Consider the following 52,984-nt stretch of genomic DNA (forward strand, 5'->3'; position numbering starts at 1 on the left):
AAAGAGACCTTCAAACGAGCAGCGGCAGATGAGCAAAATCATGCAGTGTGGTTTTTGTACTTTTTAACGCGGGGTCAGGCACGTGCCTGACCCCCGCTCTTAACAATTTATTCATCGTAAGCTTCATACCAATGATACGGCTGAATTTCCTTCAACGTCTTATAATCGAGGCGTCCTTCCGGATTATAAACAGCTGCCTTCACATCACTTCCCCAATAAAATAGCCGCTCCTGGCACACGCCACAGGGAGTGAGAATCACGTAAGGCGAATGCTCATTCTCTCTAACTACACAAATCGTATGTGTTATTTTTGTTTCTAGCTTATGAGCTTCTAAGATTGCACCCGTTTCAATACATAATTCTGTGGATGCATTGATGACTTCAGGAGCGACGCTTGTAAGAATCTGACCATCACTCGTGCGCATAGCCGCTGCGCCTCCCCAGCCTGATGGATATCGTTTTTCGATCAAGTTAAAGGCTTCGTCGTAGAGTTGTCTTTCGATGTTCATCACATACCTCCAAAACTGTTAATTTGAGTTCACTGCATGTAGCTGAGAATAGGACCGTTCTGACTTTAATAGAACGGCAGTTAATAGCACACCGATCAGTGAAAGACCTCCGAAAAAGAGGTAGACTGCGAAAATATTAAAGAATTCGTAGAGGTACCCTCCTACAAATGTGCAGAACCAGTTTCCTATTCCATTCCCAACCGCAGCATAGAGCGTAACCGCCGTCGCTTCCATGTCGATCGGCGCTATTTCCTTGATGTACTGAAGACCAGCTGGGATAAATAACCCTAGTGAGAACCCTTGGATAATCGTTGTTGCGTAGATCACCGTTAAGCTTGGTTCAAAGAAATAAAGGACCCAACGCAAGAGTGATGCGATTCCTGCGAACAGTACAACTGCGAGTAAGCCGTAGCGTTGAATCCATTTTCCTGACAGTCGCATGAACGGAATTTCGAGTAACACAGCCAGCATGAAAGCTAGTCCAATCCCTGCGTAGGTTCCCCCGCTATCTTCTACAAACAGTCCAAAGTATGTATTATTTGATAAGTTCGGACCGAAGATCATAAATGTCACGATGAGAAACAGAAGGAATTTTCGATAGACTAATAGCTTTTTCATCCCATTCTTCAAATCTACCTTCTTCGTCTGGCGTTCACTTGGTGATCGCCACGCGAGAATAGCAGCTAGCGAGAGGGAGATCAGGAAAGCGTAAAAGATAACCCCTGGACCAAAGACTGAGTCTGATAGTTTTCCCATGATGAACACAGCAAGGCCAAAGCCTAATGAACCAAACAGTCGAATGTTTCCATAGTTATAGTTCACCTTACTCGTGTATTTCAGGGTGATGCTGTCGGACACTGGAATGATCGCACTCTGAAAGATCGCGACAATAATTGCGATTACGATAAACCAATAAAATCCATCAAAAACAAGGTACCCCATCCCGGCGATACCAGTTAATAGTGCTGTTAATGTTAGTACTCTAGTAGGCGACTGTGTGTAGTCACACACCATCCCCCAAATTGGTTGAAAGAAGATCATGAAGATTGGACCGAGCGACATGATCATCCCGATCTCAGAACCGTTTAGATTCTCAACTTGTTTTAAATAAACGCTAAGTAACGGGAATAAGCTACCTACCCCGAAAAAGGCGAGTAAATAGAATCCCTGAAGCGTTAGTATATTTTTCTTACCCTCTTGCATGGTGCACCTCCGTAATGAGCTACCTTATATTGTATGCTCATCTTGGAAATAGTCAATAGTGGGGGTCAGGAAGGGGTCAGGAACGTGCCTGACCCCGCGTTAAAAAGTACAAAAACCACACTGCATGATTTTGCTCATCTGCCGCTGCTCGTTTGAAGGTCTCTTTAATATAGAGATCTTGCGTTTGATCCGCAATGTCGAGGTAAAAGTCGACAGCCTTTTGCTCATCTTCGATCGAGTACTTCAATCCAGATAGATAAGCAGTGGGACACTCTTCGATTAACTCTGGAGTAGGCTGTTGGCCAGTGAGCTGTGTATAGATGGCAGTGAAAGCTTGATAATGGTTGATTTCATCCTGACGAATCTCTAAGATCTGGTTTCTCGACTTTTCATTAGGCGCGAGTTGAGCGAGAATTTCGTAACACTGAATGGCGCTGTATTCTCCGTTTATCGCAATAGCGATGTCCTCGATGAGTGTTCGGTATGCGTTGTACATGCTGTTCTCTCCCTTATTTATGAAACAAGATAAAACAGTATATGATGGAGGCCCAGTGAAGAGTGAAAAATAAAGAACGGGGTCAGGCATACGCCTGACCCCCCTACAAACAATTCACTCTTCAACACTCTTAAGAAACACTCGTTCCGCAAAAACGCCTCTCGTTTCTTCTTTTTCTCCCCTTACCATTTCTACATCTTCATAAGACTTACCATGTACACCCGCTAATGAACGCACTACCTCAATAACATCGCAAAGCTCCGAAATAGCATCTTCGTCTGAGCTTGCTTCAAGATACTCATTCACTTCTTCGAGCAGCTTTCTTCTCAGTTCTACCTTGAATTCTCCTTCTGATAAATTTATAGCTTCATAAGTTTGTCCGTTCTTAGCTATAATTTCAGGGATACGATCTCTAACTAGCTTATTATATACTGGCATGTTTTTTCTCTCTTACAATCGTATTCAAGAGATCCGTCAGCGTACCCGTGCAAACCGTCACCCCACTCGTATGGTAAAACGAGCTCGACGTCACAGGGTCTGTGATCTTCTCTTCAGTGTAAAGATAAACAGGAATATCAAGACCAAGCGCAATCCCCATTTCAATGTGTGTCCCTTTACCTCCAGGAAGAAGAACGACCAGAAAATCGGAATCTCTTACAGCATCGAGTTCAGCGCTCCCTATTTTCTCGAGGTCCGAAAACGTTGCCGCTCTCTCGTTTAATGTCCAATCGTATGTATGCACGAATCCTTCTCCCTTTAATAAATCACGTAGCTCTTGAACCTGAGCTTTGTTTTGAAAACTAGATGCGATATAAAACTTCATAACACTCCTCCTATGTTTGACGGCTAGAATCCTACTTTATTTTTCTGCAAGCTGCTTATTCATCGTTTTCTTCAACTTTCTTGCCATTCTATCTTCATACATCGGTGACTTTTTCATCTTCTTGACGCGCATCTTGCCAATTACGTAACGAACGGATTCATTTTTCATAATGAGTGGCTTTCCCTGAGGGTGTTTTGTGAGATCAGTAAACCACGAAAAAGCCATAAGTGCCACGATGTTCTCTTCTATTTTCTCCTCATCTGGTGCGTCTCCTCCACCGATACCTAATATCCCGCCTATATTTGCCAGAATCTCAAGTAACAACTCCATAGTGATCGCCCTCTCTATAACGAATCTCAATTCGAGTTACCAATTATTAGTACATATACGAATCGTGTAGGTAAATGGTTTCACTTTGGGGTCAGGATGACGCCTGACCCCATCCTGACCCCTTGTTTAAACAATTCACTTCCGAGGTATACTCCTGTGAATTGTTTTACTCTCCAATCATTTCTGTCATGGAGATGGTTTGGAACCCACTACGAGTACAAGGGAGTGAAGTGATGAGTATTCAGAAAAGTGCAGAGAGTTCCAGTCTCGCGGAAGTCATCGATCGGATACTGGACAAAGGCATTGTCATTGATGCATTCGCACGGGTTTCGCTCGTTGGAATCGAGATTCTTACGGTTGAAGCTCGCGTTGTTATTGCGAGTGTGGATACGTGGTTACGCTATGCTGAAGCGGTCGGACTTCTCCGGGATGATGTGCAAGAAGGAGGTCTATCTCAGCAATCAAACCAGCGAAATCCACAATTTAGCATGTAGGTCATTGGATTCATTTTTCGCAATTAACTGCAATTCGACCCACTAAGGGGGTATCTCATGAATAAGCCCTTTGAAAAAGCTGTTGATAAAGTTACGGAAAAAGTAGTGGACCACACGCCTGAACGCATTAAAGAAAAGGTAAAAGATACGGTTCAAGATCACGCACAGGAAAAGTTTACAGAAAAAGTGCAGGAAGGTGTGCAATCAAAGGTTAACGATGCTTCAGAGCAGCTTCAAAATGTAAAAGAAGAAAATGCATCTAAGGTTCACAGTACCGCAGAAAAAGCCAAAGAAAAAGTACAGGACGCTCTACTTTCAGTAAAAGAAAAAGTCTCGACGGCGAAAGAAGCTGGTGAGGAATTTCAGGACAAAGTATCTTCCTCACGAGAAAGCAAAACCATTAAAGGCGTTAACGACATCAAGAGTTCAACAAATATTAAAAGCGCCACGAACATCAAAAGTTCTCAGAACATTAAGTCATCAAGGGATATCAAAACGATGAGTTCATAATACTCAAAAGGAGAGATTTCATGGCTATTCAAAAAAGTGCAGAAAGCTCAAGTCTTGCAGAAGTGATTGACCGTATTCTTGATAAAGGGATCGTCATCGACGCATTCGCGAGAGTCTCCGTTGTAGGGATTGAAATTTTGACCGTTGAAGCACGCGTGGTTATCGCAAGTGTTGATACATGGTTACGATACGCTGAGGCAGTTGGCTTGCTTCGCGACGACGTGCAAGAGAATGGTCTTGCGAGTCAGCAGAACGAACGCAGTCCTCAATTTAGCATCTAATACAACTAAGGGAGAAGCGGTCTTGCTTTTACAGAAGGCCGTCTTCTCCCCTCCATTATGATAGCAGGAGGTCAATATGGAAATTAAACAAATCATGGGTAATGTGGCAGAGTTCCTTAACGAGAACGTTGCACCCCTTCATAAGATTACTTCAGTCGAGACGACTGAAAACGAAGGTTGGAGAGTGACGGCGGAAGTGATTGAAGAAAAAGAATACATGAAGCGATATGCGAAAGATGAATTAGTCGGTTCGTACGATGTACTTCTCAATGAAAACAAGGAAGTAACATCATTCAAACGCCGAGATGTTCGTTATCGAAGTGCGATCGGTGAGGAAGCATAGGCCAGGAGGTAGTCACGATGTCTGTTTTAAAGCAAAGGATGAAAAAGGATAACCGAGCGTTTCTTGAGGATGACGAAACAAAGAACCTTATCGACCGATCGCTACACTACATCGAGGCAGGATACCCTGTCCACTTCACTGGACCATCTGGCGCCGGCAAAACAACGATTGCTCTTGCACTAGCCAAAAAGCGCAAGCGCCCTGTTATGTTGATGCACGGAAATCACGAGTTGGACAACCATGACTTGATCGGTACGTTCACAGGTTACTCAAGTAAAACGGTAATCGATCAGTATGTTCGCTCTGTCTATAAAAAGGATGAAAATGTTTCTGAAGCGTGGCGAGATGGCCGGTTACTAGAAGCCGTAAAACACGGGTATACGCTTGTTTACGATGAGTTTACTCGCTCAAAGCCCTCGACGAATAACATTTTTCTATCCATTTTAGAAGAAGGCATCCTCCCGCTTTATGGAACAAAATCAACGGAGCCGTTCATTCGCGTACATCCAAAATTCGCTGTCATCTTCACGAGCAATCCTGCAGAATATGCAGGCGTATATGAGACGCAAGATGCGCTACTCGATCGTTTGATTACGATCAACATGAACTTCAACGATCGCGAGCGTGAAGCTAGGATACTACAGCAGAAATTCGACCTCTCAACACAAGAGGCACAAACGATTTCATCTCTTGTTTCTCATATTCGTACGCTCTACCCGAACGCGGCAAACGGACCAAGTATACGCGCTTCCCTGATGATCGCACGACTTACTGAGGAAGCAGAAATTCCGATCAAAGGCGATAACCCAGAGTTCCAGCGCTTATGCCTCGATATTTTAGTAGATGGCTTAAGTCGAATATTGAATTCAGACAATCCAATCGATAATGCAGAAAAACTCATCTTAGAGGCATGCAGGAGCCTAAGCACACAACATTCATAAAGGAGCGGTTGACGAATGAGCAAGGAAGATACAGGCATCTATATTTTTTGTGCGATCCAAACAGAAGATGAACAACAATTTGGGTCAGTAACCATCGAAGGTGTCGAACATGAGACATTTACGATTCACTATAAAGACGCTGCTATGGTTGCAGCACAAGTTCCAATGAAAATCTATCATCCGAAAAAAGATAATCTGATGATGCATCAGAAAACAGTCTCACGTGTGATGGAAGATAGCGATACGGTTCTTCCGATCAGTTTCGGAAATGTCTTTCATTCCGTAGATGATGTGAAAGTCTTACTTGAGAATCTCTACCCTCAATTCGAAAAACTTTTTCCTGCTATCAAAGGAAAAATTGAAGTTGGACTAAAAGTAATCGGCAAAAATGATTGGCTCGAATCAAGAGTGAACGAGCATCCAGAAGTTGAAAAGATGGCGTCTTCTGTAAAAGGAAAGTCCGAGGCGGCTGGTTACTACGAACGAATACAGCTCGGAGGTATGGCGCAAAAGCTTTTTGCATCACTTCAAAAAGAAATTAAGGAAGACATTTTTAACCCACTAGACGAAACAGCTGAAGCGTCGAAAGCAAATGACCCTATCGGAGAAAAAATGTTATTGAACGCATCATTCCTCGTTGATCGAGAGAAAGAGGAGAAGTTTGATGAAGTCGTCAATGAGGCTCACGATAAATGGAAAGACAAAGTTGAGTTTAGCTATACCGGTCCATGGCCTGCATACAATTTCGTCAATATCCGCTTGAAAGTTGAAGAAGGTGCATGATCCATAAACTCGTTACTTCCCCCATCAACCTGGTGATTAAAGTCGGTGAGAAAATTAAGGAAGAAGCCGATAAAGAACTTTACGATTTGCCAACGATTCAGCAAAAACTGATTCAACTGCAAATGATGTACGAGCTAGGCGAAATACCTGAGGAAGCGTTTCAAGAAAAAGAAGAAGAACTGCTCCTTCGTTACGAGACGGCAAAACGCATGGAGATGGAGCAGTGGGAAGAACTAACGAAAAAGAAATGAGGGTAACCGATGAGCGATCTTCTATATTTATACAGCCTTATTCCAACAAATGAATCCAATACGCCACTCCCCTCTCTACAAGGTTTTGATGATAAGAGTGAGCTGTACATGGTCTCGATCGGTGACGACGTGACTGCAATCGTATGTGACGTAGCGACTTCAGAAGAGACGATAAAAGAGAAAATCGATCAAGATGTGGAATGGCTTCAGGAAAAAGCATTCCACCATCATGAACGGGTGCTACAGCTTTCCAAACTATACACCCTGATTCCTCTGAAATTCTGTACATTGTATAAGAGTGAAGCGAGTTTGCGGGATACCGTTGAAAGTAACTACGAGAAACTGAAAGAAACCTTCTCTCTAATAGAAGGCAAGGAAGAATGGAACGTGAAGATCTACTGCGATGATGAAGCGTTACGAAAACAGGTTAGCGAGAACAATACCGCGATTCAGGCTAAACGGGAAGAAATCGAAGAGCTTTCTCCTGGTAAGAAATTTTTCGAACGAAAGAAAATGGACCATTATATTGATCAGGAGCTTGAAAATGAGAAGACTTCCTTTTGTGAAGGTATCCACGACGCATTAAACGCGTATTCGGTCTTAGGCAACATCAAGAAAAACTGGAAAAAAGACGTGACGGGACGAAAAGAAAATATGGCCTGGAACAGTGTATTCCTCCTTCCTCAGCATGAGGTGGAAGCTTTCATCACGAAGTTCAAGGAATATGAAGAGAAATTCACCGACTCAGGATGGCAATTCGAGGCATCAGGGCCATGGCCAGCCTATCACTTCTCAAGTTTCACGTCATAAAAATGGAGGGTTAAGCGGACATGCCTGTTAAAGAATCCCTCGAAAATAAAGAGATTGCCTTAATCGATATTCTAGACGTTATTCTCGATAAGGGCGTTGCCATCAAGGGCGATTTACTTATATCCATTGCGGGCGTTGATCTCGTGTACTTAGATTTAAGAGTGTTGATTTCATCTGTTGAAACGCTTGTCGAGCACCAGATGGGCACTCGGGCACCACTTAGTTCAGAACGATTTGATCAAGAAAGGGAGGATTTGATCCATGCAACTGGCCAATTCGACAGATGGAAGGATTAACATCGACCAAGAAAATGCTGAAAAAGGGTTAGCACAGCTTGTTTTAACGGTAATCGAATTACTGAGGCAAATCGTTGAACGAAATGCGATGAGACGAGTCGAAGGCGGTTCTCTTACCGACGAACAGGTAGAAAACCTCGGGGTTGCCCTTATGACATTAGAAGAAAAAATGGAAGAGTTACGAGATGTATTCGGTCTTGAAGCGGAAGATCTGAACATCGATCTTGGACCGCTTGGGAGCTTACTTTGATTTTGAGAGAGATGTGGAGGTGTCACGATGGGAGTTGAACACCCAGTACAATCAAATACGATTGTGGATGTGTTAGAAAAAGTATTGGATAAAGGGGTGGTCGTTGCTGGAGACATTCGCGTTGGAATTGCAGACGTTGAACTACTGACGATCAAAATTCGATTGATCGTATCCTCGGTCGATAAAGCAAAAGAAATCGGGATGGATTGGTGGGAAAACGATCCGTACTTAAGTTCAAAAGCAGCAGATCAAAACACGAAGGCGCTTGAAGAAGAAAACAAGAAGTTACATGAACGATTAGAACAGCTTGAAAGGAAGCTTGAGTCTCAGTCAGTCGAAACAAGATAATTTATATTGTAATCACGAAAGGAGAATACGTATGAGCGTTGACACAGCTACTACTACGGATAAGGACAGTGTTCTTGAATTTTTTGTACAAGCATCAAACAAACACGATTTCTCTTTAGACATTACTCTGAATTTGAAAGGTGCGATGGTGACAGGCACTCTCGTTTCTGCAGGAGAATACTTTGCGACACTTAGTGACTCGTTTGAAGATCAAGGGGATGTGTCTCAGAAATTAAGTGAAGAATTGACGAAGGCCGGTGAAGCTGTTGAAGGTAGCAGTGTTCCAGATGCGCAGTTCATTCATTTAAAGAATGCGAGAGTCTATTGCGGAGATACGAAACCGACTCCGTCTAAGGGAAGTATCCTTTGGAGAGGGAAGCTTAGTGAAGTAGATGGATTCTTTCTTGGCAGGATCTCGGAATCAAAGGGGAAGGATAATCAGGATGGGTGAATTGATTGACGGTGCCAGGATGGGGTCTGGCCCCATCCTGGCACCACTTCCTTACAATTTCCCCTTCTCATAATCCGCTTTCCACACTTCATTCGGTACAAGCCTACCACCAGTGGCCCACACAACGTGAGTTCCTCGTCCACCTGCCTGTTTCGCGACATGAACAGGTCCAATCATACCAGCAAGTGCAGATGGCTCAAGCTTGATTTTCTCCGCATCATAAAGCAAGTGCAGAAGGCGGTACAGTCGCTCATCGTCGATCGTGTATACGCCATCAATATATGTCTTTACACGCTGACCTACATACTTAGATGGCCTCCCCACTGCAAGTCCATCTGCAGCAGTTAAGTTGTCGATCCCAAAGTCTTGCACACATACCTGATCATGTTGGTCCGTCATGAGACCGATCAGCATCGACGGCGAATGCGTCGGCTCTGCGAAATAACAATGAACATTGTTACCGAATACTTGATTAAGACCAAATGCGATGCCACCCGGTCCTCCTCCTACACCACATGGGAGGTAAACCGTTAATGGATTCTCTTTATTAACCACGATGTTCCGCTCATCTAGCTGCTTTTTCAAGCGCATTGCTGCTACTGCATATCCCATGAATAAATCTTTCGAGTTCTCATCATCAATGTAATAACAGGTAAGCTTCTCTTCACACTGCGAACGCCCTGCATCAACCGCTACGCTAAAATCTCCTTGATGTTCAACGACTGTGGCACCCTTTTCCCGTAATAAATCCTTCTTCCACTGCTTCGCATCACTCGACATATGTACCGTTACGTTGAACCCAAGCTTGGCAGACAAGATTCCGATGCTTAAACCGAGGTTTCCCGTAGAACCAACCATGATGGAGAAGGCCGAGAAAAACTCCTTATACTTTTTGTCAGCTAGCTTTTTATAGTTATCGTCTTTCGATAAGATGTTGTGTCCGAGGGCGAGATCTTCAGCGTGCTTCATTACTTCATGAAAGCCACCTCGCGCTTTTATACTCCCTGCAATCGGAAGGCGATCATCTTGTTTTAGTAATAAATCACCGCTTATGGTAGCGCCATATTCTTGTTCAAGAGCCTTTTTCATACCTTCTATTTCTGATAATGGAGATTCGATGACACCATTTGTTTCAGGGAAAACCTTTTTGAAGTAAGGCTCGAATCGTTTGAAGCGAGCTTCCGCTTCCTTAATGTCTTCGAGTGTTAAATCTAGACCGGAGGGCAATAATCCTTTGCTAGGATTGTGCCAAAGCACTTCTTTATAGTGAATAAGATCGTTAAGTAGAGGATATTTTGCTTTCCACGTATCTAAAGATTTACCTGCGATTTGCTTCATGACGAGCTCCTCCTTTGTAAATTGTTACGCGGTGGGGTCAGGCTGGGGTCTGGCCCCATCCTGACCCCTGCTCTAAAACAATTCCATAATCTCTTCTTCTACACTCTTCTCTACAACCCCTGTTCCACCAAAGATGGTGAAGTTGTATTTATCATTCTTCTTGATATATTCTGCTGTTGCTGGAGCAAGGTGACTCTTCGGTGTTAGCACCATCGGCTCACTGAATTTCGCTGCTAGAACCGATCCTGTCAGGGCATCGGCGTAGCTATCTCCTGTTGCTAAGTTAAGAGACTGTGAGTCTCTGCCAAAGTAATTAGCAATTGCAACGGACGTTTCGTAGCGGTCACTTCCTGATAGGCGTTCAGGCTGTGGCAATTCTCCAAATACGTCGTCCCCGATGACGCCTGTTCCACCAACTGCAAATGTGCTTTTATAATTCGATAGTGCTTTACTTGTCGCTTTTGGTACTTCATCAGTTTCAGTCAAAAGAATCGGCATCGATAGTTGTGCTGCTACTGGTGCTATTGAGAGTGCGTCCGGGAAGCTCTTCCCATATGCCACAACAGCTGACTCCGAAGCAGGCAATTCTTCAGCGATAGCCGCTGCCGTTTCATAGCGGTTCTTCCCTGAGATTCGCTCGACATCGATATTCAGCTCTATTTCGATGTAACGTTCTACTTCCTCAGAAATCACGCCTGTCCCACCAACAATGGTAACACGTTCGGTTTGTAGTACTTCAAATGCTTTCTCCGTAACCTTCGTGAGCTTGTCACCTTCTGTTAAAAGAATCGGCGCCTGTAAATGGTGAGCAAGAGGCGCCCCTGCGAGCGCATCAGGGAAGTCTTCGCCTGTAGCTAATACCACGTTCTTTGCTTTCCCCTCAATTCGCTCATTCATCGCAATTTTTACTGCAGTGTCATACCGGTTTTCACCAGCGATTCGATCAATATAAGGCTCTACTTCCTCATAGACCGAAGCGTGTAATTCATATTCTTTCCCATTATTAAGGTTCTCACGATCAGTCGCTTCTATGTAATACGTACCTGGAGCTAGAGAATACACAGCACTAAAGCTGATTTCACTCGATTCAATACTAGGATCGATTTCTTCCTTATTCCGATCATACACATTCATATGTAAATCCATCTCAGACACTTCACCATTTGTCTGATAGATAGAAAGTTCGATATCACTGAATTCACTTACTTTCAGTTTGAAAAGGTCTTTATCATTAGCTGATAGCGTCCCTCTCATATAATCTGTTGTCGTTTGAATCGTTTGATTCACTTGGCTGAACGAGTTGTTTGGTTCGTTTTCATTTAAGATCGAATACTCCCCACTCGTTAATGGTTCAACGGTACCGCCTTCTTTTATATCGGTAAAATCTGTAGTAGCTTGGACGGATGGACAGATTGCGAGACTTCCAGCAAGTAAAGCAGAGATGATCCCTATCGTTTTATTCAACATGTTCATTCCTCTCAGGTAGTAGTTTGTGTAACAATTCTAATCAAAATCACACTTAGTACTAATACCCTTACATACCATTAATTAACATAAAAAAGAGAACCAGACATCTGATTCTCTCACTATTATACGTTCATTTAGGTATCATTTTACCTCTCGCAAAACTTTCATGACTCCTCTGTTAATTCAAAATCCTCTTTAAACTTCGATGCTTCTTCTTTAAAAAATGAATCTCCACTAATTTTAGATAACTTTTCAAGTTGACTAATGTGAATCATATGATATCGGTCACTTTGAACATGATGATCACGACAATAGTAACTGATCTCACCCTCCACTCTGAATTCGGGCAAGTAATGTTTCACTGTAGTTAGTGAACCCTCTATATAATTCTTCACTTCTTCGTCTTGTTCCAATAAATAATAATCGTAGACCCCAAATATTGCGAATAAGAATCCATTCAATGCATAAGTAGGGGTGTCTTGAGGATATTCTTCAAGCCATAAATAACCATCTTCGTCTATTAGTGATACCCATACATCATTATCACTTTTAAGATTTTTCATGCTCTGAAAAGTCTTATGAGCCGCATTCAAGTATTTTTCATCTTCTGTATATTGATATAACCTTGTAAAGGCTGAAAGAATTTCACCTTGAGTCATTGCAGAAAACCATGGTCCTTCCATAATGTCTTCTCCAAATCCATGTAAATCAAAGTCAATTGAATAAGGGAAATACAATCCACCATTATGCTCTTCAGCCATATCTAATAACTTTTCACCATGCAATTCAGCTTTTTCAAGAAATGCTTCGTCATTCTCTTTATCGTAACTAATCAGGAATGATTTCGCATATCTTCCAATCTTCAAAGGATTGTAGTATAACTCACCTTGATGATTCGTCATTACAATTCCATTATTATCTGTTGGTACATCAGGTTCAAGAGACACAGCAGAGCCTATATATGGCACTTCGTCTTGTGGAAGTTCTACCAGTTCATATGTATCCATTCTGAACCCAAGGTTTTCGTTGATTTCTGCTTCATGGTCTTGGCTTGATTGATTAAATAATAATAGACTACCTACAATTAAAATGAGAGCGATAGTTATTATACCAAAAAGCCCCTTCTTTCCTATTCTTTTCACTATATTAATCCTCCTCAGCACGCTTCAATTCGCTACATTTTGTATTTCAAACATTGCCAAACTTTAAATGACTCTACCTTTTCTACCTCAAGTTTCTATTCTACCATCCTGAACAGTTAGTCATCTATATTCTTTATGGCATTTTATATAAAATTATCAAGAAATTCCTGTATTTGAAGGACTTAGTATCTTTTACTCTTTTGAAATCTTAATATAACACTCTTTGACAAAAAATATGGAGGTCAGATAAACATCTGACCTCCTCTTAATAATACATTTTAATCAAAAATACTAGTATAGAAAAGAGAATGTTGATGGTGTCTGGCCCGTGCCAGGCACGGGCCAGACACCACTGATTATTAATTCAGTAAACTCCAGATATCCTTCTCTACATCTTTAGAAACTGCTCCATTACCACCAAGAATCGTGTAATAGCGTGTCTCATGCTTCTTGAAGTAAGCTGCTACAGAAGGATCTAGTTTTTCTTTCGGTGTTAGTAGTAACGGATTGGTGAAATTAGCTGCTAACAGAGATCCAGTCAACGCATCTGCATAGCCTTCTCCAGTGGCAACGACTGCAAAGTTTTTATCATTGTTGAATTCATTTGCAATTGCTACAGAGGTCGCATAGTGATCTTTTCCTGAAAGACGAGTTGGTTCAGGCAGTTCATTGTTGAATACGTTCTCGCTGATGACACCCGTTCCACCTACTACATAACTCTTTTCATAGGTTCGTAGTGCGTTCTTCGTAGCTTCTGGAACATGATTTGTGTCTGTTAACAAGATCGGCATCCCATTTCGAGCTGCCTCAGATGCAATGGATAATGGACCAAGAAAATCCTTTCCATAAGCGACAACCGCAGTGTCTATAGGAATATTTATACTCGCAAAAAAACGAGTCCCCGCTAAGGGATACTCGTTTTCTATTGAACTATTAATATCCTTAAAGATTACTCAAACATACTCCAGATGTCTTCTTCTACGCCTTCACCAACAGCGCCTGTTCCACCAAGCACTCTAAAGTAGAATGTATCGTTGTCGACGAAGAATTGCTTAACCTTTGGATCAAGCGCTTCTTTAGGAGTTAGTAGCATAGGTTCGTTCATGCTCGCAGCGTACACCGAGCCAGAAAGTGCATCTGCAAAGCTTCGGCCAGTCGCTAGGTTTACGAATTCTCGGTCAAGATCGAACTCTTCTGCAATGGCGACAGACGTGCCATAACGGTCTTTTCCAGAGATTCTTTCTGCATTTGGTAGTTTTTCAAAAACCGCATTGCTGATGACTCCTGTTCCTCCTACCACGATACTACTATCATAGTTTTTCAGAGCAGTTCGCGTTGCTGAAGGAATGCTGTCTTTCTGTGTTAATAGAATTGGCATCATGTTTTGAGCTGCTACTGGTGCCATCGATAAAGCATCAGGGAAATTCGTTCCATCTGCAACAACAGCTGTACCTGTTGCAAATGGGAGCTCATTTGCGATTTTTGCAGCCGTTTCATAGCGATCTTTTCCAGAAATTCGATCGACTTCAAATCCTAACTCTTCCTCTAGATAGCGCTCGACCTCTTTAGAAATAACGCCAGTTCCACCAACGATCGTCACATGAGACGTGTCTAGCAGATCCATCGCAGTTTGAGTATATTCTGGAAGTGAGTTCTTCCCAGTTAATAAGATCGGTGCATCCATCGAAAATGCTAGTGGAGCAGCAGCTAGTGCATCAGGAAAATCACTTCCTGTCGCAAGGACTACGTTCTCAGAAGAATAGCTTCCATGTGAGCGAATCGCTATTTTTGCAGCCGTGTGATAACGATCCTTTCCATTAATACGCTGGATGTATGGTTCTGGGTCATAGATAAACGCATTTAGAAGATACTCTTCTCCAGTAGTAAGGTTTGCAATGTCTGATGCCTCTAGGTAATAGACACCAGGATCTAGCGTGATACCAGAAAGGTAACCGTACTCATCAGAAACATCAAAATCTCCTTCAAGCTCTTGCTTATCTTCGTTATAGAGATTAACGTTAAGCTCCATTTCTGTGCCTTCTTCTTCAGTTGAGAAAAGAGAAATAATGAAGTCTACTTCTTCGTCTCCTGTAATTTCGATTTTATAAAAATCCTTATCTTGATCAGCAAACGTTCCAATCACATAGTTATCGAGCTCGATTGGGTTTGCTTGATCAAAGCTATTGTTAGGCTCTTCTTCTTCATAATCACCGAATTCGTTGTAACCTTGTAATTCAACTGTCTCATCAAGCTTCTTTTCATTCAGAAGCTTCTTCACGCTTACTAAATCTGGATGATTACTTGCCGCAGAAGCTGAAGGGCTTGCTAGTAAACTTGCAGCTACGATAACAGACGACATCACGCTCAATACTTTCTTCAATACATTCATTCCCCCGAATTTGTTGTTTTTTGGAGATTTAACGAAAAAAGAACACGCCTATTTTCCCGGCAGCTTCACCTTCCATTTCCTATCGCTAAGAGGATTATATACGAGATTCCAAATAATTACTATCTCTTTTTTACGCTAAATTTCTCCAATAAAAAAGCACCTAAAAAGGTGCTCTTTATATTGATTCTTCACGTATGCTCTTTAACCTTTCGAGAAGGTTATTTTCTAATACTTTATCAGACATTTCGATTTGCTTTTTGATCCGCTCATATCCATCACGGCAATTTTCTACGTCTACGGTTTCCCCACTCTCTGTTTTCGTACATGTCCCTTTCGTAAACTCTCCTGTTGGAGACATGTCGAACGAATACGTTTCACCGAAGAACGTGTACTTCGGGAAGCCGTGTCGAAATCCGACAAAACCTTCTTCTTTCGATGTGAGGTCCTTCCCAACATGATAGATAGAATCCTCTAATCCTAGTAAACTAGTGACGGTCGGCTTAATATCGACCATTCCACCGATTACGTCGCTCACTTCTCCTTCTTCTTGCCCAGGGTAATGAATCAGGAGGGGAACGTTGTACATTTCTTTACGATCGAACGTTACTCCGATTAACTCATCCAATTCCTTTTTCTTTTCAGGTAGGAGACCATAATGATCGCCATAGAAAACGAATAGCGTGTCTTCCCAAAGGCCTCTCTCTTTCAAATCATTGATAAATAGGCCAAGTGTTTCATCCGCATATTTTGTGCTTTGAAGGTAATCCCCTACAGCTGTATCATCAAAACGTTCAGGTAAGTCGAGGTATTTTTTATCTTCTGGTAGTTTAAAAGGTCTGTGCTGCGTTAAGGTGATGAAGAAATTATAAAACGGACCATTTTCAGCTTGTTTCTCGTATATATCAACGAGTTGACCATACATGCTTTCATCAGATATTCCCAACCCTAGCTTTTGGCTGCTATCGATCGTTTCAGAAGTGCCATTGTAGAACTTATCGAATCCTTGAGCTGGATATGCAGCCTTTCGATTCCAGAATTCTGGATCATTTCCGTGAGCTACGCTAGTCTGATAACCTTCTTCACCTAACACAATCGGTAATGAACGAAAGATTCCAGTTTCATATGCAGTGTATCCACTTTCTCGTTCTGCTGGAAATAATGAATTGTTTACAATAAACTCCGCATCTGATGTGTTCCCTTTTCCAATCTGTGTGTAGATTTGATTGTAGTAGAAGCTTTTTTCAACAAGATCATTGAGGTTAGGAGTGATTTCTACTCCATCCACTTCCATACCAATCACAAAGTTATTCATTGACTCCCCTTGAACAATGACTACGTTCTTCCCTTCGGCTACGCCGAAATAAGGAGATTTTTCGTTCTGATTTTCAACAAAGTACTGGTTGACCCCTTCAAGTTCTTCATTCGAATCGTCTTGTCCCATCGCAGGTGCTAGCTTGTTCTCATTAAAAAATATCGTACTTGCATGTAAATGAGCAGGGAGAATTCCAGCTTTCGCAACCTTATACTGATCACTATACTGACTGTCTATCGAGAATACTGAAATAAAAATGAATAGAATGATTCCAACGACGAGAAAGCTAGAACCAATCATTCTGTTCTTCACAGCTTGTCGTTTTACAACCATCATGATTAACAATGGGAGCAATACTACAATATCCACCAGGTATAATAAATCACTTTGTCTGATAAGAGTTATGACAGAATCTCCCACTTCTGCTGTTTGGCCTGCCTGGTCCAGTAGCTCAAGCGATAATATACTGGAATAGTAACGCTCGTATAGCACATCTCCATAGAGCAAGAATGAAACTAGTAAATAGAGAGAGAATGCTAGAAAGGCGTAACGTACTTTTCCAGACATCACTTGGAAACTTACTAAGAATAACGTTAGGGCAACGGCTCCGAGAAAAATAAGCCCTGTTTGAGCTTCTCCTATTATTTGATGTGAAAAATAGCTGTTTTTGAAGGTCCACCCAACAAGAATGACGAGCGACCAAAGAATGAGATATATGTATTTTGTCATAAGAAAATTCCTTTTTTTACATAGATTTATATCATATTGTAACATAGAATTTACATTTCATTAACAATTCTGGTTCGATGTAAACAGATGACTTTAAAAAAGAATTAAAAAAGACCGATCTATGAATAGATCGGTCTGACTCCTCCTAATGAGCTCTCTTTGCACCAAGGTATCTCGGTGACCAGTAGCTTGAGTCCATGCTGCTTATCGTGACGCCAGTAGAAGACCCAGCGTGAATGAACTTGTTGTTTCCGATGTAGATTCCACCGTGTGATGCACCTGGCTTATAGGTTTCAAAATACACGATGTCCCCAACAGATGGACTGCTGACTGGCGTTGTCACATTCCACATCTGTGCCATCGTTCGTGGCAAGGACACCCCTTGTTTCTTGAAAACGTAAACGAGAAAGCCACTGCAATCGAAACCAGATTGCGGCGTGTTGCCTCCCCATGTGTAAGGAGTACCGATGAACTCAGAAGCATCTGCGATCAGATCCATCACGCTGAACGAACCACTACCTGTGTCTCCTGAACCACCACCATCGTATGAAGTCCCCTGCTTCAGTTTCTCCCATGTCGATGAATCTACAACTCCGTTAGCCGTGAGCTTATTACGAGATTGGAACGTCTTCACTGCACTTTCTGTAATCGGACCAAATGCACCATCTGTCGCACCGTTGTAATAGCCGAGCGCTTTAAGCTTAGACTGAAGCTCTACAACGAGCTCCCCTTTTGAACCAACCTTTAGGACATCGTCATGAGAAGAATCTTGAACAGGAGGATGAACAGCTGGACTTGTTGTGTTGCTCAGTGTATCTAGCGTTTCCTTCGTTGCAGTACCCGTTACAGTAAGCCCCTTTGCTCTCTGAAAATCCTTTACAGCTTTTTCTGTAACTGGACCGAAGTACCCTGTTACACCGACATGGAATGTCCCTGCAGTAGTGAGGTCCTGTTGCAGCTTAACGACATCATCTCCACGTGAGCCTACTTTCATTACTGTAGCTGATTGTGTAGTCGTGCCTCCACGTGATTTCAATGCATCAAGAGTTGCATCATCCGCAACACCTGTCACGGTGAGTCCAACAACACTTTGGAACTCCTTCACAGCTTTTTCTGTGATGGAACCAAAGATGCCATCCACTTTATAATTGTAATAACCGCGATCCTTAAGACCTTGCTGCAGGGAAGTGACTGCACTGCCACGCGCTCCGACTGTAAGACCGGTTACTTTTTCTTCTTTCTTCTCCTGCACTTGAGTCGATGTAGTTCCTGAAAGCTTTTCCTTCGTCTTCCCATCGACGACGCCTGTGATCGATAAGCCATTCGCGCTTTGGAACTGCTTTACAGCTTTTTCAGTAATCGGACCGAAAATTCCGTCTACTGTGTAGCTGTAGTAGCCTTTATTCTTTAATTGCTGCTGGACTGTTGAAACCTCAACACCTCGAGCACCAACTTTTAACGTCTGTTCAGCTTCTTGAGAAGGCTTTGCCTTTGCGGGAGCTGCATTCAATGCATTTTCGGTTGCCTGGTCGACAACTCCTGAGACAGATAGGCCTTTCGCCTTCTGAAACTGCTTAACAGCTTTCTCAGTGATCGGACCGAAAATTCCATCTACACTATAATTGTAATACCCTTTGTTTTTAAGCTTTGTTTGGATATCACTAACGGCTTGTCCACGTTCGCCAATCGATAGTGTTTGAGAATAAGTAGAAGCCGCTTTCGCAGTAGCTCCTTTCAATGCGCTAAGCGTTTCACCATTCGCAGTACCAGTTACTGTTAATCCTTTTGCTTTTTGAAAGTCGCTAACGGCTTTTTCAGTGATCGGGCCAAAGTATCCTGTTGACGTATGATATGTAAAATAACCCTTTTCTTTCAAAACGTCTTGCAGTTCTTTCACATCGGAATTGTTCATTCCGAGCTTTAATTCCTGATTACCAAGGGCAGCTTCTACTTCCCCGGCTTGAACATAAAAAAAACCAGACAAAAGTGCTGATCCAACTACCGTCTTCTTTAACGTAGAACCTTGCATGTACATCCCCCTTAATGGTTTCACTGCATGACATACCGACATATACTATTTAACAATATCGGCTATTATTCGCTAAGTTTGAATAGTTTTCCTTTAAAATGCGATAAATTTTTCTACTAAAAAAGTGTAAAACTTCAAATGATATCGAATTATGGTAGTTAGTAGTAGGTAAAAAGACATAGAAAAGCCACTGTTCTTGAATCGAACAGTGGCTGTTTGGTTATTCAGAGAGTAGTTTTTCTACATCCTCATTTATCGCACCGCTACCTCCTAAAATCACATAGGATTTGGCTTTTCTTTCATTAATAAGCGTCATAATTTCTGCAGGAATTTCATCTTTCAGTACAAGGAACTTTGGAGCTGCATCCTGCGCTGCCACAACTGAACCTGTAAGTGCATCCGGGAAGTTCATCCCATTTGCATAATAAACAGTGTCATAGTCTGAATACAATTTTGATACGATCGCTGCGTTTGTTGCAAAGCGGTTTTTCCCAGAGTATCGGGTTGGTTCTGGAAGTTGATTTGTGACATCTGCAGAGATGACACCACTTCCACCGATCACGTACGTCTTTTTAATGTTAGAAAGAGCGCCTTTTGTAACGTTCGGAAGGATCTTCGTGTTCGTTAGAAGGATAGGATAACCATGTTGAGCTGCATATGGAGCGATGGCTAGCGCATCTGGAAAGTTCATGCCGTACGCGATGATCGCACGGTCGTAAGGTTTCAGCTTCTCCGCAATTCTCACAGCTGTTTCAAAACGGTCTTTTCCTTTTATTCGATCTACTTTAAGACCTAGTTGCTTCATTTGATCGCTTATTGATTCTGAAACTGCGCCTTTCCCACCTAGAATAATCGCCTCTGAAGCCTGTAATCGCTTGATTTCCTTAACTGTGTCTTCTGACAAACTTGTTTTACCTGCTAATAGAATAGGTGCCTGTAGCTTTCTTGCAAGTGGACCACCAGCTAGCGCATCAGGAAAATCATAGCCAGTTGCTATGATGACTGTTTTCGCTGTTCTGTATGTTTGCTGACTAATTTCATTGGCTGTCGAGAATCGGTCTTTCCCTTTGATTCTCAGAACACTTTCTAATTTCGTTATTACCGTAACAGAAAGGCCACCTGTCGTACGATTGCCTCTCGTGTCTACGGCTTGAACGGTGAATGTATAAGACTTATTCGCATCCAAGTCAGATATCTGCGTACTCTTCGTATTACCAGCGACGGTTTTCATCAACGTGTTACCATGATAAACCTCATAGTTTGCGATACCAGAAGCATCTGAAGCTGTTGACCAAGATAACGACACTGAATCTGAAGTTACATTGGCTGCAGTGACGCCTGCAGTTGATTGCCATACTGGCTTGTCTATATCTTCATATAGAGTAACCTTCCCCTTCATTATATCCTGGCTATAATCCGTTATTTCGATCGAAACATCTGTCGCTAAGCCATCGTACAATTTACTATTCGGTTTGCTTGTATTGTTAAGTGTTGTCTTGAAGCCTTTACGATAGTAATGATTAAAATCTAAGTACCATCGTCTGTTATCGAGATCGCTGCCTCCCTCTCCTTCATTTGCTTCTTCAAGATCGACATGTTTGTGGCCTTCATCATCGTTTTGCTTCCAGGATACACTTTCATCAATATGCCAGATCGCTACACCACCAGATACAGTGGCGTTCTCTAATCCTTTGTCGTACCCTGCATATTGACGGTTCTCAACCAAGAAATATTGTAAAGGATCATCAGTGTTAATTTTTATAACATTGTATCCACCATCTTTGTTTGAATTGAGGTTGATGGTGCTAGATGACGTAATCACTTCAGGTACTGCAAAACCGAGCTTAACTTTTGACCATGCATCTAGATGTGTCGGGGTTTGACCAGAATGTTCTCCGGTTTTCTCTGCCCATGAGCCTGAAGCCATCAAACTGTGAATACCAATTCCAAGTGAAGAACGATCTCGATCATATAAATCTGGAAGACCAAGGTCATGACCGAGTTCATGAGCAATGATGCCGATAGTAGCCATGTGACTACCATGGTTTTCACCAAACTGAGTGTAACCCCCATCATCATAAAGCGAGCCTACAAAAACACCGTCTAACTCTGGGGGAGAAAGTAACCCCCACTTGTGCCCCCACACTGCTCTATGTCCGTCACCGTAACTTGCCTCTCCACCTGCCACAATCGTTACAATGTGAAGTTCATCCGAACTTATATATTTATTATTGTCTCTATCATAGTTCTTATAATTAACCATGCTATCGGATGCCTTTAAAGCATCTGTAGCGATTTTTCGATATGTGTCATATTCTGTTAACTTACCTACCGGACGTGGGTGATCATAATTTAACGTTACTGATACAACCCCATTGTTCACCCCACTCGACTCTTCAGCAGGTGTGAACTGAAATGTCCCTGAAGAAACTTCGTCATAGTAGTTGTTCAAAGAGTTACCAGAACGGTTAAAGATTTTATCTTCCCATTCGGTTTCAGAGTGAGCTATTCTTGTATCTTGGAAGTTAACTAGTAAAACGACGAGGTCATGCGTTGAGTTGCCAATAAGAGATTGAAGAGTACTATTATTGATAGCTGGACTCATCGTTTGCGGAGTAAACTCGTTTTGAGAAGGGAGGCTTATCATATCTTTCTTAACGGCCGCGTTATTGGGGAGCTTATCTATCCCAACTTTAGATAAGGTAGCGATGACGTTTGATTTCTCCACTTTGGCGTAGTACCAAAAACCATCTTCATTTCGTATAATGACGTTTTCATTTTTCGTTTCGAACCAGTGTTTGAACTCGTCACCTACTGACCTTGCTAAAAAAGTTGTACCATCCGGCTGAGTTGTCGTTCGATATACATCGTTGGCAGGCGCTGCGAGTGTATTTTCGTTCCATATAAAGAACAAAAATGCAATAAACAATACTGAAACTATCACTCTACTCATCTTCAAGCTGTTTCCCCCTCAACTATGTATCGCTTTCAGTACCCTTAATATTAGCACAAAACCATAATTTAGGACATTATTTTGTTTTTACAAAAAGCGAGAGGTGCCGTGGAAAACCGACACCTCTCGTTCTGTTTGACGAACTAGTTATTTAATAGAATTTGCGTAAGATCTTTTTCAACGTTAATGACATCGTCACCGCCTAGTAGGCCAAAATGGTGGAAAGATGAATTTTCAAGATAGGATTGAGTTACAGGTTGTAGAGACTTTGGTGTAGAAAGAATTAATGGCGCGTCACTCTTTGCTGCTAGGACTGCCCCAGTAAGTGCATCAGGGAAACTTTTTCCTGTTGCTACATAAGCCTGTTTACTTCCAAGGGGAAGGTTTTTTAGAATATCAGCGTTCGTTTCATAACGATCTTTTCCAGCGTATCGCTTGTAATTCGAAACACCAGTTAACGCTTTTTCACTAATAACACCGTTACTACCTACTACGATTACGTTATCGTAGTTCTTTATTGCTTTTGCAGTTGCTTCAGGAAGTGTATCCGTTAGTGCAAGGTAAATAGGATACCCATTCTTAGCGGCATAAGGTGCGATTGAAAGGGCATCTGGGAAGTTCTTTCCGTATGCAAGAATCGCAGTGTTACTTTTAGGAAGCTGATTCGCTATGAGCGCTGCTGTTTCAAAACGATCTGCTCCACCGTGACGATCGACTTCAATTCCCATACCTTCTATTTCTCTTTTCACATCGTTTGTTATTGCACCTGCACTACCTAGAATGATAACTTTATTAGGATTTAAACGTTCTAACTCTGCTTTAGTAGATTCTGTTAGTTTATTATCTTGTGTTAGAAGCATTGGTGCATCTAGTTGATATGCAAGAGGTGTTCCTGCAAGCGCATCTGGATAGTCGCCACCTCTGGCAATGACAACCGTATCCGCCCCATTTGGCCAACCTTCTTGTGCAATAGCTGCTGCTGTTTTGTAGCGGTCAGGACCTGATAAGCGTTGGCCGAGTTGAATGAGATCTCCTGAAGCGATGTATGCTTCTTTGCCATTTTCGAGTTGAGTTTTATACCACACAAAGTGTTTGTAAATCATTGGTTGGCCTGCATTTGACCCATCAGTTATTTGATTACTTATAAGAGTAATAGGTTCGCGGCCTGAAGCAGTTTTTATACTATTTGCTTTTTTGTATGGAGCAGTTCTGAATTCTGCCCCAGGTGCTGTTATTACGATATCCTGATTTTCATATTTCTGAGCTGTTCTATGGAGTTCTTCCTCTGGAAGCTCATAATGAAATGTTTCGAATCTTAAATACTTACCCTCGTACCTGAAATCATCTAATTCAAATTTGAAGGGTATCGGCTTATAATTCTCATCTGAGCTAATTAAATTGTATATCATCATCGCTTTATACACTTTTTCTTGGTAAGCGTCAAGATTGCGCTCAGTAGAATTTTTACTTAGATAAATCGGACTATTAACCTGAAACGCACCACTATAAGCTAATACCGCAAAATACCAGCTTTCAAGCAATTCACGGTCATTGTCATTAATAGTAGGTAACTTTCCATCCTTGCCTTTAAATTTTTCATCAAGAATCTTTAACCCTTCTTGAATGTTGAACCTAGTATCTTCTTTTAATTTTGTTTTATATGCTTCTGATGCACCTGGTTTAAGTACTTGCATAATCCCAATTGCCTGAGCACCCGAAACTTTTTGCTGGTCCCAGTCGCTTTCGATTAATGCAATCGCCTTCGCTACCTCAGGTGGAATATCCATTTTAATAGCTTCTTCAGTTAGCATTTGACTGATCTCTGAGTATGTATAGTCCTCTGCTGCTTGTACCTTTTTGTCCCCTAGTTGTAAGCTGCCAAAACTACTTACAATAAGGAACGCAATGACAATACGAATAAAATTCTTTTTCATAGTGTTCTCCCCTTCCCCTTTTTCCATCATTTTCTAGTGTAACATGAAAGCGGGGTCAGGTGGGGGACTGTCCCCTACCTGACCCCGCTCCTTCATTATTTGATAGATTCGAGGAGTGATTCTACGTTACTATTTACTGCGCCTTCACCGCCTAGTATGGTAAAGTGCCTGATTCCTAGTTCAGTAGCCGCACCTGAAATCGAATCATTCACGCTAGTTGGTGGTACAAGAAGAAATGTACTGTCTGTTTTCGCAGCGAGGACAGAACCCGTTAGAGCATCTGCAAAATCTGCTCCTGTTGCGATAAACGCTTTATCAGCAGGATTAAGCATCCTCGCGACCATTGCTGATGTAGCGTAACGGTTTTCTCCACCATAACGTTCGCCGCCAGGAAGATTCCCCAAAACACTATCGGTAATAACTCCGGTACCTCCTACTGCGATCGAAGACTCAAATCCACCTAATGCCTTTTTCGTTGATTCTGGTAATTCATTTTTCTTCGTTAGTAGAATTGGATAACCGTTCTCAGCTGCGAAAGATGCGATCGAAAGGGCATCTGGGAAATTCATTCCGTTTGCGACGACAGCTTTCGCTGGATCGCCATCAAGTACGGCTGCGATGTTTGTAGCTGTGTCGAAACGGTCTGCTCCACCTATACGATCAACGTCAAGACCTAAGCTTTTAAGCTCATTATAGACGTAAGGTAAAACAGCGCCTTCGCCTCCTAGAATAATAGCTTTAGTAGCATGTAATCTAGCAATCTCGTCTTTTACCGATTGAGGAAGCGTCTTGCCAGTTAGCAAAATCGGGGCATCCATCTTATAAGCTAGTGGAGCTCCTGCAAGCGCATCTGGAAAATCGTCCCCTCTTGCGATAATGACCGTATCAGCGGAATCCCATCCCATTTCAGAAATCGCAACAGCTGTTTCGTAGCGGTCCTTCCCTGAGATTCGATCGACTTCAACTGGAACAGTCACCTTGATCTGTTTCCAAAATTCATTTGCGATCACCTTATACCCAGCTGGTCCCGGGTGGACATTTGTAGGGTTCGGTAAATATTTCGTGTAATCCATTGCAATTGCATCATACGTAGGTACGAACCCACTACCTGACCCTAATGCAACACCTTGAATCAATTTATTTAATGACTGCATTAGTTCGGTGAAGACCGCTTGCTCTTCGGGTGGGTAAGCGTAGAATGGATTGTAATAGCCTTGTAAAAATACGTTGGCATCAGGGTTCAAGGTACGTATGATCCCCATGATATGGCCATAATTCTTTAGAACCTTTGCAAATAGTTCTTCTACTTTCTTTTTATCCTCAAGATCCTCAGGGCTATTTTTTAAAACGTTAAGAAAATCATTCGCTCCAATCGTGAGCGTAATCAGATCAGCACTCGCGACAGCTTGTTGCGCTTCTACGTTCGTCGTTAACTGTTCCAGAAGGTTATCAGTAGTAAAGCCAGGAACGGCAAACTTCTTTGTGAATGACTCTAACTGATAAATATTCTCTAAATCTTCTGCTATGTAATCAGCATAGCTAACTCCAAGTGTATTATCAGGTTGAACTCCTGCTGCCAATGAGTCACCAAGGGCAACATACTTCCATTCATCATGAACATTGTTTGATTGGGCAGCGTGTGCAAAAGACGGGGCAAATAGCATCAGTACAAGGGACAGGATAAACAATAATCGCGTTTTTCTAAAAGTGTTTTGCTTCACTTGTTTCCCTCCTTTGATTGCTGTTCTTTATGTTATGCATTATAAAGAACATCGCCTTTACTACTATTTGCCATATCATTCGAAAGTCCTGCAACAAATATTTAAAAAAGGAAGTACCAAAATGGCACTTCCTTTAGTATCTCTTTATTTTGAAAGCTTATTAAATACGTCTTCACTTACAGCACCAGTTCCACCAGTAACTGTGAAATCGTAAGCTTCTAAATCAGCGATCGCTTGTTCAGTCGCTTTAGGAAGCTTGTTCGGTTGAACGAGAAGGATCGATGCATTTTGCTTCGCTGCAAGTACAGAGCCTGCTAGCGCATCTGCAAAGTCCATGCCAGTTGCTACGAATACGCGAGCTGAAGGATTTAGATCAGTCGCGATTGTTGCAGCTGTGCTGAAACGGTCTTTCCCAGCATAGCGCGTTGCTTTTGGAAGCATCCCTTCTACTTCTTCACTGATCACACCAGTTCCACCAGCAACGATCGACATATCAACGTTCGTAAGAGCACGTTTCGTTACGTTAGGAAGCTTATCGTCTTCAGAAAGTAAGATCGGATAGCCGTTACGAGCCGCGTAAGATGCGATGGAAAGCGCGTCTGGGAAGTTCATTCCGTTTGCAACAATTGCCTGCTCAGGTGAGCCACCTAGACGAGCAGCAATATTTGCTGCTGTGTCGAAACGATCTTTTCCTGAGATACGTTCAACGTCGATTCCTAGACCTTCAACTTGATACTCTACATATTCACTTACTGCGCCAGTTCCACCTAGAATGATTACGTCTTTTGCACCAAGACGCTTGATTTCTTCTTTTACCATTTTATTTAGATAATCTTTACCAGTAAGCAAGATCGGAGCATCTAGCTCATACGCAAGTGGTGCACCAGCAAGTGCGTCAGGGAACGCATCGCCACGAGCTAGGACGACAGTGTCTGCACTATTCCAGCCAGCTTGAGAAACTTTTATAGCAGTCTCATAACGATCATCACCAGAAATTCGTGTTGCTTCTTCTTCAACGATTCTCGCTTCTTGGCCCATTTCAATCGTTTTACCGTCGATGTACTCATTGAATAGTTCGAAGTCTACGAAGAAGAGTTCTTCCATTCTGCCTTCTTCAGCTGCTTTACCCATCACTGTATAGCCATCTCCACCAGTTGCAATGAAAGAGTTTGTTGCAACTGTGTATGTTGCTTTAGGATCGATGTCTTTGTAGCCTTTTTCCGTTTTTACATTTACATCAAGAATACGCTTGCCTACTTCTGCTTCTTCATCGTATGAGTACATGATGCCAGATACTTGAGGAAAACGTCCTTCTCCGTCCTGGATACCGCTCACGCCATGCTCAAGTGAATCGATGATCTCTTGACCCGTTAGATCAAGCGTTACAAGGTTGTTACCGAACGGCATCGTTGTTAGCACTTCGCCCATCGTGATTGGTCCTTCGTCGATTGAAGCACGAATTCCGCCTCCGTTTTGGATCGCGATCGTAGCATTCGTGAATTCTTGTGCTTTTGAAAGCATTGCGTCTGTGATTAGGTTACCAAGGTTTGTTTCACCAGAACGAACGGTGTCACGCTCTCCATCAAGGAATACATCTGTTTGACCAACGACTTCTTTTTCAATTTCTTCTAGTGGCTTTTTCAGCTCTTCGTAAAGCTTCTGAGCCTCAGGGTCTGGCTCCATCGTGCCTTTGTAATCAACGCGTACTAGGTCTTCATTCCAGTCTGTAAGAACCCCGTTCGCATCGAAGCTTACTTGAAGGTCGCCAAGGTATTTGCTGTATTCGAATGCTTGTACAACAACTGTTGGTTCTGTGTCTTCATTTACAACGATTCCTTCATCAAGCTGCGTATGGCTGTGTCCACCAACGATAACGTCGATCCCTTTGACTGCTTCAGCAAGATCAACTTCAGCGTTTTTACCAAGGTGAGTTAGAGCGACGATTTTGTTGATTCCTTGACCTTCAAACATTTTCACCATTTCTGCAGCATGCTTTTGGTGATCTTCAAATGTGAGGGTATCTCCAGGTCCTGAAAGTTCAGGTGTTGCTTCAGTTGTTAGTCCGAATACACCGACCTTCTCACCGTTCACATCTAGAACAACAGCTGGATAGATCGTGCCGCCATCTCCTGGTGTACCAACTTCGTCTTTGTAAAGAGGGTTAAGATCTGTATTGTTACTGTAATCAATGTTTGAGCTTACGATCGGAAATTCAGTCTTCTTCACGAACTCAGAAAACGTTTTTGGACCTTCATCGAATTCATGGTTACCAGGTACCATCGCATCGTATTCCATCATGTTCATGAACTGAACATCAGCAAGGCCTTTGTATTTATTGAAGAAAAGTGTGCCTGAAAAAACATCTCCTCCATCAACGAGGATTGAGTTCTCACGCTCTGCACGAATGTCTTTAATCGCAGTAAGACGCTTCGGAGCATTCTCTAAGTGTGCGTGTGTGTCATTCGTGTGCATGATTGTTAAGTCAAAATTCCCTGTAGCAGCTTCAGATGGTGTTGCAGGTGCAGCAGCTGCAATCCCCATAGCAAGGGCAGCAGATGATAATACAGCAATAAATGGCTTCTTCATGTTCATGTGTTCAGACACTTCCTTTTTCTTTTATTAGATGTAATAGATTACTAGTTGGGCGGGGCACTGCTGCCAGCAGGTGCCCCTGCTTCATAACTAGTTAATTAATTGGTTTATGACGTCTTCACTTACAGCACCTGTCCCACCAAGAATACGGAAATTCTTGATATCGAGTTCATCGATCGCAGATTGTGTAGCAGTCGGTACGTTATCTTTTTGAACGAGGAGCATTACAGCATCTTCTTTTGCAGCAAGAACAGAACCTGTCAAAGCATCCGCAAATTCGCTTCCTGTTGTAATGAAGGCTTTGTTTGTTTCTCCGACGAGGTCAGTCGCAATAGTAGCTGCTGTCGAATAGCGATCACTTCCGCTATAGCGCTTCGGATTTGGAAGCTCGTTAAATACGTCTTCACTAATCGCACCCGTTCCTCCAACAACGATCGTTTCATCGATGTAACGAAGGGCTGTTTTCGTTGCAGTAGGTAATTCTTTTTTGCCAGTTAGCAAGATTGGATAGCCTTGCTTAGCTGCGTGAGATGCAACAGCTAATGCATCTGGATAGTTGTAGCCATCCGCGATAACCGCTTTTGCTGGATTACCGTCAAGACGTGCTGCAATGTTAGCTGCTGTTTCAAAGCGGTCTTTTCCTGAAATACGTTCTGCTTTGATTCCAAGACCTTCAATCTGGTATTCTACGTAATTTGAGATCGCGCCTTTACCTCCAAGAATAATGACTTTCTTAGCAGATAGACGGTCAAGCTCAGCACGAACGTCAGCGTTCAGCTTGTTCTCAGGGTTCAATAGGATTGGAGCATCGTATTTGTATGCGAGTGGCGCACCTGCAAGTGCATCAGGGTACGTATCTCCACGAGCAATTACAACAGTGTCAGATTGCTCCCAACCTTCTTTTGAAACTTCTATCGCTGTTTTGTAGCGATCTTTTCCACTTGTACGGTCAGCTTTTTTACCAAATTGAATCTGTGCCAAAACCGGATCGTGGTCACTCGCGCGTCCATCAGCCTCACTAAAGTCTGAGTTGATATTGATGCTGTCGATCGCAGTATGTTTTGCTAGGTTGTTCGTTACAAGAATGTGGTCAAGAACTTGAGAGTTTCCTTGATAGATATACGTGTAACGCTCTTCAGGAGAAAGTTTCTCCATCATGTTTGTGAGTACATCGCCTTCGAGCGTATTGATTGGATCAGAGAATTCGAAGTCGTTCAAGTCTCCCAAAACAATCACATTTGCATCTTCCATCGTATCGACTGCACTGGTAACGAAGTCGTTGATGACAGCTGCTTGCTTCATTCTCTGAACTTCACTTCCAAGTACGACAGGGTGCTCACTACCGAATAGTCCGCCGTCTCCACCTTTTGAATTAAAGTGGTTTGCAATAACGATTACCTTTTCACCGTTGAATGTAAATTCTCCAGCAAGTGCTTTACGAGAATCATCGAACGCTTCGTTAGTAGGATCGATACGACCAGGGTTATGAGTTAGTCCATCTTTGTCGACACCGACTGAAGTCGTAGCGTCTCCAGCTGGCTTGTCTGAAAAATCAACGCGATCAGGATTATAGATGAATCCTACACGAATATTTCCTCCTGGCTGCCCGCCATCTGTCTTATCAAGTGGCGCCACTTCTGCGAATTCGTACGTTGGCCCACCAGCGCTTTCGATCGCTTTGATAAGCGCTTTGTAAGATTCACTCGCATCTGTTGTACCATCGTCAGTAGGACCGTTGTTATCTTGTACTTCAACAAGACCGATGATGTCTGGTGTCTTCATGTTTGAAACGATCGATTCTGCAATCTTTTCTGCTTTGTCATTTTGAGGAGCACGGAAGTTCTCGATGTTGTAAGTCGCAACCGTCAGCTTCTCTTCTGATACCTCGATCTCAGTGGTTTCTCTTTCAACTCCACCGTCAACAACGGATGGGAATGTACCTGTTGGACGAATTTTGAAATTGCTATAGTCATAGCTAACGTTTCCGAGAATAGATCCATCGAATTGATCGCCTGTTTTCACAGTAACGTCGATTCCATCAACATCGATTAGCATGCGTTCAGGGTTGAAATCTTCTGGTGAAATCAATAGCCCGTCAGCACGTGTACGCAGTTGATCGTCGCTTGTATTCACGAAAACTGGTACTTCATCGTATTTCTTTGGACCTGAAATTATCGCGTCAGGAATTTCAATAAGCATTCCTTCTAGACTTTCATAAAAGTCTAGTCCGTCTGTTTCAGGGTCAAATGATGTCATGCCGTCATCTTCGATCGTTTCAGTTGGCGGCGTGCGATCTATACCAATCACCGTTGCAGCCGGTACTTTCTGATCAGAAGATACAACGGTAACGTTAGAAGCTGAAATCTGTGTTGTTAACAGATCTTTTGCATCGTCGTAGCCATCTTCTCTCCACTCAGCTACCTTACCGTCAACCGATACTTTGTCGCCGACTTTAACTGAATTACCTTTGCTATAAACAAAGATTCCTTCTGATGTTGCTAGACTCTCATCAGGTGTTTCACTTTGCATGTAGAAGCCATTAGCTCCAGCTTTTGCCGTAACGATTCCTTCAACGTTAGATACAGGTTTGCCTTTATATGGAGACTCATGTCCTGCACCTTGAATGTCGTGTATTTTCACATTGTCAGCCGGCTTCAGTACAGTGTAGCTGAACGTTGCTACTTCGCTTGTTCTACCGTCTTTCGATGCAATTGCTTTGATCGTTGCATCTTTTGTAAGAGTGATCGGCGTTGAATACATTGTGCTTTGATCTGTCGGAGTTGATCCATCCATCGTATAGTGAATGTTCGCTCCTTCAGTTGCCGTTTCAAGCGTAACCTTCGTTCCTTCTGTTACAGAGCCCGCTCCAGGGTTAGCGACAACCGAGAAAGCGTTCTCAACAATGTCTGATGCACTTCTGAAAACGAGCTTATATTCGCCGTAGTCATAGTTGATGACACCACGAAGAATCTCATAGGTCTTCCCTACTTCAAGGTTATCTGCATTAGGGTTATCGATTTTGAATTCGCCACTAGAATCAGTTGCATTAAATTCACCATAGCCTGCTTCTGATTTAATAGTAACGTTCTCAAGCTGTACGTATTCACCTTCAACGGCCTCACCGTTATCGGATGTTAGGTTAGTAGATTGAATGGTTTGTGGTTGTGGTATGCCTGCGTCTTGAGTTGTGATTGTGATATTTGAAGAAGTTGTGCTGATCTGTGCCATGCCTTTAAAATCACTCAGATTACCCTCTACTGTGATTTCATCACCAGGGTTTGCTTTGATTCCTTCAGCACGAACGATAATACCAGCTGTGTCGTCTTGAATATATAGGTTTGTACTACTTCCAGCAATAAAGGAAGCTGTCGCGATTCCTTTTACTTTCACTGCTGAACCGACTGCTTTCGAACGAGCATCAGCAATTGAAGAAAGTTCTACTGGTTCTGGATCTGTTCCACCATTAGAAAGGTGAGAACCGAGGTACGTTGTTGTGTCTTTTGCGTGGGATGTCCATTCTGCAGAAGCATCGAATGTATCGTTCGGGTCCGTATCGCCTGACTTAATGGAGTCGTTACGAACGAGGGTAACGTCTTTAGCGAAATCAGCGTCATTACCGATTTGTCCAAAAGAATCGACTATCGTGCCGTTCTTTTTCAGTACGATTGGATCATTCCCGTTAAAGTTCACTACGGTTTGATTTGTAGTATCTGCCTGATCAAGAATGGCTTGGTTTGCATTGTCGTGAGAAAGTACATAAACTTCTCCATCAGCAAGCGTACCATTCAATGTTAACGAATATTTAGGCGGTGCTACTCCATTCGTATAGGTTTCTAGCGTATAAGCAGATAAATCTACTGAACTACCTGTACCATTGTAGAGCTCTATTGCTTTATTGTAAGACCCGCCCTCTATGTATTCAGAAATAATAACATTCTGAAACGTTTCTTCAGCAGCTGATGCATACTGAGAAACGGGAGCAGCAAAAAAGCTCAAAACCATCGAAAAGATCAGCAAGAAGCTAATCGTGTGACTCGAAGACTTTCTTTTCAACATGGATCCCCCCGGATTTAGTCAGATTATGGCGAATAATTCCACCACTTGAAGTATACAACAATCTTCAAGAAAAATCTGTAATTTCCGTGTAAATTGTTTGTGGTGGGTGACAGGATGGTGCCGGGATGGGGTCTGGCCCCATCCCGGCACCATCCTGTCCCTCTGCACCGCACAAAAAAACCACCGGTTCGATGGCTCGATCCAGTGGTCTAGAGGAAGGTTTATCTTCTTCTTTTTCTCATCCTACCCTGATGGTCTATGACCACCATGCTCTTATAGGGAGATGGGCTTGAAGATCCTTGAGGGATTAATACGAAGACATAAACGTAGTACTGAAGGGAATCAGTTATTTAATTTAGCTCGATAGGGTATAGATGTTATTTATCGTAGTGATGCATAGAGTGATTCAACACCGCTTCAAAGGCTGAAACTCCTGGATAGGGGTGACACCCATCCACGATTGAACTGCCTGGTATCAGTTCAGACCGCGCATCACTACGAGGAAGCATGAATAATTTTCTTTTGTGCTTTTGTGCAAAGTGGGCGGTGGACAGTGCACCACTCTTCACGCCAGCTTCAATGACGACTACATGACTCGACCATGCACTGATTAACGCATTTCGCTGAATAAATTGCTTCGGAGTCGGAGGTGTTCCAGGTGCATACTGGGATATCACTGCTCCATTTTCAATAATTGCTTCGTAGAGCGAGCGGTGCTCTTTCGGATAACAATAATCTACTCCGCTTGCAATGAAGGCGATCGGTACACCACGATTTACGAGGCAGAGAGCGTGGGCAGCTCGATCGATTCCTTTCGCTAGCCCGCTGATCACAGGTATATTCCTCTTAGATAGAAAGTACGAAAGCTCTTCAGCAGCCCTTTTTCCTTCAACTGTACAATTTCTCGAACCGACGATTGCGACAGATGGAGTAAGTGGACGTATGAGACCTTTATAATATAATAACGCTGGTGATTCAGGTAAATCCCTTGCATACGACGGATAAAGCGGGTCATCCCGGGGCAGAAGCCAGATCTCTTCTTTTTGAACCCGTTCAAGAATGCGCTTGCATTTCTCCAGTGACCGAGCTTCTACAACAGCGTCTCGGACCCGCTGGGAAATTCCTTTCACTTCTTGTAGCTCTGAAGAAGAAGCCTGATAGATTCGCTCAGGAGTCCCAAATGCGGTCAGAAGTTTCTTCTGAGAAACCGGACCAACATGACGGATTGAACAAAGCCAGATCCAATGCTCCATTCTTGTCTTCTCTTTCTTTTTAAATTTTTCTCTAATTCTTCTCTCTCTTGGACATTAAGTATCGTTATCAACCTTGGTTTAATAGTGAACGTGGCTAACGAGTTCTGGTAAGTATGTTGGATCGCTATGTTCTACATAACGCTGATAGGCTTCCCTCGCAGGTGCTTGAAAGAATGCTAGTATGTATTCGGGATTAACGTGCAGATCTGTTTTGGATGAAATGTAGGCACCATAACTGCTCCAGGCATAGTCCGATGGTTTTTGAACCATCTGGGCATTGACCGGATTAAGGTGAATGTATTTACTTAGGTGTACTTCATACAAGATAGAATCAAGCAGCTCAGCATTGTAGCGGCCTTGAAATACGTGTCCTGCATAGTCATATTTTTTATTGAAATAACGGGCATAGTTGGAGTTGATGACTTTCATGATTTCACCGGGTGGGTAATCGAAGGTTTCGATGGAGAGATGCACATGGTTAGTCATGAGGCAGTATGCGTGTAAGCGAAACGGAAAAGCGGTACGAGCTTGTTCTAGAAACTTAAAATACGTAAGACGATCTACTTGCTCATTGAACAATGAAGACTTGCGGTTCCCTCGGCAAACAATGTGGTACTTTGCCCCTGGAAACCAAATTCGTTTCTTTCGAGCCATTCGAATTGCTCCTTTAAGAGAGGAAGATGAGGAATTACTATTACTGCGTGGTTGATAGTTGTAGTATACCACTTTCTATTATTTGGGAATAGTTAAATTTTAAAATATTTGGAAATATTTTAAAGGGGGTCAGGCACGTGCCTGACCCCCTCTCTAAACAATTTACTTTTCTACTATTTCTTTTACGACTTCTTCGCTTACTGCACCTGTTCCGCCTAGTATTGTGAATTCGTTTGCTTTCAGCTCCTTCATAGCTTTCGCAGTCGATTCAGGTAGTTTGTTAGGTTGAACGAGGAGCATTGCTGCATCACTCTTCGCTGCTAGTACAGATCCCGATAGTGCATCAGCAAATTCCATTCCAGTCGCGATAAAGACGTGCTGTGATGGATTCAACTCAGTTGCCACTGCAGCTGCTGTACCGAAGCGATCTTTTCCAGATACTCTCTTTGGATCTGGTAGAGATGTAAGAACGTTCTCTTCTACTACCCCAGATCCTCCAACAACAATCGAAGCTTCTTTTGAATCTAGTGCTTTCTTCGTTGATGATGGTACCTTGTCTTTTAACGTGAATAAGATTGGATAGCCCTGTTCAGCTGCATATGATGCTCCAGATAGCGCATCAGGGAAATCTAGTCCGTTTACAACGACCGCCTTATCAGAAGCTCCCATTCGAGCTGAGATATTAGCAGCTGTTTCAAAACGATCTTTCCCGCTAATACGATCAACTTTTACGTTTAGTCCACGTAGTTCATACGCAACATAGCTCGATACCGCGCCTTCTCCACCAAGAATAATGACCTTCTTAGCTCCAAGGCGTTTAATTTCTTCTTTCACAACAGGTGTTAATCGATCTTCTCCAGTTAATAAGATCGGCGCATCCAGCTTGTACGCGTAAGGTCCCCCTGCAAGCGCATCTGCAAAGTTATTGCCATTAGCTAGTACAACTGTATCTGCTTTCTCCCAACCTTTCTTCGAGATGTCGACAGCTGTTGAGAAGCGGTCTTTTCCAGATAAACGAACTGGCTCTTTCGCTGGCTCACCACCCTTTGTTACCTTCCACGTGTATTCTTTTGTATTCTTCGCAATTGCTCCACCATCGTTGTTAAAAATCTCAGCTTTGTTTTCTTCAGATGGTTCGATTGTAATTGGAATTTCATTTTCGCCATTATCAAGCTTCACTTCATGACTGAATGTCATATCATCATTCACGTTGACATTCTCACCATTAATCGTCAGAACGCCTTCTTTGATCGCATTCCCTTTGAACGTGACGGTGTCACCTTCCACCTCTGCCCCGTTCTCTGGTGAATTCACAACAACCGGCATGTCGATCCAACGAAGGATCTCATCTTCAACGACCATTTTGTTACCACCCTGATTTGTCACTGTAACGCTCAAATCAGTTCCAATCGCACCATAACCATAGTAACTAACGTCATCATCCGTTTTATCTGAACGCGTATGATCAGCTAGTCCTTCTTGATCCCATGATTCACCTTTTGCATACTTGTACGTTAGCACAGTTCCTTCAGGGAACGTTTTTGTGAGCTCCCAATCAGGTGATACAGCACCATTTCGTGACATTTCCCACGCACTCGTGCTCCATCCGTTCTGACTTCCAGGCATCGTAACCTTCGCACTTAGAGGCGTGTAGTCTGGAGCATGCACCTTGAACGTGACATCGACCATAACAATATCCGGTGTGATTGAAACCGCATTTGACACCGTTTTGTTTCCTGATTGGTCGTATGCCACTACTCTATACTCGTACGTTTTTCCATTTTCTACAGCAAAATCTGTGTAGCTAACTTTTTCAGCGTCCTGAATCAACTCAATCGTTTTACCGTCTCTCTCAATTCCGAAGAGGTAAGGGTTGTCTGCCCCCTCAAGACTCCAGTTCAATGTGACTTGACCGGATTCTTTAAGCGGCTCCTCCAGGTTTACTGCGTCTGCAGGCGCTTTTTTATCTTCTGGATTTTGAGTTAACGTGACTTCCTCAGTATTCGTGGTTTTCCATGTTTCACCACGATCTGTTGTAAATGCGAGGCGGTAGGAATATGTTCCAGTTTCAATTGGTTGGAACGTCCCCTTGAACATGTTGTATCCGTTACCGTCGCCACCTTGCCCTTTATATGTGGCTTTCGAATCAATCCAATCGCCACCTTGCTTGATTTGAAGCTTTGCCATCAATCCTTCTGCTTGGCCTGACTCTGTAGCACCTTCGATCTTCACACCAGCTTCAATCATAAATGTTTGTGATAAATCGAGAACAGCATCGTCCACACTGTTTACGTTCGTAATATCATAACTTCCATCTTTCCACTCATAATGTGGAATGGCTGCATCCTTTGTTTCAGTGATGGTCGACTCATTCCCATCAGCATCAACAGCCGTTACAGCAAAGTAGTATGACTGACCGTTTGTTAATCCATCGACTTTAATCGAAGTCTTGTCAGTAAGCGTTACTTCTTCGTACATCGCCCCTTGTAGAGTAGATCGATAGACTTTGTACTGTGCTGCATCTCCCTTCCAAGAAAGGTCTGCACTTCCTTCTCCAACAGTTACCTTAAGCTCACTCACCGCTGTTGGAAGCTCAAAATTCTGTCCGCTATCAGCAACCATCATACGACCAGTCATTGCTGGTACGGAGACAGTTAGCACTCCATTTTTCACAGTCGCACTGTACTCTTTTGAAAGTCCGTCAGTGAATGAGATATTGTTCTTCACAAGACCTTTCACATCTAGTTCAACTGTTTGCTTATCGTTGCCGCGGTTCACTGCGATTACTGCAGCACCCTCTGCATTCGTACGCGCATAAACATACACGTCACCATCCGCATGCAGGGTTTTCAGGTCACCGTACGCAAGTAGATCGGCATTCGCTGTTCTTACATCACCAGCGTTTTGATAATGCTTTACTAACGATTCATTCTCTCCACCCCATGGGTATGTGCGGCGATCGTCAGGGTCTTTAGATCCTGTTACACCAGCTTCATCACCATAGTAGATGGTTGGCGCACCAGGGTAACCCATTTGCAGCACTGCTGCAAGCTTCAATCGTTTCACACCTAGTTCATGGTCATACTTTGGATCAAACTCAGCACGTTCGTACGTATCTGTTCCTCCACCAAGTACATATACGGCACGTGGGGTATCATGAGAGCCCATCAAGTTCATGAGCGCACGGAATGCTTCATCCGGATAATCCTCTTGAACAGCTCTTAGCTTCTCATCGGCACTTGCCGCGTTACCATTTTTCAAGAAGTCCAAAATTGCTCCTTCAAAACGGTAGTTCATAACCGAATCGTACTGATCACCAAGAAAATATTTAGAAGCATCATCCCAAATTTCACCCAGGATCAAAGGTTCTTCCCCTTCTTTAAGCGTTGCTCCTGCACCCGCGACTTCTTTTGATTTCAGCTCATCGCGGAACTCACGCCAAAATTCCATATCTACTTCGTTCGCAACATCGAGGCGCCAGCCTGATGCACCATTCGTGATCCAGCTTTTCGCTGCAGAGTCTTCGTCATACATAATGTAATCTGAGAATTTCTTGTTGTTTAATTCGCTTGCGTAATCAACGGCATCACCAGATACACTTTTGATTTCAGGTAGAGAATCATAACCCCACCATGCTTGATAATCATAGCGTTCGTTGCCGTTTTCATCCTTTACGATTTCATTCTTGATATTAAACCAGTTGTGAAAGCCATATTCATCATTAAACGTTTGGCCTTCTTTTTCAAGCTGCTTGCGTGCTTCGGTTTTCGCATCCTCTTCAGAAAGTCCTTTATCGTTCATCAAATCATAGATAAGTGACCAGTACTCATATGCACCAACAACGTCATATTTTCCATAACGATCAAAATAGATCGAGTCATCGCCGACGTGGTTGAACACACCATCCATGATCAGATGCATGTCACGCTTCTCAAGCTCTTTCGTAAATGCTTCGAACTCTTCTGGCGTACCGAATAATGGATCGATCGTCTTCCAATCCGTTGCATCGTATTTATGATTCGATGCAGCCTCTGCAATTGGATTAAGGTAAATCGTGTTTACTCCAAGAGACTCGATGTAATCTAGCTTTTCATGGATTCCTTTTACGTCACCACCAAAGAAATCATTGCTCCAGATTCCATCGCCCTCGTATCCAGAACGGTCAGCTAATCTTGGGTTATCAGGAAGCTCTGCCCATTCCTTCTGTTCAATTGGCTCAAGTCCTCGTGCATATTTTTTGGCATCATCGTTATTCTCGTTTCCGTTGTAAAAACGGTCAGGGAATATTTGATACACAACCGCTTCCTTCATCCAGTCAGGTGTCTGGAACCCAGGATCAAAGACAGTCAGTTGATAAAGTTCTGCGTTTCCATCGACTGCTTTCCCTTTAGACCCTTGCTTTGTATCTTCTCCGTACTCGGCCTTTGCAGCACCGTCACGAACAATGAATTTGTACCCATAAAGCCCTTTATCTTCCGGCGTCACGTCTGCTTCAAAGAAATCCATTCCATCAGTAGTCGCTGCTTTTTCCATTGAAACGAGCTTACTTGTACCAGTGTTTTGGTTCTTAAGATAAAGCTCTACTTTCGTAAGATCATCTTTCTTAGCTGAGAGACGGAGCGTAACCGTTTCGCCTTCTTTCACAGCCCCGAATGGAGCGCGGTAAGCTTCTTCCCATGAGTTATGTAGGAGTTGATCTTTGTTAATCGCTCCATCAGAACCTTCAGGACTGTAATCAGTGCTCACATCTTTCGTTTCAGCATTAAATTGAAACGTGATCGTTGCATCCGATAGAACGTTAAGTGCAGCATTTCCACCAGGGTACTCTTCACCCCAGTCGTTTCCTAAAACTACTTTGTATTCGTAATTTCCTTTTGGTACATCAGCTGTATATGTGTAGACGTTATCGAAATTATCATCTGTGAAAAATGCAGTAGAAGTACTAGGGCTCCACTCATCTCCAGCATCGATTGCAGGCTGAATAGACCCAACTAATCTTGGCTGCTTTTCATCAGCAATTTTGTTATAAGTAGTAGAATCAGCTACAACATGCGTCCCATCGTGATAATAAAACGTTACTGTAGTAGCTTCAGAAAGCTCAAGAGGAATGTTTCCACCATCTTTTCCATAGCTTTCGCCCCACGATTGGTTAATCGCAATCTTATATTCATATTTACCTGCAGGAAGTTCAGCAGTAAATTCATAGAATCCATTTCCTTTGTCTTCCATGATGGTTTCAGTCGCTTCAGGCTTCCAGTCAACATCAGCGCCTAGCTCCGTTTGAAGGTCACCAACAAGGGTAACTGTGCGTTCTGTAGTCGCCTCACCGATTTGGAATACACTGTTATCTCCTCCATCAGGATTGAGAGGATCCTTTATCCACTCACCATCAACGATAAACTTATATTGATGTTTACCATCTGATAAATCATCAACCTTAAGGCTCCAGACATTTCCGTCACCTTTCGTCATGTCAAGTGCGCCGTCTTCCCAGTTGGTAAAGTTACCGGCAACTTTTACAGAAGACTTACTGCCGTCTCCTTGATAGTTAAACGTAGCGCTCGACTTATTAATTACAGGACTCGAAAGCTCTGCCGCTTCAACACCAGGCATAGCCCCTGCCAATAATTGCAACACGAGAATGATTGCAAGTGACAGCGAAAGCTTTTTTCGATTACGCCGTTTCATCGTTATCCCCCTTTTTAGTAGTATCAAATCGTGAAACCGTTTGCATAACTGCCGTTTGCGAAATCGTTTGCACAATGTTGCACAAACAATATCGATATTCTATCATAGGCAAACGCTTCCATCTTATGATGCCACAGGTTCAACTTGTAATCAACAGTTTTTGTTGAATTGTTCTAATTTTCATACATTTCAATAGGCAGTCCATCAGGGTCTTGAAAAAACGTGAATCGCTTTCCGGTTAGTTCGTCCACTCTAATGGTTTCAATACTTTCGATCCCTTTATTTCTTAACTCTTGCACGCACTGATCTATGTCGTCCACCTCAAAGGCTATATGTCTAAGGCCTCTCGCTTCAGGGTAGCTAGGACGTTCTGGTGCATTGATGAATGAGAACAATTCTATTTGAGAATGCTCACCAACGGAGAGATCAAGCTTGTATGATTTACGCTCTTCTCGATATGTTTCTCGTATTATGGAGAGACCTAGCACATTCACATAAAAATCCTTCGAACGCTCATAATCTGAGCAAATAACCGCAACATGGTGTAATTTCTTGAACATCTGTATATCACCTCTTATTAAACGTAGCGAGCGATGCTCATTCCGTCAACTAAGAGACTCCTCTATAGGAGTGATTCTGCACCATCGACAAACATCGCTGTTCCAGTCACATGACTTGAAGCACCTGATACTAGAAAGTAAACAACATCAGCTACTTGCTCAGGACTACCAGCTTTTTCTTTTAACGGGTGACTCCCTTCTGGATACTCAACAGGAATTTCAATTTCTTGAATACTATCTTTTGGATTCGTATTTTCTTCAATATTCGTTTCGATCGCACCCGGGCAAATTGCGTTCACCCTTATGTTGTACTGAGCTAACTCAAGAGCCGCCATCTTCATAAAAGCAACCTGACCGGCTTTCGATGTACTGTATGCAGACATTCCGAAGTTTGAGAACGTTCGATTTCCATTTATCGAACTTGTGATAACAATACTTCCACCTTGTTTCTTCATATAAGGAACAATATGTTTCACCATAATAAATGTGCTTCTTAAGTTCGTGTGGATCGTGTTGTCCCAATCCTCTACCTTCATCTCTTCTATCGATTCTAATGTGCCGTTAATTCCAGCATTGTTAAACAGACAATCGATGGTACCGAATTGTTGACTAATTTCTTTAAGCGCATTTGTTACTTGATCCTCATCCGACACATCGACCTCAAATGCAAGAGCTTCTCCTCCATCCGAGATGATTTCTTTTTTCACCTCTTCAGCACGACTTTCTTTTACATCAAACAAACATACTGTCATACCTTCTTTCGCAAATCGCTTTGCAGCGGCTTCCCCAATACCAGAACCTCCACCAGTTATTACAGCTATTTTCTTCATTAAGAATCCCTCCTCACCTCCGTTCTATACCCGCATCCTTGTTTTCTCAGTCCCATAAAATAACAAGAAATATGTATGAATGCTATGAAATACGAAAATTTTGGAGCACGTATAGTCCTTCTCTTATGATATGACAAAAAAAGTTTTTTTGAATAACAAGAAACAACAAATTTCTTATATTATTCAGACTATTATAGAAGTAAGACATCATTTGTATACATAGGTCCAAAGTAGTGGGTATCCTCCAGCAAACGGCACCCTGCTTTGAAAAAAGCAGATCGCAAAGTTACCAGATCTAAGGGAGTATCAGATAAAATCCTATGATGGCTGAACTACCTGGAACATAGAGGAGGAGTGGAATGAATACAGGTGAAAAGGTGAAGCTAGACGAGGAATGGGTTTATCTAATTCTTACAGCAAAAGAACTGGGATTATCAGTAGAAGAGGTGAAATCGTTTATTCGAAAGGAGGAAATAGTCAGGGATTCTCATAATTGATAGGTAGAGTGATTGACGCTTTTGTTCTATTTACGGAACATAACCATACTGATATAATACTTAGTATCTAAGAGATTTGTCGAAGTATGGGAGGGTAAGAGATGATAGGAGAGCAAGTAAAGAAATATAGATTACGCAAAGGTCTCTCACTTTCTGAATTAGCTGAACGCGCTAGTGTAGCAAAATCCTATTTGAGTTCTATTGAACGAAACATACAGTCTAACCCTTCTATTCAATTTTTGGAGAAGATTTCAGGTGTATTAGATGTTTCCGTGGAGGTGCTACTTCAAGGGGATAACCTCATCCATCAAAGTGAATTGGATTCAGAGTGGAAAAAGCTTGTTAAAGAAGCGATGAACTCTGGCGTTAGCAAAGAACAATTCAAGGAATTCCTTGAGTTTAACAAGTGGCGTGCAAAGCAAGGAAGCGATAACTAATTTAGTGACCAGGAGCCTTAGACGAAGGCTCTTTTTATTATTTCTTAAAGTAAAAAGAGCCAATAGGCATGATAGATTAAAACCCCAGTATAAAGGATCGTTGCAACACTTAACGAGGCCCATACTAGTCGTGAAATAAATTCGAATTTAATAATGCCCAAGAACAATAATAGTAGTGATAAAATGATTTTAAAGCCTAGAAATGCGTATGGGTGAATACTAAATAATTCTTTCATCAATGGGTTCGCTTCATCTATTAAGCTATGTTGTACGCCCCAGAATGTAATAAGACCATCCAAGATATTGCAACAAGCCAAATAGTAAATGATGGTCTGAAAGAGACCCCTCATTCCGAATTGGAGGAGATGATTTGGTTTTTTATGATTTGGCTTAATTCGTTATAAAGTTTCCGTTCGTCTTCAAAGAGCCATCTACTACCTTGTTCTTGCCTTTCAAGCTCTTTGATCTTATTAAGAATAAAGTCTAAATCACATTTTCCTTTATATTCATCGTTAATATAAAGCTTGCTCGTCCTATCGTCGAGGGCAACAACTCTTACTCTCTTCCCGGTTATATAGGATACAAATGTACAATCTCCTAGCTTGATCACTTCAATTCCTCCTTACTTTTTTGAGGAATTATCAAGAAATTGTCTAATTTCTTCCTTACTAAGCCCTAATTTCTTTGCTTTTGAAATAAGGTTGATCCATTCTGAGTCCAATTTTTCCCCACCATACGCTCTCATTTTCATCCTCCTTACTTTATTCTCCATAATACGACATTATTAAGAACGTTTTGTTCTTTATTTAGAATATGTATCTAATATAATCTTATAAGATCGAATATAAAAGACTGAAAATTCTTTATTTTTACTGCGTTTCATCATTAAATCAATACTATCCTAACTTATTCTTTATTTTTCTTAAAATTCCATTTATTTACGTTTTGAAACTACATCATTTGTTCTATTTACAGAACGTGGTGTTCTTGATAAAATTAAAACATTAAATACTAACAAAGTCGAGGTATTGGGGATGATAGGTGAAAAAATTAAGCTTTACCGTAACCGCATGGGGCTTTCGTTAACAGAATTAGCTAAACGAGCTGGTGTGGCAAAATCATATCTTAGCTCGATCGAACGAAACCAGCAGGCTAACCCCTCCATTCAGTTTCTTGAGAAGATAGCAGCTGTCTTGAAAGTACCTATGGATGTATTTATTCATGATGAGGAATTCGGTGAAAGAGAGTCGCATCTAGACCCGGAATGGGAAGCATTGATTGAAGAAGCGATGCGATCGGGGATTACGAAAGAGGATTTTGAAGAGTTCCTTGAGTTTAGGAAATGGCAATTAAACAAAAAAGAGTAGAACAAGTAAAACTCCCGCCTGGAGTGGACGGGAGCTTATATCCTTATTCAGCAGAATTCTCAGAGTTAGTTGCTCCGTTGTTTGAAGCAGGTTCTTCAGTGTTACTTTCGTTATTTGTGGTGTTGTTGCCTTCTTCTTCTCCTCCACCGCTACAAGCCGTGATGAGCATTACAGCTAAAAACGAAGTTGCAATTTTGGCCATGAATTTCTTATTCATTATCAAAATTCCTCCCTGAAAAACTAAGATTGACCGCAGCTACTGAATAAGCGGTTGACCAAATCATAACAGCATCATTCTCCCATTTGTCAGAATTAACAGAGTCTCAATAAAGCCTTTAAATGATTTACAAATTGAACGTCCGTTTTTACAAATTGGTTTGAATGGTACAAAAAAAGCACCTCGATTAACGAGATGCTTCTAGACACATTATTTTAGAGCAAACATGATTTCCGCTTCCGCAGCTACTTCGCCATCAACCGTCGCTGTGGCTTTTCCTTTGCCCATAGGTCCTTTTATGCGAATGATCTCAACTTCTAAACGAAGCTGATCACCTGGCTTCACTTGCCTCTTAAATCGGCATTTATCAATACCGGTAAAGAAAGCTAGTTTCCCCTGGTTCTCTTCCTTCTTAAGCATAGCAACAGCACCGACTTGTGCGAGGGCTTCTACAATTAAGACACCCGGCATGACAGGGTAGTCAGGAAAGTGGCCGTTGAAAAATTCTTCATTGGCTGTAACGTTCTTAATTCCAATCGCTCTTACTTCTTCTTCTACTTCCACAATCTTATCGACAAGAAGAAAAGGATAGCGATGTGGAATGATCGATTTAATATCTTGAATATCCATCATAACGTTTGCTCCTTTCGTTTACTCTGTTTCTTTCTTAACAATATCAGAGATCTTCATCCAGGTCTCTTTCTTGAACACATCTCCCGGACTTCCTTCTCCAATGACCCCGTATCCAATCATAGCTCCTGCGACAAGCGAAAGGGCAAGGAGCAACATAACGAGAATAAGGCGCAGCCAGATTGGGATTAACCGAATCTTAGGCTTGCGCTCTTTTATTTCTGTTTTATGTTTTGTCTTTTTTCCATCATCATTCATTTGTTTGATTTCTGAGGTTTCATTTACGTTTTCATGGTTGTTCGCCATCATGATAACACCCTTACGAATAGTTTCCGTTACCCAAGAACTTCCGATAAGTTATACTAGCTTCTTTTTAGCGATTTTGTCCATATGTTCAAGCATAAGGCCTGTCCCTTTTGCAACGCAGCTCATTGGTTCTTCAGCAATTAACACAGGAACCATCAGCTCTTCCGCAAACAGTTGATCGATACCATGCAGAAGCGCGCCTCCACCTGTCATGATCACACCGCGGTCGATGATGTCTGCTGAAAGTTCAGGAGGAGTTCGTTCAAGAACGCTTTTCGCTGCCATCACCATATGAGAGATCGGCTCTTGTAGTGCTTGCTGAATTTCATCAGATTTGACTGTGATCGTTCTAGGAAGTCCAGATACCATATCGCGTCCACGAATATCGAGTTCTTCTTTTCGACCACCTGGAAATACCGTTGCAACATTGATTTTGATCTGTTCTGCCGTTCGTTCTCCGATCAAAAGCTTGTACGTTTTCTTAATATAATCTAAAATTTCGTAATCAAACTTGTCCCCTGCCATCTTAATGGAAGAGGCGGTGACGATATCGCCCATTGAAAGTACCGCGATATCAGTCGTTCCACCGCCTATATCCACAACCATATTGCCGCTTGGTTGGAAAATATCCATTCCTGCACCAATCGCTGCAACCTTTGGTTCTTCTTCAAGGAAAATTTGTTTTCCACCGCTTTTTTCAGCAGCTTCTTTGATCGCTTTTTTCTCAACCGATGTGATGTTTGTTGGTGTACAGATTAAAATACGTGGTTTTGAAAGAAAGCTTTTCACATTGATTTTGTTCAAGAAGTGTCTCAGCATTACTTCTGTAATATCGAAGTCAGCGATGACCCCATCCTTTAAAGGACGAGTAGGAACGATGTTTCCAGGCGTCCGGCCTACCATTTGCCTAGCTTCTTCACCAACAGCAAGAGCTTTGCCTGTAGTGGTGTCGATTGCTACAACAGAAGGCTCATCGAGTACAATCCCTTTTCCTTTTAAATAAATCAGTACGTTTGCAGTACCTAAGTCAATCCCTATATCACGTGATAACATGATCTATCCTCCCTGTGTTCAATCACTCATCTATAAGTTCCATTCCTAGTATGTTTAGAGTTCATATCCATTAGTATATTGTATCACAAAAGTGAACACGGAAGAAAAGATTTAGGAAAAAATTGTCGTTTCGGCTATTTTACAGCTTCTTCCTTTTCGGTATCCTTTCTATATTTTATTCTAGTCGCTTCCCCGCCTCTGAGGTGTCGTATCGACTTGTGATACTCAAGGATCTCTTTCACCTCGTTAGCAAGGTCAGGATTGATTTCTGGGAGTCTTTCAGTAAGGTCCTTATGCACGGTGCTTTTTGAAACTCCAAACTCTTTGGCGATCACCCTCACCGTTTTTTTCGTCTCCACGATGTAATTTCCAATCTTGATGGTTCGCTCTTTGATGTAATCGTGCACACCACTCGCCTCCCTAAATTGGATGTGAGAGATGCGAAATGAGACTGATAAAGTGATCATGCTACGAAGCTCAAGTCATCAAGTCGATCTACATGATGTCAGGAGAATTGTGTACAAGAATACTTCGAAGCCTTACCACAACTTCTCACCTCTGCCCCTCATTTACTAAGTTTTGTAACATTTTATTAGGGCAAGGTGGGTTATATACCAAAAAGTCAAGAGGGACAAGTGATTTTATTTAATTTTCTAAAAACAATAAGCTCTTACTATTTCTGAGGAGTGGTTGATTTCCGCTCAAGGATGCTCGCATTCCGCAGGGCAGGCGGTGAACTTCCTCGGCGCACAAAACCATTGCGCCTCCGGGATCTCACCTGTCCCGCTACTCGTCCCGCTGGAGTCGAGCACCCTTCTGATTCAATCAACTATGTTGTGTGACGATACACTAATTTCTTTCTAAGAAAAGTAATTGAGGAAAAACTTCCAAAAAATAAAAAACCCCGGATACCATTGTATCCGGGGCTACCACGTTAAATAACTTCATCATCTTTCCATACTTCGCCGTTTTGATACTTCAATTGTTCAGGGTAACGAAGGTCTAATACTTCTTCTTGCGTTTTCTGTGATGGAGGCTTCGTACTTAATGAAACGAGAATGTTCGTAAGGAATGCTGCCGCAGCCCCGAATACCCCCGCTCCTGTATCGATGATCCCAAAGACCGTAATGCCTCCAAACTTAGCTAAGAAGATATACGTAAGGGTCACGAGTAGTCCTACAATCATTCCTGCGATAACGCCAGGCGCATTTCCTCGCTTCCACCATACACCTAGAATCAATGCCGGGAAGAACGTACCGGACGCAAGCGCAAATGCCCATGCGACGATTTGTGTGATAACGCCAGGAGGGTTCAAGGCAACAAGTCCAGCAACAATTGTTGCGATCAAGATCGACCACCGTGCAACTGCCATTCTCTTCTTCTCAGACGCATTCGGATTAATGATTCGGTAGTATATGTCATGTGAAAATGATGAGGAGATCGCCATTAGAAGGCCACCTGCTGTTGATAGGGCCGCTGCCATTGCACCAGCAGCTACTAGGCCGATAACGAAAATCCCAAGGTTTGCGATTTCTGGCGTAGCCATTACGACGATGTCATTGCTAATCGCGATTTCTTTCCACTGAAGGATTCCATCAGAGTTCGTATCTGCCATGCTTAGTAAACCAGTATTGATCCACTTCTCAGTCCACCCAGGTAAATTATCGATCGGGCTACCCGCAACTTGCTTCATCAAGATGAAGCGGGAAAAAGCTGCGTATGCAGGAGCTGATAAGTATAGTAAACCGATGAAGAGAAGTGCCCATGCACCGCTCCAACGTGCTGCTTTCATCGTCGAAACCGTATAAAAACGAACGATAACATGTGGCAATCCTGCTGTTCCAGCCATCAAACTAAACATCAATGCGAGGAACTGCCATTTCGAAGCTGTATCAAAAGGCTTAAAATACTCTGAAATACCGAGTTCTCGATCCAGCGCACCTAACTCAGAAACGATGTTACCATAGCTTAACCACGGCAGAGGATTATTCGTTAACTGTAGTGACATGAAGATGATCGGAACGAGATAGGCAATGATCAAAATGACATATTGAGCAACCTGGGTCCAGGTGATTCCTTTCATACCACCCATTGTTGCATAGATCGCAATAATCACAACACCGATCATAACGCCAACCTTAGCATCTACTTCAAATAGTCTCCCGATCACGACTCCTGAACCAGCTAATTGTCCGATCGAGTATGTAAAACTAATGATGATCGTTGCAATCGCTGCGATAACGAGCGCTGTCTTGCTTTGAAAACGATCACCGATAAATTCCGGCACCGTGTACCGTCCAGACTTCCGTAGTTGAGGTGCTAATAGGAAAGTAAGTAGTAAATATCCACCAGTCCATCCCATTATGTAAGCTAATCCATCGTAACCGAGGACCATTACGGTTCCCGCTAAGCCGATGAATGAAGCTGCACTCATCCAATCCGCTCCGATCGCCATTCCATTGTAAATCGGTGGGACCCCACGACCTGCTACGAAGAACTCTGACGTTTGTTTTGCTCTATTGTATACTGCTATCCCAATATACAACCCAAATGAGGCGATAATAAGTAGTAACGAAACTAGAAACTGAGCATCCATTCTTATCCTCCCTCCTATTGACTAAGTGTTTGCCCCTTAACATTCTTGCTCTTCTTCTCTACTAGATTGTACTTCTCGTCTATTCGATCACAAATGTAAGCGTTAACAAATAATAGAATGATAAAGATGACGATCGATCCTTGAGCACCCATAAAATAATGTAGTGGAAAGCCATTGAACGTATACTGGGCTAGCGTTTCTGCGATCAAAACCATTCCGAATGATACCGTTAGCCAAATGATCAAGAGAACAGTTGTCAGGCGAAATCTAGCTTTTATATAAGCATTTGCCGTTTTCTTATCGATCTTCTTCACTATTCTTTCACCTCCAATTATTTTAAGTTAAAAATAAGTTCTACAGTTTCTCCAAAACCTAGCGGAACTCTGGCGATTTCAACGATTAGGTAAACACCTAAGAAACCAATAGGCATGAGTAAAAAGAGAGGTTTTTTCTTTTGAACAGTAATGATGATACTTATTAAAACCGCTATGATTAGAACATATAAAATCGTAGATTCTCCTTTCGTCTAAATAGTCTGAATTTTTTAAATGATATTTTTCATTATCAAGTTATCAATTCGATAAGTCAAGACTTTATTTCCACATATCTTCCAATCGTTCATGGTATTAGGACATGAACCCCCCCTGCTATTTCCCGGGAAAGGTCGATTGTTGTAGAAATGAACTCTTTTAATCGTTACTAGACGTAAAAAAGACCCCCGATCACTCGGAGGCCTCGCTTCTTATTGAGAGTCTTTTGACCCTTTTTCATTGTTTGTGTTTGAGTCTTTTGAACCTTTTTCATCAGCGTCTTCTGCGTCTTTTGTACCTTTTTCATCAGCTTTGTCCGCGTCTTTTTCAGCTTTCTCTTCTGCTTGTTTCTCAGATTCTACTCCCTGATTACCTTCTGAAGCTGATGGATTTGTAACAGGGTTTCCAGCTTCTGAGTTTTCACTCTTGTCCTGTACTTCTACAGCAGAGGAAGGTTGATTAAAGACATCAAGTGGATTAACTGGTGTACCATCTTTACGAACTTCAAAGTGTACATGTACGCCTGCATCAGTATCGAACGTGTTCGTGCCAGCTGTTCCTAACTTATCGCCTTGCTTCACTTTGTCGCCTTCAGCAACTTCAAGCTTATCAAGAGACTCATAAACAGTTACAACGCCATCTTCATGTTCGATGTGTACGACATTACCAAGCAACTGATCTTGCTCTGCTTTCATAACTTTACCACTCATAGCAGCTACGACTTCAAAACTTGCTCCATCATCTTTCGCATAGTCGATTCCTGAATTCTGGTAGTAGGTATTATTATAGAATACGAGAGCAGCTTTTTGTTCGTCAGTGCTAGCTTCAGCGTCGTAATATTGCTTTTGAACAAATACGCCACTATCTTCAGAAGCAGGTACTTTAAAGACTTCAGAATCACCTAGAACCGGGACAGACTTTTCATCAGCATCAAAGGCACTTCTGTCAGAATCAATGTCACTCAAGTCACGTGGCTCTGCATTTTCTTGTCCACCTTGCATCCATAGCACCGCTGTTAGTACTAGTGCTGCGAACCCAAGATATACTGCTGGATAAATCCAACGCTTTCTAGCAAGCCTTTGCCATTTAGAAGCGCTTTTTTCAATAGGATTAGATTTTTTGTTTTCATCTCCCATTTATCATCACCTCAGCAATCATTGTTGTCAGGTTGCAAGGTTTCTATACACTTTACAGAAAAAATATCTATTTATTTTTCGACAAGTGGGTTATTTTTATGCATTAACTTTCAATATTCTATAAAAAACGCTTATAAAACAAGTAAAAAACCGCATCGCTGCGGCTTTTATCGTTGTGCTGTTAAATTTTCCACATAACGACCCATCTCACTGATCGCTACGCCTTTATAGTAGTGTTTTACAATCTCATCGTATCCTTTTCCTTCTTCAGCCATTCCGTTCGCGCCGTACTGACTCATACCAACGCCATGCCCATAGCCTTTCGTTGTGACGGTTATTCTGTCTCCACTACGCTCCCAAGCGAAGTCTGAAGATCTCAAGCCTAGTAAATCTCTTATTTCTCTTCCGGTAAACGATTTACCAGCTACTTCGACCTCTCCAACTCGTTTCCCTGTTGTTAAGTTCTTGATCGTACCGATCGATCCCCCTGAAGGAAGCGTTACGCCTAGCTTTTGTTCAAACTCACTCGTTGAGAAGGTTATTTGATCAGAGTACTTAGGCGATTGCTTATCCCAGGGACTTTCTACGCTTCGCAAATATGGAGCTGCGTTTTCCCAGTAGTCTTCTGAATTCTCCGTGTATCCATTACTCGTTGAGAAAAAAGATGCATAGATTGGGTTTCCTTCATATGTTAAGATCTGACCGGTAGTTTCTTCAACCGCCTTCTCAATCTTTGCATATTTCTTCTCGAACTCTGTTCCCCACACTTCCTTCAACTGATCATTATCTTTAAACACCTGGTGCTGAATGGTATCTGTAACGATTGCGTTCCCTGGCAGCTTCTCAGTTGGATTTGCAAGCCGCGTGACTACGAACGTTCTTGCAGTTAATGCCTGTGCCTTTAACGCCTCCATGTTGAACTCTGCTGGCATTTCAGCCGCTACAACACCTTTCACGTATTCTTCAATAGGAACGTTCACGGTCTTTTCTAGCTGTGCGCGATAGACAGGAACATCGACGGCAGCGGCTTTCGTAGATGTATTTTTCCCTTGAGGGTTTGATTCGATTGCCTCAGGTGATTCTCCAGGAGATCCATAAGGTAGAACTAAAACAGATGGTAGAAGAATAATTATGCCGGCAAACAATACAAGTGTCGTAATCATTTTTCTCATTCGCATGCCCCCGTCATTTAAATGTATCTCACTAACACCTTATGGAAAGGGACAACCATTTAGAACAGAAACGCTCGTTACCAAAGTTGGGGTTTTTGTCGTGAAGGCCATTCGGAATTTCGTTCGAAGAAAGTGAACGGTAGGAGGGCTACGATAGAAAAGAAGGGTGTTCTCAACATAAAAAAACCGTAGCTCAAGGCTACGGTCAGGTTGTCGAGAAAGTCTCGACAACCTATTTTTTTGCCTTTTTTTATCTCGCCCTTTTGTTAAGCTAGAGATAGATTCTTTTTAGGCGGTGATGTAATGTTTCAATCTAAGAAAGATCGGCAGAATGAATTAGAAATGGTAACCATTGATGAGCTTGTACCTGAAAACCACTTACTTCGTAAGATCGACCACTATATAGATTTCTCCTTTATCCCTGAAAAAGTCCGTCCTTATTATTGTGAAGACAACGGACGTCCATCCCTTGATCCCCTGGTATTATTTAAGATGATGTTTATTGGATATATTTATGGCATTCGCTCTGAACGCGAATTAGAGCGTCAAATTCAAACGAATGTCGCGTACCGTTGGTTCCTCGGATTGAATTTAACCGACGCTGTCCCCCATCACTCTACGATTAGCTGGAATCGCAGAATGCGTTTTAATGAAACGGATATTTTCCAAGAGGTTTTTGATGAAGTCGTCCACCAGGCTATGAACCATCGAATGGTATCAGGACGCGTTCTCTACACAGATTCCACACATCTAAAAGCGAGTGCGAATAAGAAAAAATTCTCCAGAAAAGACGTTCATGTAGAAACAGCCGACTATATAGATGAACTCAATGAAGCAGTGGAACAGGACAGGTCTGATCATGGAAAAAAGCCTCTAAAAGAAAAGAAGGAGGTGAATAAGACTAAGGAAATCAAAGTCAGTCATACTGATCCTGAGAGTGGTTATTTATATCGAGAACATAAACCTGAAGGTTTCTTTTATTTAGATCATCGCACTACAGATATGAAATTCAACATCATTACCGATGTCCATATTACTCCAGGTAATATTCACGACTCCAAGCCTTATTTACAACGGTTAGACCGCCAGGTAAAACGCTTCGGTTTTAAAGTAGAAGCAGTCGGTCTAGATGCAGGATACTTAACAGCCCCTATTTGTCATGGACTCGAACAACGAAACGTATTTGGCGTTATCGCTCATCGTCGCTACCAAAGTAAAAAAGGATTTCTTCCGAAATGGAAATACAAGTATGATGAGAACCTCGATCGATATGTTTG

The 52,984-nt window shown here is 42.3% G+C and carries 51 protein-coding genes, 1 pseudogene and 1 riboswitch; of the genes and pseudogenes, 17 read left to right on the top strand and 35 right to left on the bottom strand.

Annotated features, from left to right (window positions below; all coding sequences use genetic code 11):
* Positions 1-90: pseudogene (locus LCM09_RS20965) on the top strand (ferritin-like domain-containing protein); the annotation flags it as partial.
* A gap of 17 nt (positions 91-107) precedes the next feature.
* On the opposite strand, the gene LCM09_RS07215 reads toward LCM09_RS20965, so the two are convergent.
* From LCM09_RS07215 to LCM09_RS07240, 6 genes are all read right to left on the bottom strand, one after another.
* Positions 108-509, bottom strand: coding sequence for a cytidine deaminase (locus LCM09_RS07215; protein WP_224880158.1), 402 nt, complete (start codon positions 507-509; stop codon positions 108-110).
* Positions 510-527: 18 nt separating this feature from the next.
* Positions 528-1,712 (bottom strand): MFS transporter, encoded by a 1,185-nt coding sequence (locus LCM09_RS07220; RefSeq protein WP_224880160.1) that lies wholly within the window; start codon positions 1,710-1,712, stop codon positions 528-530.
* 76 nt (positions 1,713-1,788) lie between these two features.
* The gene (locus LCM09_RS07225) at positions 1,789-2,208 is read right to left on the bottom strand and encodes a ferritin family protein (RefSeq protein ID WP_224880162.1); all 420 of its coding nucleotides are present in this window, start codon (positions 2,206-2,208) and stop codon (positions 1,789-1,791) included.
* A 114-nt stretch (positions 2,209-2,322) separates the two neighbouring features.
* The gene (locus LCM09_RS07230; protein WP_224880164.1) at positions 2,323-2,646 is read right to left on the bottom strand and encodes a nucleoside triphosphate pyrophosphohydrolase; all 324 of its coding nucleotides are present in this window, start codon (positions 2,644-2,646) and stop codon (positions 2,323-2,325) included.
* Positions 2,633-3,031: a nucleoside 2-deoxyribosyltransferase gene (locus tag LCM09_RS07235; RefSeq protein ID WP_224880166.1), complete on the bottom strand. Its 399-nt coding sequence runs from the start codon at positions 3,029-3,031 to the stop codon at positions 2,633-2,635. Before LCM09_RS07235 ends, LCM09_RS07230 begins: the two co-directional genes overlap by 14 nt.
* Positions 3,032-3,067: 36 nt before the next feature.
* A complete protein-coding gene (locus LCM09_RS07240) occupies positions 3,068-3,361 on the bottom strand; it encodes a hypothetical protein (RefSeq protein ID WP_224880168.1) in 294 nt (97 codons plus the stop codon).
* Positions 3,362-3,594: 233 nt separating this feature from the next.
* On the opposite strand from LCM09_RS07240, the gene gvpA reads away from it, so the two are divergent.
* The 12 genes from gvpA (at position 3,595) to gvpU (ending at position 9,119) form a co-directional block, all read left to right on the top strand.
* Positions 3,595-3,855, top strand: a complete 261-nt coding sequence (gene gvpA / locus LCM09_RS07245; RefSeq protein WP_224880169.1) for a gas vesicle structural protein GvpA — start codon at positions 3,595-3,597, stop codon at positions 3,853-3,855.
* A gap of 57 nt (positions 3,856-3,912) precedes the next feature.
* Complete coding sequence (gene gvpQ / locus LCM09_RS07250) at positions 3,913-4,365, top strand: gas vesicle protein GvpQ (protein WP_224880171.1); 453 nt, start codon at positions 3,913-3,915, stop codon at positions 4,363-4,365.
* A 20-nt stretch (positions 4,366-4,385) separates the two neighbouring features.
* A complete protein-coding gene (gvpJ, locus tag LCM09_RS07255; protein ID WP_224880173.1) occupies positions 4,386-4,646 on the top strand; it encodes a gas vesicle protein GvpJ in 261 nt (86 codons plus the stop codon).
* Positions 4,647-4,722: 76 nt separating this feature from the next.
* Positions 4,723-4,989 (top strand): gas vesicle protein GvpO, encoded by a 267-nt coding sequence (gvpO, locus tag LCM09_RS07260; RefSeq protein ID WP_224880175.1) that lies wholly within the window; start codon positions 4,723-4,725, stop codon positions 4,987-4,989.
* A 17-nt stretch (positions 4,990-5,006) separates the two neighbouring features.
* Positions 5,007-5,930: a gas vesicle protein GvpN gene (gene gvpN / locus LCM09_RS07265; protein WP_224880177.1), complete on the top strand. Its 924-nt coding sequence runs from the start codon at positions 5,007-5,009 to the stop codon at positions 5,928-5,930.
* A 15-nt stretch (positions 5,931-5,945) separates the two neighbouring features.
* Positions 5,946-6,713 (top strand): GvpL/GvpF family gas vesicle protein, encoded by a 768-nt coding sequence (locus tag LCM09_RS07270; protein ID WP_224880178.1) that lies wholly within the window; start codon positions 5,946-5,948, stop codon positions 6,711-6,713.
* Positions 6,710-6,964, top strand: a complete 255-nt coding sequence (locus LCM09_RS07275; protein ID WP_224880179.1) for a gas vesicle protein GvpG — start codon at positions 6,710-6,712, stop codon at positions 6,962-6,964. Before LCM09_RS07270 ends, LCM09_RS07275 begins: the two co-directional genes overlap by 4 nt.
* A gap of 9 nt (positions 6,965-6,973) precedes the next feature.
* On the top strand, positions 6,974-7,774 hold the full coding sequence (locus LCM09_RS07280; RefSeq protein ID WP_224880180.1) for a GvpL/GvpF family gas vesicle protein: 801 nt from the start codon (positions 6,974-6,976) through the stop codon (positions 7,772-7,774).
* Between the two features lie 20 nt (positions 7,775-7,794).
* Complete coding sequence (locus tag LCM09_RS07285) at positions 7,795-8,070, top strand: gas vesicle protein (protein ID WP_224880181.1); 276 nt, start codon at positions 7,795-7,797, stop codon at positions 8,068-8,070.
* The gene (locus LCM09_RS07290; RefSeq protein ID WP_224880182.1) at positions 8,036-8,320 is read left to right on the top strand and encodes a gas vesicle protein K; all 285 of its coding nucleotides are present in this window, start codon (positions 8,036-8,038) and stop codon (positions 8,318-8,320) included. Before LCM09_RS07285 ends, LCM09_RS07290 begins: the two co-directional genes overlap by 35 nt.
* Before the next feature lie 27 nt (positions 8,321-8,347).
* The gene (locus LCM09_RS07295) at positions 8,348-8,668 is read left to right on the top strand and encodes a gas vesicle protein (RefSeq protein ID WP_224880183.1); all 321 of its coding nucleotides are present in this window, start codon (positions 8,348-8,350) and stop codon (positions 8,666-8,668) included.
* A 31-nt stretch (positions 8,669-8,699) separates the two neighbouring features.
* Positions 8,700-9,119 (top strand): gas vesicle accessory protein GvpU, encoded by a 420-nt coding sequence (gvpU, locus tag LCM09_RS07300; protein ID WP_224880184.1) that lies wholly within the window; start codon positions 8,700-8,702, stop codon positions 9,117-9,119.
* A gap of 51 nt (positions 9,120-9,170) precedes the next feature.
* Here the strand turns inward: gvpU and dsdA are convergent, their stop codons facing one another.
* From dsdA to LCM09_RS07390, 17 genes are all read right to left on the bottom strand, one after another.
* Positions 9,171-10,457: a D-serine ammonia-lyase gene (dsdA, locus tag LCM09_RS07305; protein WP_224880185.1), complete on the bottom strand. Its 1,287-nt coding sequence runs from the start codon at positions 10,455-10,457 to the stop codon at positions 9,171-9,173.
* A gap of 72 nt (positions 10,458-10,529) precedes the next feature.
* A complete protein-coding gene (locus LCM09_RS07310) occupies positions 10,530-11,924 on the bottom strand; it encodes a cell wall-binding repeat-containing protein (RefSeq protein WP_224880186.1) in 1,395 nt (464 codons plus the stop codon).
* 164 nt (positions 11,925-12,088) lie between these two features.
* Entirely contained in the window at positions 12,089-13,066 is a 978-nt protein-coding gene (locus LCM09_RS20895; RefSeq protein WP_224880188.1) for a D-glucuronyl C5-epimerase family protein, read from the bottom strand.
* A gap of 359 nt (positions 13,067-13,425) precedes the next feature.
* Positions 13,426-14,016, bottom strand: a complete 591-nt coding sequence (locus tag LCM09_RS20900; protein WP_318246498.1) for a cell wall-binding repeat-containing protein — start codon at positions 14,014-14,016, stop codon at positions 13,426-13,428.
* Complete coding sequence (locus LCM09_RS07325; protein ID WP_224880190.1) at positions 14,016-15,446, bottom strand: cell wall-binding repeat-containing protein; 1,431 nt, start codon at positions 15,444-15,446, stop codon at positions 14,016-14,018. Before LCM09_RS07325 ends, LCM09_RS20900 begins: the two co-directional genes overlap by 1 nt.
* A 184-nt stretch (positions 15,447-15,630) precedes the next feature.
* A complete protein-coding gene (locus LCM09_RS07330) occupies positions 15,631-17,496 on the bottom strand; it encodes an LTA synthase family protein (protein ID WP_224880191.1) in 1,866 nt (621 codons plus the stop codon).
* Between the two features lie 145 nt (positions 17,497-17,641).
* Complete coding sequence (locus LCM09_RS07340) at positions 17,642-19,525, bottom strand: C40 family peptidase (RefSeq protein WP_318246497.1); 1,884 nt, start codon at positions 19,523-19,525, stop codon at positions 17,642-17,644.
* A gap of 220 nt (positions 19,526-19,745) precedes the next feature.
* A complete protein-coding gene (locus LCM09_RS07345; protein ID WP_224880193.1) occupies positions 19,746-22,478 on the bottom strand; it encodes a cell wall-binding repeat-containing protein in 2,733 nt (910 codons plus the stop codon).
* Positions 22,479-22,621: 143 nt separating this feature from the next.
* Complete coding sequence (locus tag LCM09_RS07350) at positions 22,622-24,412, bottom strand: cell wall-binding repeat-containing protein (protein WP_224880195.1); 1,791 nt, start codon at positions 24,410-24,412, stop codon at positions 22,622-22,624.
* A 95-nt stretch (positions 24,413-24,507) separates the two neighbouring features.
* Complete coding sequence (locus tag LCM09_RS07355) at positions 24,508-26,133, bottom strand: cell wall-binding repeat-containing protein (protein ID WP_224880197.1); 1,626 nt, start codon at positions 26,131-26,133, stop codon at positions 24,508-24,510.
* Positions 26,134-26,277: 144 nt separating this feature from the next.
* Complete coding sequence (locus tag LCM09_RS07360; RefSeq protein ID WP_224880199.1) at positions 26,278-28,719, bottom strand: cell wall-binding repeat-containing protein; 2,442 nt, start codon at positions 28,717-28,719, stop codon at positions 26,278-26,280.
* A gap of 96 nt (positions 28,720-28,815) precedes the next feature.
* Positions 28,816-32,781 (bottom strand): cell wall-binding repeat-containing protein, encoded by a 3,966-nt coding sequence (locus tag LCM09_RS07365; RefSeq protein WP_224880202.1) that lies wholly within the window; start codon positions 32,779-32,781, stop codon positions 28,816-28,818.
* A 377-nt stretch (positions 32,782-33,158) separates the two neighbouring features.
* Positions 33,159-34,034, bottom strand: coding sequence for a DNA-processing protein DprA (locus LCM09_RS07370; RefSeq protein WP_224880204.1), 876 nt, complete (start codon positions 34,032-34,034; stop codon positions 33,159-33,161).
* Between the two features lie 78 nt (positions 34,035-34,112).
* Entirely contained in the window at positions 34,113-34,688 is a 576-nt protein-coding gene (locus LCM09_RS07375; protein ID WP_224880205.1) for a transposase, read from the bottom strand.
* 162 nt (positions 34,689-34,850) lie between these two features.
* Positions 34,851-40,376: an alpha amylase N-terminal ig-like domain-containing protein gene (locus LCM09_RS07380; RefSeq protein ID WP_224880207.1), complete on the bottom strand. Its 5,526-nt coding sequence runs from the start codon at positions 40,374-40,376 to the stop codon at positions 34,851-34,853.
* A 173-nt stretch (positions 40,377-40,549) separates the two neighbouring features.
* Complete coding sequence (gene gloA2 / locus LCM09_RS07385) at positions 40,550-40,936, bottom strand: SMU1112c/YaeR family gloxylase I-like metalloprotein (RefSeq protein WP_224880209.1); 387 nt, start codon at positions 40,934-40,936, stop codon at positions 40,550-40,552.
* 62 nt (positions 40,937-40,998) lie between these two features.
* Positions 40,999-41,766: an SDR family oxidoreductase gene (locus LCM09_RS07390; protein WP_224880210.1), complete on the bottom strand. Its 768-nt coding sequence runs from the start codon at positions 41,764-41,766 to the stop codon at positions 40,999-41,001.
* Between the two features lie 243 nt (positions 41,767-42,009).
* Positions 42,010-42,106: riboswitch (cyclic di-GMP riboswitch) on the top strand.
* A gap of 19 nt (positions 42,107-42,125) precedes the next feature.
* Between LCM09_RS07390 and LCM09_RS07395 the strand changes: the two genes are divergently transcribed.
* Together LCM09_RS07395 and LCM09_RS07400 are read left to right on the top strand one after the other, a co-directional pair.
* Positions 42,126-42,263, top strand: a complete 138-nt coding sequence (locus tag LCM09_RS07395; RefSeq protein ID WP_224880212.1) for an anti-repressor SinI family protein — start codon at positions 42,126-42,128, stop codon at positions 42,261-42,263.
* A 101-nt stretch (positions 42,264-42,364) separates the two neighbouring features.
* Positions 42,365-42,700, top strand: coding sequence for a helix-turn-helix domain-containing protein (locus tag LCM09_RS07400; RefSeq protein ID WP_224880215.1), 336 nt, complete (start codon positions 42,365-42,367; stop codon positions 42,698-42,700).
* Between the two features lie 44 nt (positions 42,701-42,744).
* Here the strand turns inward: LCM09_RS07400 and LCM09_RS07405 are convergent, their stop codons facing one another.
* Genes LCM09_RS07405 through LCM09_RS07415 form a run of 3 tightly spaced genes read right to left on the bottom strand, consistent with a single transcriptional unit; the run spans position 42,745 to position 43,445 of the window.
* Positions 42,745-43,050, bottom strand: a complete 306-nt coding sequence (locus tag LCM09_RS07405; protein WP_224880217.1) for a DUF5658 family protein — start codon at positions 43,048-43,050, stop codon at positions 42,745-42,747.
* Positions 43,047-43,310 (bottom strand): hypothetical protein, encoded by a 264-nt coding sequence (locus LCM09_RS07410; RefSeq protein ID WP_224880219.1) that lies wholly within the window; start codon positions 43,308-43,310, stop codon positions 43,047-43,049. The genes LCM09_RS07405 and LCM09_RS07410 overlap by 4 nt, the downstream gene beginning before the upstream one ends.
* A gap of 12 nt (positions 43,311-43,322) precedes the next feature.
* A complete protein-coding gene (locus tag LCM09_RS07415) occupies positions 43,323-43,445 on the bottom strand; it encodes an anti-repressor SinI family protein (protein ID WP_224880221.1) in 123 nt (40 codons plus the stop codon).
* Between the two features lie 289 nt (positions 43,446-43,734).
* Here LCM09_RS07415 and LCM09_RS07420 point away from each other — a divergent pair, with 289 nt between their 5' ends.
* Complete coding sequence (locus tag LCM09_RS07420; RefSeq protein WP_224880223.1) at positions 43,735-44,067, top strand: helix-turn-helix domain-containing protein; 333 nt, start codon at positions 43,735-43,737, stop codon at positions 44,065-44,067.
* Between the two features lie 43 nt (positions 44,068-44,110).
* Here LCM09_RS07420 and LCM09_RS07425 read toward each other — a convergent pair whose 3' ends face one another.
* From LCM09_RS07425 to spoIID, 9 genes are all read right to left on the bottom strand, one after another.
* Positions 44,111-44,284 (bottom strand): hypothetical protein, encoded by a 174-nt coding sequence (locus tag LCM09_RS07425; RefSeq protein WP_224880225.1) that lies wholly within the window; start codon positions 44,282-44,284, stop codon positions 44,111-44,113.
* A gap of 210 nt (positions 44,285-44,494) precedes the next feature.
* The gene (gene fabZ, locus LCM09_RS07430) at positions 44,495-44,917 is read right to left on the bottom strand and encodes a 3-hydroxyacyl-ACP dehydratase FabZ (RefSeq protein WP_224880227.1); all 423 of its coding nucleotides are present in this window, start codon (positions 44,915-44,917) and stop codon (positions 44,495-44,497) included.
* 18 nt (positions 44,918-44,935) lie between these two features.
* A complete protein-coding gene (locus tag LCM09_RS07435; RefSeq protein ID WP_224880229.1) occupies positions 44,936-45,223 on the bottom strand; it encodes a DNA-directed RNA polymerase subunit beta in 288 nt (95 codons plus the stop codon).
* Between the two features lie 48 nt (positions 45,224-45,271).
* Positions 45,272-46,273 carry a rod shape-determining protein gene (locus LCM09_RS07440; protein WP_224880231.1) on the bottom strand — a complete coding sequence of 334 codons (1,002 nt, stop codon included), beginning with the start codon at positions 46,271-46,273 and terminating at the stop codon, positions 45,272-45,274.
* Between the two features lie 134 nt (positions 46,274-46,407).
* Positions 46,408-46,680 (bottom strand): sporulation transcriptional regulator SpoIIID, encoded by a 273-nt coding sequence (gene spoIIID / locus LCM09_RS07445; protein ID WP_224880233.1) that lies wholly within the window; start codon positions 46,678-46,680, stop codon positions 46,408-46,410.
* 527 nt (positions 46,681-47,207) lie between these two features.
* Positions 47,208-48,869, bottom strand: a complete 1,662-nt coding sequence (locus tag LCM09_RS07450) for a sodium:solute symporter family protein (RefSeq protein WP_224880235.1) — start codon at positions 48,867-48,869, stop codon at positions 47,208-47,210.
* 14 nt (positions 48,870-48,883) lie between these two features.
* Positions 48,884-49,183, bottom strand: a complete 300-nt coding sequence (locus tag LCM09_RS07455) for a DUF4212 domain-containing protein (protein ID WP_224880236.1) — start codon at positions 49,181-49,183, stop codon at positions 48,884-48,886.
* 428 nt (positions 49,184-49,611) lie between these two features.
* Complete coding sequence (gene spoIIQ, locus LCM09_RS07460; protein WP_224880238.1) at positions 49,612-50,535, bottom strand: stage II sporulation protein SpoIIQ; 924 nt, start codon at positions 50,533-50,535, stop codon at positions 49,612-49,614.
* Positions 50,536-50,702: 167 nt separating this feature from the next.
* A complete protein-coding gene (gene spoIID, locus LCM09_RS07465; protein ID WP_224880240.1) occupies positions 50,703-51,707 on the bottom strand; it encodes a stage II sporulation protein D in 1,005 nt (334 codons plus the stop codon).
* A 303-nt stretch (positions 51,708-52,010) separates the two neighbouring features.
* Between spoIID and LCM09_RS07470 the strand changes: the two genes are divergently transcribed.
* Positions 52,011-52,984, top strand: a 974-nt coding sequence (locus LCM09_RS07470) for an IS1182 family transposase (RefSeq protein WP_224880243.1), incomplete at its 3' end; no start/stop codon positions are given.

It is taken from the genome of Guptibacillus algicola (assembly GCF_020171805.1).
Classification (GTDB): Bacteria; Bacillota; Bacilli; order Bacillales; family Guptibacillaceae; genus Guptibacillus; species Guptibacillus algicola.

Coding starts and splice junctions, on each gene's coding strand:
- LCM09_RS07215 (WP_224880158.1), bottom strand. CDS start 509: ATGAACATCGAAAGACAACTCTACGACGAAGCCTTTAACTTGATCGAA.
- LCM09_RS07220 (WP_224880160.1), bottom strand. CDS start 1,712: ATGCAAGAGGGTAAGAAAAATATACTAACGCTTCAGGGATTCTATTTA.
- LCM09_RS07225 (WP_224880162.1), bottom strand. CDS start 2,208: ATGTACAACGCATACCGAACACTCATCGAGGACATCGCTATTGCGATA.
- LCM09_RS07230 (WP_224880164.1), bottom strand. CDS start 2,646: ATGCCAGTATATAATAAGCTAGTTAGAGATCGTATCCCTGAAATTATA.
- LCM09_RS07235 (WP_224880166.1), bottom strand. CDS start 3,031: ATGAAGTTTTATATCGCATCTAGTTTTCAAAACAAAGCTCAGGTTCAA.
- LCM09_RS07240 (WP_224880168.1), bottom strand. CDS start 3,361: ATGGAGTTGTTACTTGAGATTCTGGCAAATATAGGCGGGATATTAGGT.
- gvpA (WP_224880169.1), top strand. CDS start 3,595: ATGAGTATTCAGAAAAGTGCAGAGAGTTCCAGTCTCGCGGAAGTCATC.
- gvpQ (WP_224880171.1), top strand. CDS start 3,913: ATGAATAAGCCCTTTGAAAAAGCTGTTGATAAAGTTACGGAAAAAGTA.
- gvpJ (WP_224880173.1), top strand. CDS start 4,386: ATGGCTATTCAAAAAAGTGCAGAAAGCTCAAGTCTTGCAGAAGTGATT.
- gvpO (WP_224880175.1), top strand. CDS start 4,723: ATGGAAATTAAACAAATCATGGGTAATGTGGCAGAGTTCCTTAACGAG.
- gvpN (WP_224880177.1), top strand. CDS start 5,007: ATGTCTGTTTTAAAGCAAAGGATGAAAAAGGATAACCGAGCGTTTCTT.
- LCM09_RS07270 (WP_224880178.1), top strand. CDS start 5,946: ATGAGCAAGGAAGATACAGGCATCTATATTTTTTGTGCGATCCAAACA.
- LCM09_RS07275 (WP_224880179.1), top strand. CDS start 6,710: ATGATCCATAAACTCGTTACTTCCCCCATCAACCTGGTGATTAAAGTC.
- LCM09_RS07280 (WP_224880180.1), top strand. CDS start 6,974: ATGAGCGATCTTCTATATTTATACAGCCTTATTCCAACAAATGAATCC.
- LCM09_RS07285 (WP_224880181.1), top strand. CDS start 7,795: ATGCCTGTTAAAGAATCCCTCGAAAATAAAGAGATTGCCTTAATCGAT.
- LCM09_RS07290 (WP_224880182.1), top strand. CDS start 8,036: ATGCAACTGGCCAATTCGACAGATGGAAGGATTAACATCGACCAAGAA.
- LCM09_RS07295 (WP_224880183.1), top strand. CDS start 8,348: ATGGGAGTTGAACACCCAGTACAATCAAATACGATTGTGGATGTGTTA.
- gvpU (WP_224880184.1), top strand. CDS start 8,700: ATGAGCGTTGACACAGCTACTACTACGGATAAGGACAGTGTTCTTGAA.
- dsdA (WP_224880185.1), bottom strand. CDS start 10,457: ATGAAGCAAATCGCAGGTAAATCTTTAGATACGTGGAAAGCAAAATAT.
- LCM09_RS07310 (WP_224880186.1), bottom strand. CDS start 11,924: ATGTTGAATAAAACGATAGGGATCATCTCTGCTTTACTTGCTGGAAGT.
- LCM09_RS07330 (WP_224880191.1), bottom strand. CDS start 17,496: ATGACAAAATACATATATCTCATTCTTTGGTCGCTCGTCATTCTTGTT.
- LCM09_RS07340 (WP_318246497.1), bottom strand. CDS start 19,525: ATGCAAGGTTCTACGTTAAAGAAGACGGTAGTTGGATCAGCACTTTTG.
- LCM09_RS07345 (WP_224880193.1), bottom strand. CDS start 22,478: ATGAGTAGAGTGATAGTTTCAGTATTGTTTATTGCATTTTTGTTCTTT.
- LCM09_RS07350 (WP_224880195.1), bottom strand. CDS start 24,412: ATGAAAAAGAATTTTATTCGTATTGTCATTGCGTTCCTTATTGTAAGT.
- LCM09_RS07360 (WP_224880199.1), bottom strand. CDS start 28,719: ATGAAGAAGCCATTTATTGCTGTATTATCATCTGCTGCCCTTGCTATG.
- LCM09_RS07365 (WP_224880202.1), bottom strand. CDS start 32,781: ATGTTGAAAAGAAAGTCTTCGAGTCACACGATTAGCTTCTTGCTGATC.
- LCM09_RS07370 (WP_224880204.1), bottom strand. CDS start 34,034: ATGGAGCATTGGATCTGGCTTTGTTCAATCCGTCATGTTGGTCCGGTT.
- LCM09_RS07375 (WP_224880205.1), bottom strand. CDS start 34,688: ATGGCTCGAAAGAAACGAATTTGGTTTCCAGGGGCAAAGTACCACATT.
- LCM09_RS07380 (WP_224880207.1), bottom strand. CDS start 40,376: ATGAAACGGCGTAATCGAAAAAAGCTTTCGCTGTCACTTGCAATCATT.
- gloA2 (WP_224880209.1), bottom strand. CDS start 40,936: ATGTTCAAGAAATTACACCATGTTGCGGTTATTTGCTCAGATTATGAG.
- LCM09_RS07390 (WP_224880210.1), bottom strand. CDS start 41,766: ATGAAGAAAATAGCTGTAATAACTGGTGGAGGTTCTGGTATTGGGGAA.
- LCM09_RS07395 (WP_224880212.1), top strand. CDS start 42,126: ATGAATACAGGTGAAAAGGTGAAGCTAGACGAGGAATGGGTTTATCTA.
- LCM09_RS07400 (WP_224880215.1), top strand. CDS start 42,365: ATGATAGGAGAGCAAGTAAAGAAATATAGATTACGCAAAGGTCTCTCA.
- LCM09_RS07405 (WP_224880217.1), bottom strand. CDS start 43,050: ATGAGGGGTCTCTTTCAGACCATCATTTACTATTTGGCTTGTTGCAAT.
- LCM09_RS07415 (WP_224880221.1), bottom strand. CDS start 43,445: ATGAGAGCGTATGGTGGGGAAAAATTGGACTCAGAATGGATCAACCTT.
- LCM09_RS07420 (WP_224880223.1), top strand. CDS start 43,735: ATGATAGGTGAAAAAATTAAGCTTTACCGTAACCGCATGGGGCTTTCG.
- LCM09_RS07425 (WP_224880225.1), bottom strand. CDS start 44,284: ATGAATAAGAAATTCATGGCCAAAATTGCAACTTCGTTTTTAGCTGTA.
- fabZ (WP_224880227.1), bottom strand. CDS start 44,917: ATGATGGATATTCAAGATATTAAATCGATCATTCCACATCGCTATCCT.
- LCM09_RS07435 (WP_224880229.1), bottom strand. CDS start 45,223: ATGATGGCGAACAACCATGAAAACGTAAATGAAACCTCAGAAATCAAA.
- LCM09_RS07440 (WP_224880231.1), bottom strand. CDS start 46,273: ATGTTATCACGTGATATAGGGATTGACTTAGGTACTGCAAACGTACTG.
- LCM09_RS07450 (WP_224880235.1), bottom strand. CDS start 48,869: ATGGATGCTCAGTTTCTAGTTTCGTTACTACTTATTATCGCCTCATTT.
- spoIIQ (WP_224880238.1), bottom strand. CDS start 50,535: ATGGGAGATGAAAACAAAAAATCTAATCCTATTGAAAAAAGCGCTTCT.
- spoIID (WP_224880240.1), bottom strand. CDS start 51,707: ATGAGAAAAATGATTACGACACTTGTATTGTTTGCCGGCATAATTATT.